The 57152-nt window shown below is 68.9% G+C and carries 46 protein-coding genes and 2 tRNA genes (2 of these 48 running past the window's edge); 21 read left to right on the forward strand and 27 right to left on the reverse strand.

Annotation, left to right across the window (positions count from 1 at the left end):
- Both ACSQ2G_RS02160 and fdhD read right to left on the reverse strand, forming a co-directional pair.
- Positions 1-1056 carry the beginning of an FdhF/YdeP family oxidoreductase gene (locus ACSQ2G_RS02160; protein ID WP_436027884.1) on the reverse strand. It extends 1239 nt beyond the left edge of the window, so the window shows 1056 of its 2295 coding nt (coding positions 1-1056); the start codon lies at positions 1054-1056; its stop codon lies off the left edge, out of view.
- A complete protein-coding gene (gene fdhD / locus ACSQ2G_RS02165) occupies positions 1056-1871 on the reverse strand; it encodes a formate dehydrogenase accessory sulfurtransferase FdhD (protein WP_436027886.1) in 816 nt (271 codons plus the stop codon). Before fdhD ends, ACSQ2G_RS02160 begins: the two co-directional genes overlap by 1 nt.
- A 146-nt stretch (positions 1872-2017) precedes the next feature.
- On the opposite strand from fdhD, the gene ACSQ2G_RS02170 reads away from it, so the two are divergent.
- On the forward strand, positions 2018-3685 hold the full coding sequence (locus ACSQ2G_RS02170; RefSeq protein WP_436027888.1) for an FAD-dependent oxidoreductase: 1668 nt from the start codon (positions 2018-2020) through the stop codon (positions 3683-3685).
- A gap of 3 nt (positions 3686-3688) precedes the next feature.
- On the opposite strand, the gene ACSQ2G_RS02175 is transcribed toward ACSQ2G_RS02170, so the two are convergent.
- On the reverse strand, positions 3689-4078 hold the full coding sequence (locus ACSQ2G_RS02175; protein WP_436027890.1) for a hypothetical protein: 390 nt from the start codon (positions 4076-4078) through the stop codon (positions 3689-3691).
- 132 nt (positions 4079-4210) lie between these two features.
- On the opposite strand from ACSQ2G_RS02175, the gene ACSQ2G_RS02180 reads away from it, so the two are divergent.
- The gene (locus ACSQ2G_RS02180) at positions 4211-5575 is read left to right on the forward strand and encodes a serine hydrolase (protein WP_436027892.1); all 1365 of its coding nucleotides are present in this window, start codon (positions 4211-4213) and stop codon (positions 5573-5575) included.
- A 76-nt stretch (positions 5576-5651) separates the two neighbouring features.
- On the opposite strand, the gene tuf is transcribed toward ACSQ2G_RS02180, so the two are convergent.
- The 3 genes from tuf to ACSQ2G_RS02195 all read right to left on the reverse strand — a co-directional run bounded on the left by tuf (position 5652) and on the right by ACSQ2G_RS02195 (position 7131).
- Positions 5652-6842, reverse strand: coding sequence for an elongation factor Tu (tuf, locus tag ACSQ2G_RS02185; protein WP_436027894.1), 1191 nt, complete (start codon positions 6840-6842; stop codon positions 5652-5654).
- Between the two features lie 55 nt (positions 6843-6897).
- Positions 6898-6971 (reverse strand) — tRNA-Gly (locus ACSQ2G_RS02190).
- A gap of 74 nt (positions 6972-7045) precedes the next feature.
- Positions 7046-7131, reverse strand: a tRNA-Tyr gene (locus ACSQ2G_RS02195).
- A 171-nt stretch (positions 7132-7302) separates the two neighbouring features.
- On the opposite strand from ACSQ2G_RS02195, the gene rlmB reads away from it, so the two are divergent.
- The 4 genes from rlmB to ACSQ2G_RS02215 all read left to right on the forward strand — a co-directional run bounded on the left by rlmB (position 7303) and on the right by ACSQ2G_RS02215 (position 10860).
- Entirely contained in the window at positions 7303-8139 is an 837-nt protein-coding gene (gene rlmB / locus ACSQ2G_RS02200) for a 23S rRNA (guanosine(2251)-2'-O)-methyltransferase RlmB (RefSeq protein ID WP_436027895.1), read from the forward strand.
- A gap of 103 nt (positions 8140-8242) precedes the next feature.
- Positions 8243-9697, forward strand: a complete 1455-nt coding sequence (locus ACSQ2G_RS02205) for a hypothetical protein (protein ID WP_436027896.1) — start codon at positions 8243-8245, stop codon at positions 9695-9697.
- Positions 9698-9739: 42 nt separating this feature from the next.
- Positions 9740-10483: a TerC family protein gene (locus ACSQ2G_RS02210; protein WP_310086642.1), complete on the forward strand. Its 744-nt coding sequence runs from the start codon at positions 9740-9742 to the stop codon at positions 10481-10483.
- On the forward strand, positions 10483-10860 hold the full coding sequence (locus ACSQ2G_RS02215; protein WP_436027897.1) for a DUF423 domain-containing protein: 378 nt from the start codon (positions 10483-10485) through the stop codon (positions 10858-10860). Before ACSQ2G_RS02210 ends, ACSQ2G_RS02215 begins: the two co-directional genes overlap by 1 nt.
- Positions 10861-11055: 195 nt before the next feature.
- Here ACSQ2G_RS02215 and ACSQ2G_RS02220 read toward each other — a convergent pair whose 3' ends face one another.
- Positions 11056-12282, reverse strand: a complete 1227-nt coding sequence (locus ACSQ2G_RS02220) for a multidrug effflux MFS transporter (RefSeq protein WP_436027899.1) — start codon at positions 12280-12282, stop codon at positions 11056-11058.
- Between the two features lie 118 nt (positions 12283-12400).
- Between ACSQ2G_RS02220 and ACSQ2G_RS02225 the strand changes: the two genes are divergently transcribed.
- Positions 12401-13384, forward strand: coding sequence for an alpha/beta fold hydrolase (locus ACSQ2G_RS02225; protein WP_436027901.1), 984 nt, complete (start codon positions 12401-12403; stop codon positions 13382-13384).
- Between the two features lie 10 nt (positions 13385-13394).
- Here ACSQ2G_RS02225 and ACSQ2G_RS02230 read toward each other — a convergent pair whose 3' ends face one another.
- Positions 13395-13649 carry a low temperature requirement protein A gene (locus ACSQ2G_RS02230; protein WP_310086654.1) on the reverse strand — a complete coding sequence of 85 codons (255 nt, stop codon included), beginning with the start codon at positions 13647-13649 and terminating at the stop codon, positions 13395-13397.
- A 147-nt stretch (positions 13650-13796) separates the two neighbouring features.
- Between ACSQ2G_RS02230 and pip the strand changes: the two genes are divergently transcribed.
- Entirely contained in the window at positions 13797-14786 is a 990-nt protein-coding gene (pip, locus tag ACSQ2G_RS02235; RefSeq protein ID WP_436027903.1) for a prolyl aminopeptidase, read from the forward strand.
- On the opposite strand, the gene ACSQ2G_RS02240 is transcribed toward pip, so the two are convergent.
- On the reverse strand, positions 14783-15949 hold the full coding sequence (locus tag ACSQ2G_RS02240) for a low temperature requirement protein A (RefSeq protein WP_436027905.1): 1167 nt from the start codon (positions 15947-15949) through the stop codon (positions 14783-14785). The two genes, pip and ACSQ2G_RS02240, sit on opposite strands and share 4 nt — an antisense overlap.
- A gap of 136 nt (positions 15950-16085) precedes the next feature.
- Between ACSQ2G_RS02240 and ACSQ2G_RS02245 the strand changes: the two genes are divergently transcribed.
- The 6 genes from ACSQ2G_RS02245 (at position 16086) to ACSQ2G_RS02270 (ending at position 21912) form a co-directional block, all read left to right on the forward strand.
- On the forward strand, positions 16086-16589 hold the full coding sequence (locus tag ACSQ2G_RS02245) for a hypothetical protein (protein WP_436027907.1): 504 nt from the start codon (positions 16086-16088) through the stop codon (positions 16587-16589).
- A gap of 111 nt (positions 16590-16700) precedes the next feature.
- A complete protein-coding gene (locus ACSQ2G_RS02250) occupies positions 16701-18110 on the forward strand; it encodes an O-antigen ligase family protein (protein ID WP_436027909.1) in 1410 nt (469 codons plus the stop codon).
- Positions 18111-18127: 17 nt separating this feature from the next.
- A complete protein-coding gene (locus ACSQ2G_RS02255) occupies positions 18128-18994 on the forward strand; it encodes a 50S ribosomal protein L11 methyltransferase (RefSeq protein WP_436027911.1) in 867 nt (288 codons plus the stop codon).
- Between the two features lie 127 nt (positions 18995-19121).
- Positions 19122-19463: an endonuclease domain-containing protein gene (locus tag ACSQ2G_RS02260; protein ID WP_436027913.1), complete on the forward strand. Its 342-nt coding sequence runs from the start codon at positions 19122-19124 to the stop codon at positions 19461-19463.
- A gap of 130 nt (positions 19464-19593) precedes the next feature.
- Positions 19594-20049: a hypothetical protein gene (locus tag ACSQ2G_RS02265; RefSeq protein ID WP_436027915.1), complete on the forward strand. Its 456-nt coding sequence runs from the start codon at positions 19594-19596 to the stop codon at positions 20047-20049.
- 51 nt (positions 20050-20100) lie between these two features.
- The gene (locus tag ACSQ2G_RS02270) at positions 20101-21912 is read left to right on the forward strand and encodes a M24 family metallopeptidase (protein ID WP_436027917.1); all 1812 of its coding nucleotides are present in this window, start codon (positions 20101-20103) and stop codon (positions 21910-21912) included.
- Positions 21913-22610: 698 nt separating this feature from the next.
- On the opposite strand, the gene hrpB is transcribed toward ACSQ2G_RS02270, so the two are convergent.
- Positions 22611-25079 carry an ATP-dependent helicase HrpB gene (gene hrpB / locus ACSQ2G_RS02275; protein ID WP_436027918.1) on the reverse strand — a complete coding sequence of 823 codons (2469 nt, stop codon included), beginning with the start codon at positions 25077-25079 and terminating at the stop codon, positions 22611-22613.
- A 273-nt stretch (positions 25080-25352) separates the two neighbouring features.
- Between hrpB and ACSQ2G_RS02280 the strand changes: the two genes are divergently transcribed.
- Positions 25353-26936 (forward strand): amino acid permease, encoded by a 1584-nt coding sequence (locus tag ACSQ2G_RS02280; RefSeq protein ID WP_436027919.1) that lies wholly within the window; start codon positions 25353-25355, stop codon positions 26934-26936.
- A 102-nt stretch (positions 26937-27038) separates the two neighbouring features.
- A complete protein-coding gene (locus ACSQ2G_RS02285; protein WP_436027921.1) occupies positions 27039-27752 on the forward strand; it encodes an MBL fold metallo-hydrolase in 714 nt (237 codons plus the stop codon).
- Positions 27753-27756: 4 nt separating this feature from the next.
- Here the strand turns inward: ACSQ2G_RS02285 and ACSQ2G_RS02290 are convergent, their stop codons facing one another.
- Positions 27757-28182: an EF-hand domain-containing protein gene (locus ACSQ2G_RS02290; RefSeq protein ID WP_436027922.1), complete on the reverse strand. Its 426-nt coding sequence runs from the start codon at positions 28180-28182 to the stop codon at positions 27757-27759.
- 105 nt (positions 28183-28287) lie between these two features.
- Between ACSQ2G_RS02290 and ACSQ2G_RS02295 the strand changes: the two genes are divergently transcribed.
- From ACSQ2G_RS02295 to ACSQ2G_RS02305, 3 genes are all read left to right on the forward strand, one after another.
- Positions 28288-29085, forward strand: coding sequence for a response regulator (locus ACSQ2G_RS02295; RefSeq protein WP_436027924.1), 798 nt, complete (start codon positions 28288-28290; stop codon positions 29083-29085).
- Positions 29082-30554, forward strand: a complete 1473-nt coding sequence (locus tag ACSQ2G_RS02300; protein ID WP_436027926.1) for an ATP-binding protein — start codon at positions 29082-29084, stop codon at positions 30552-30554. Before ACSQ2G_RS02295 ends, ACSQ2G_RS02300 begins: the two co-directional genes overlap by 4 nt.
- A gap of 107 nt (positions 30555-30661) precedes the next feature.
- A complete protein-coding gene (locus ACSQ2G_RS02305; RefSeq protein ID WP_436027927.1) occupies positions 30662-31417 on the forward strand; it encodes a hypothetical protein in 756 nt (251 codons plus the stop codon).
- On the opposite strand, the gene ACSQ2G_RS02310 is transcribed toward ACSQ2G_RS02305, so the two are convergent.
- Positions 31414-32085 (reverse strand): DUF1345 domain-containing protein, encoded by a 672-nt coding sequence (locus ACSQ2G_RS02310; RefSeq protein WP_436027929.1) that lies wholly within the window; start codon positions 32083-32085, stop codon positions 31414-31416. The two genes, ACSQ2G_RS02305 and ACSQ2G_RS02310, sit on opposite strands and share 4 nt — an antisense overlap.
- Before the next feature lie 114 nt (positions 32086-32199).
- On the opposite strand from ACSQ2G_RS02310, the gene ACSQ2G_RS02315 reads away from it, so the two are divergent.
- Positions 32200-32367, forward strand: a complete 168-nt coding sequence (locus tag ACSQ2G_RS02315; RefSeq protein WP_018062558.1) for a hypothetical protein — start codon at positions 32200-32202, stop codon at positions 32365-32367.
- 9 nt (positions 32368-32376) lie between these two features.
- A complete protein-coding gene (locus ACSQ2G_RS02320) occupies positions 32377-32586 on the forward strand; it encodes a KGG domain-containing protein (RefSeq protein ID WP_018062559.1) in 210 nt (69 codons plus the stop codon).
- Between the two features lie 65 nt (positions 32587-32651).
- Here ACSQ2G_RS02320 and egtB read toward each other — a convergent pair whose 3' ends face one another.
- The 15 genes from egtB to ACSQ2G_RS02395 form a co-directional block, all read right to left on the reverse strand.
- Positions 32652-34823: an ergothioneine biosynthesis protein EgtB gene (gene egtB / locus ACSQ2G_RS02325; protein WP_436027932.1), complete on the reverse strand. Its 2172-nt coding sequence runs from the start codon at positions 34821-34823 to the stop codon at positions 32652-32654.
- Positions 34824-34970: 147 nt separating this feature from the next.
- Positions 34971-35429 (reverse strand): response regulator transcription factor, encoded by a 459-nt coding sequence (locus tag ACSQ2G_RS02330; protein WP_436027934.1) that lies wholly within the window; start codon positions 35427-35429, stop codon positions 34971-34973.
- Position 35430: 1 nt separating this feature from the next.
- Positions 35431-39780: a PAS domain S-box protein gene (locus ACSQ2G_RS02335; protein ID WP_436027936.1), complete on the reverse strand. Its 4350-nt coding sequence runs from the start codon at positions 39778-39780 to the stop codon at positions 35431-35433.
- A gap of 144 nt (positions 39781-39924) precedes the next feature.
- Entirely contained in the window at positions 39925-40629 is a 705-nt protein-coding gene (locus ACSQ2G_RS02340; protein ID WP_436027938.1) for a glutathione S-transferase N-terminal domain-containing protein, read from the reverse strand.
- A gap of 107 nt (positions 40630-40736) precedes the next feature.
- Positions 40737-42776 carry a response regulator gene (locus tag ACSQ2G_RS02345; protein WP_436027940.1) on the reverse strand — a complete coding sequence of 680 codons (2040 nt, stop codon included), beginning with the start codon at positions 42774-42776 and terminating at the stop codon, positions 40737-40739.
- The gene (locus ACSQ2G_RS02350) at positions 42773-48607 is read right to left on the reverse strand and encodes a HAMP domain-containing protein (protein ID WP_436027942.1); all 5835 of its coding nucleotides are present in this window, start codon (positions 48605-48607) and stop codon (positions 42773-42775) included. The genes ACSQ2G_RS02345 and ACSQ2G_RS02350 overlap by 4 nt, the downstream gene beginning before the upstream one ends.
- Positions 48608-48806: 199 nt before the next feature.
- Positions 48807-49235: a hypothetical protein gene (locus tag ACSQ2G_RS02355; RefSeq protein WP_436027944.1), complete on the reverse strand. Its 429-nt coding sequence runs from the start codon at positions 49233-49235 to the stop codon at positions 48807-48809.
- 33 nt (positions 49236-49268) lie between these two features.
- Entirely contained in the window at positions 49269-50045 is a 777-nt protein-coding gene (locus ACSQ2G_RS02360; protein ID WP_310086737.1) for an ABC transporter ATP-binding protein, read from the reverse strand.
- A complete protein-coding gene (locus ACSQ2G_RS02365) occupies positions 50042-50848 on the reverse strand; it encodes an MlaE family ABC transporter permease (RefSeq protein WP_310086740.1) in 807 nt (268 codons plus the stop codon). The genes ACSQ2G_RS02360 and ACSQ2G_RS02365 overlap by 4 nt, the downstream gene beginning before the upstream one ends.
- A gap of 1 nt (position 50849) precedes the next feature.
- Positions 50850-51374 (reverse strand): outer membrane lipid asymmetry maintenance protein MlaD, encoded by a 525-nt coding sequence (gene mlaD / locus ACSQ2G_RS02370; protein ID WP_310086743.1) that lies wholly within the window; start codon positions 51372-51374, stop codon positions 50850-50852.
- A gap of 63 nt (positions 51375-51437) precedes the next feature.
- A complete protein-coding gene (locus ACSQ2G_RS02375) occupies positions 51438-52115 on the reverse strand; it encodes an MlaC/ttg2D family ABC transporter substrate-binding protein (RefSeq protein WP_436027947.1) in 678 nt (225 codons plus the stop codon).
- The gene (locus ACSQ2G_RS02380) at positions 52112-52969 is read right to left on the reverse strand and encodes an MlaA family lipoprotein (RefSeq protein WP_436027949.1); all 858 of its coding nucleotides are present in this window, start codon (positions 52967-52969) and stop codon (positions 52112-52114) included. Before ACSQ2G_RS02380 ends, ACSQ2G_RS02375 begins: the two co-directional genes overlap by 4 nt.
- A 419-nt stretch (positions 52970-53388) precedes the next feature.
- On the reverse strand, positions 53389-54096 hold the full coding sequence (locus tag ACSQ2G_RS02385) for a LamG domain-containing protein (RefSeq protein ID WP_436027951.1): 708 nt from the start codon (positions 54094-54096) through the stop codon (positions 53389-53391).
- 2 nt (positions 54097-54098) lie between these two features.
- Entirely contained in the window at positions 54099-55211 is a 1113-nt protein-coding gene (locus ACSQ2G_RS02390; RefSeq protein WP_436027953.1) for a pectinesterase family protein, read from the reverse strand.
- Positions 55212-55265: 54 nt separating this feature from the next.
- On the reverse strand, positions 55266-57152 hold the 3' portion of the coding sequence (locus ACSQ2G_RS02395) for a TonB-dependent receptor (protein WP_436027955.1). It continues 1071 nt past the right edge of the window; 1887 of the gene's 2958 nt are visible here — the last part of the coding sequence; its start codon lies beyond the right edge, outside the window — the gene reads right to left on this strand; its stop codon occupies positions 55266-55268.

Consider the following 57152-nt stretch of genomic DNA (forward strand, 5'->3'; position numbering starts at 1 on the left):
GATCTGGGCGCGCGACAGGCCGGAACCCGCCTCGATCCCGTCCCAGTCCAGCGCCTCGACCACGGCCCTGACCGTCTCGAAGCCTTCGGTGTGCTCGGCGATGAAGGCGCGGTCCAGGACCGTACCCTGGCTCGCCGCGTCCAGGGCCAGCACGGCCTTCATCATCCCCTGCACCGCCAGGGCGTCGCCGCCGATGGCCACCTGGTAATAGGCCGAGGCGATCGGGGTCGAGGACAGGGTGGCCATCTCGACGGGGTCCTGCGGCGCGGCGAACTTCTCCAGCGCCCGCTCCTTCAGCGGATTGAACGCCAGGATCGTCGCCCCGCGCCGCGAGGCGTCGCGCAGGGTGGTCATCATCCGCGGATGGTTGGTGCCGGGGTTGTGGCCGAAGCACAGGATCAGGTCGGCGTGGTCGAAATCCTCCAGCGTCACCGAACCCTTGCCCATGCCGATCGAGTCCGGCAGGCCGACGCTGGTCGGCTCGTGACACATGTTGGAGCAGTCGGGGAAATTGTTGGTCCCCACCCGCCGTCCCAGCAGCTGGAACAGGAACGCCGCCTCGTTCGAGGCCCGGCCCGAGGCGTAGAACTCCGCCTGGTCGGGATGGTCGAGGGCCCGTAGCGCGTCGGCCGTGCGCTGGAAGGCTTCGTCCCAGGCGATGGGGAGGTAGCGGTCCGTCGCCTGGTCATAGGCCATGGGGTGGGTCAGCCGGCCCAGGTCCTCCAGGGCGTGGTCGCTCCAGGTCAGGAGCTCGGTGACCGTGTGGGCCGCGAACACCTCGGGCGTGGCGCGCTTGGACGTCGCCTCCCAGGCCACGGCCTTGGCCCCGTTCTCGCAGAATTCGAACGAGGAGGTGTGCTTGGGATCGGGCCAGGCGCAGCCGGGACAGTCGAAGCCTTCCGGCTGGTTGGCGCGCAGCAGGGCCTTGCCGCCCTCGATCACCGTGGCCTGGTCGCTCAGCGCCCCGGCCACCGCCTTCAGCGCCCCCCAGCCGCCGGCGGCGTTGTCGTAGCGATGGATGCCGGGCACGCCCGCATTGGGGTTGCGGTCGGTCATCACGCGAGCTCCGGAACGATGTCGAGCAGGCGCTCGGCATGGGTGAAGACGGCGTGGCCGTCGGCGCGGGCCAGGGCTGCCAGGGTCAGGCCGGACTCCTCGGCCCGGCGGATCGCCAGGTCGGTGGGCGCGGAAACCGCCACCAGGATCGAACAGCCCATCCGCACGGTCTTCTCGACCATCTCGAACGAGCAGCGGCTGGTAACCAGCACGAAGCCACCCGACGCCTCGCGCCCCTCGCGCGCCATCGCCCCGGCCAGCTTGTCCAGGGCGTTGTGGCGGCCGACGTCCTCGCGGACCAGGACCAGCGCCCCCTCCCCATCGGCGAACGCCGCCGCGTGGGTGGCGCGGGTCAAGCGGCCCAGGGCCTGGACGTCGTCCAGGGCGTCGACGGCCCGCTGCACGGCCTGGTGCGACACTCTTGCGCCGCCGTCCAGGCGCGGCAGCGGCCGCACCGCGTCGGCCAGCCGCTGCACGCCGCACAATCCGCAGCTGGACCGTCCTTCCAGCGTGCGCGGCCGTGCCTTGCGCTGGAGCGTCCCGGGCTTGAGCCTGACATCGGCCAGGACGCCCAGATCCGTCTCGGTGACCTCGATCTCGAGGATGTCCTCGGCGCGGGCCACGGCCTCGGTCAGGGTGAAGCCTCGCGCCAGGTCCGCGACGTCGTCGGGCGTGGCCATCAGCACGGTGTGCGGCCGGCCGTCGAACGACAGGCCCACGGCGACTTCCTGGGGCGTGGCGCGGGCGATGATCCCGGACCCGGCCCCGACCCGCCATTGGACGGCGGAACGGCGTTGAGCGGCGGCTTTCGACATGGCCGAAGTCTACCGCCTGGCCATGCGCATCTCCAACCCTGATGCTCAGGCCCCGATGCTCGGGATGGACTCATGACGACATGAACGTTCAAATTCCGTCACGCAGGGCGGATGACCGCGCGGCGATCCTGACGCACTCTAGGGCCATGGCCATCATCGACACCCGCCGCGACCAGATGTTTCCCATCCTCAAGCCGGAGGAGATCGACCGCATCCGCCGCTTCGGCGACATCGCCCACGCCAGGGCCGGCGCCGTGCTGGCCAAGGCCGGCGAGGTCTCGCCCGGAGTCATGGTGGTGCTGGAAGGCGGCGCCCGGGTCACCCGTCGCGACGCGATGGAGGAGACCCACCTGGTCGCCGAGCATGGTCCGGGCGCCTTCATCGGCGAACTGGCCCAGCTGTCCAACCGCCCGTCGCTGGTCGACGTCCACGCCCTGACCGACCTGGAGGTGCTGCGGATCAAGCCCGAGCGGCTGCGCGCGGTGCTGGTCGCCGAGGCCGAGCTGGGCGAGCGGATCATGCGGGCCCTGATCCTGCGCCGGGTCGGGTTGCTGGAAACCGGAGCCGGAGGCCCGGTGATCATCGGCCGCGCCGCCGACGGCGAGGTCATCCGCCTGTCCGGCTTCCTGGGCCGCAACGGCCATCCCTACAAGCACCTGGACCCCGACACCGTCGACTGCGCCAAGGTGTTGATCGAGCGGTTCTCGGTCGACGAGGCCGAGCTCCCGATCGTGCTCTGCCCCGGCGGCCAGCTGCTGCGCCATCCGTCCAACGCCGAGCTGGCCCGTTGTATCGGCATGGTCGGCGACCTGGATCCGGACCGGGTCTACGACGTGGCCGTGGTCGGCGCGGGCCCCGCGGGGCTGGCGACCGCGGTCTACGCCGCCTCCGAGGGCCTGTCGGTGCTGGTGCTCGACACCCGGGCGTTCGGCGGCCAGGCCGGAGCCTCGGCCCGGATCGAGAACTATCTGGGCTTCCCCACCGGCGTCTCGGGCATGGCCCTGATGGCCCGGGCCTACAACCAGGCCCAGAAGTTCGGCGCCAACCTGGCCATCCCCGACGAGGTGGCCAGCCTGGACTGCGATGGTGATGCCAAAGAAAACGGGAGCCTCAGCGGCTATCACCTGAAACTGGTCAGCGGCGAGACCACCCAGGCCAAGACCGTGGTGATCGCCAGCGGCGCCCGCTATCGGCGGCTGGAGGTGTCCAACCTGGACCAGTTCGAGGGCAGCAGCGTCCATTACTGGGCCTCGCCGCTCGAGGCCAAGCTGTGCGCCGGCCAGGAGGTGGCCCTGGTCGGAGCCGGCAACTCCGCGGGCCAGGCGGCGGTCTACCTGGCCAGCCAGGTGGCCAAGGTCTGGCTGCTGATCCGCGGCAAGAGCCTGGACGCCAGCATGTCGCGCTACCTGATCGACCGCATCAAGAGCCTGCCCAACATCGAGATCGTCACCCGCAACGAGATCGTCGAGCTGGAAGGCGAGGACGGCCAGCTGCGCGCGATCCGCCACCGCGACCTCGACACCGGCGAGGAGGCCCGCCGCGAGATCAGCCACCTGTTCCTGTTCATCGGCGCCGCGCCCAACACCACCTGGCTGAACGAATGCCGGGTCGAGCTGGACAACCACGGCTTCGTGCGGACCGGCCAGGACCTGGCCCCAGGCCATCCGCCCTTGCAGACCAGCCGCCACGGCGTGTTCGCGATCGGCGACGTGCGGGCCGGCTCGGTCAAGCGCGTGGCGGCGGCGGTCGGCGAAGGCGCCCAGGTGGTGGCGGCGATCCACGCCTATCTGGCCGAACCGGTGACGACGGCGTGAAAGTCAGGAAATGATGACGCCCTGGGCGGCGTTGAGGATCGCCGCATACTGACGCGGAAATCGTGCAAGATCCCGCTCGATCTCCGTCCGGCGGCGGTGGAGAAACCCAGGAACCTCGCGCAGGGTCTCCGGATAAGGGTCATTGTGCGAATAGAAGAGACAGCCGCCCAGAACCAAGGCGTGCACCTTTTTCCATTGGGCGATGTCGTCCCGCCGAGGCGCCTTGAACTTGCGTGACAGGCCTATCGCCGCGCCGCCGCAATGCGGACAGGCCAGAACGGCCGCGCGCTCAAGAAAGTTGGAAGAAACGGTTCGCTTGAATGACCGCCGGCAACCAAAGCAGGCATAGGGAAAGCTCGCACTTCCCCAACCTTGATACTTCATCCAGGACATCGGCGGCGCCTCGTCGTTCCACTTTTGATTATTGTCGACCCGATGAGCGCCGACAAGCGGGCGCCCGAAGCGCTGCCTTGCGGTCGTCTCAAAAGCTATGCCTAGTAGGTCTCAAATCAACCTGAGGCGCCCATGAAGACCTTGATCCCCACGGGCCTAGCGGCCGCCCTTCTGCTGTCGACGTCATCGGCCTGGGCCGCCCAGCCGACCTGCGCTGTCGCCGACTACGCCCAGCAGGCGCGCGACCTGATCGCGCCTTACCTGGAAGCCCAGAGCTTCAGCGGCTCGATCCTGGTGGCCAAGGACGGCGCACCGGTCTGGCGCGAGAGCTTCGGCGCGGCCGACCGCGAATGGGATGTCCCCAACACCGCCGACACCAAGTTCCGCCTCGGCTCGATCACCAAGCAGTTCACCGCCACGGCGATCCTGCAACTGGTCGACCAGGGCAAGCTGTCGGTCGACGATCCGATCTCGAAATACTATGTCGACGCCCCGGCCGCCTGGTCGAAGGTGACGATCAAGCACCTACTGACCCACACCTCGGGGATCCCCAGCTACACCGCCCTGCCCGGCTTCTTCGAAAAGAATTCGATGTCGCCGCTGAGCCCGGACGGGATCATCAAGCTGACACGCGACATGCCGCTCGAGTTCGAGCCAGGCACGAAATACAACTACGACAACACCGGCTACATCCTGCTCGGCTATGTGATCGAGAAGGTGTCCGGTGAGACCTATGCCGATTACGTGGCCAAGCACATCTTCACGCCCCTGGGCATGAAGGACACCGGCTACGACGTCTCCGGCGTGATCCTGCGCCACCGCGCCTCTGGCTATAAGCCCACGAAGGACGGCTGGAAGAACGCCGACTATCTGGACATGACCCTGCCCTACGCGGCCGGTTCGCTCTATTCGACGACGGGCGATCTGCTGATCTGGGACCGGGCCCTGACCGAGCGCGAGATCCTGACGCCGGCGTCGCGGCAGGCGATGTTCACCGACTATGGCAACCACTACGGCTTCGGCTGGGGGATCAAACCGGTCGCCGGGCATGACCAGGTCTCTCATGGCGGCGGCATCAACGGTTTCAGCACCGGCATCAGCCGCTATCCCAAGGACGGCGTCGTCGCCATCGTCCTGGCCAACTACGGCGGCTCGCCGTCGAACAGCATAGCCGAGAACCTGGCCGGGCTATGCGTGGGAACCTGGCGACCGCCGAAGGCGATCACCCTGCCGACAGCGACGCTCGATCGCTATGTCGGCGCCTATGTCCTGTCGCCGACCTTCACCCTGACGATCACGCGCCAGGGCGACCAACTGATCAGCCAGGGGACGAACCAGGGTCCCGCCCCGATCTATCCCAGCGCGCCGGGCGAGTTCTTCCTCAAGATCGTCGATGCCCAGATCAGCTTCACCCAGACCGGCGACGCCGTGGCTACCGCGCTGGTGCTGCACCAGGGCGGCCGCGACACGACCGCGCCGAGAGCGGCGAAGCCTTGAAGGCACCCAATAGCAAAAGGCCCCGGAGTTTCCTCCGGGGCCTTCGCTTAGTCAGCTAGTCGCTGAGACCGATCGATTACTCGACGATCTTGGCCACGACGCCGGCGCCGACGGTGCGGCCGCCTTCACGGATGGCGAAGCGCAGCTTCTCTTCCATGGCGATCGGGGTGATCAGCTCGACGTCCAGCTCGGCGTTGTCGCCCGGCATGATCATTTCCACGCCTTCGCGCAGCTTGATGATCCCGGTGACGTCCGTCGTGCGGAAGTAGAACTGCGGGCGGTAGTTGGTGAAGAACGGGGTGTGACGGCCGCCTTCTTCCTTGGTCAGGATGTAGGCCTCGGCCACGAACTTGGTGTGCGGGGTGATCGAACCCGGCTTGCACAGCACCTGGCCACGCTCGACGTCTTCGCGCTTGGTGCCGCGCAGCAGCACGCCGACGTTGTCGCCCGCTTGACCCTGGTCCAGCAGCTTGCGGAACATTTCCACGCCCGTGCAGGTGGTCTTCTGGACCGGACGGATGCCGACGATCTCGACTTCCTCGCCGACCTTGACGATGCCGCGCTCGACCCGGCCCGTGACCACGGTGCCGCGGCCCGAGATCGAGAACACGTCTTCGACCGGCATCAGGAAGGGCAGGTCGACCGGACGGTCGGGCTGCGGGATGTAGGTGTCGACCGTCTGCATCAGCTCCAGGATCGACTGCTCGCCGATGATCGGGTCGCCGCCGTCGATGGCCACCTTGGCCGAACCCTTGGTGATCGGGATGTCGTCGCCCGGGAAGTCGTACGAGCTGAGCAGCTCGCGCACTTCCATCTCGACCAGCTCCAGCAGCTCGGCGTCGTCGACCAGGTCGACCTTGTTCATGTAGACCACCAGGGCCGGCACGCCGACCTGACGGGCCAGCAGGATGTGCTCGCGGGTCTGGGGCATCGGGCCGTCGGCGGCCGACACCACCAGGATCGCGCCGTCCATCTGGGCCGCGCCGGTGATCATGTTCTTCACATAGTCGGCGTGGCCGGGGCAGTCGACGTGGGCGTAGTGACGGTTGGCCGTCTCATATTCCACGTGCGCGGTGTTGATGGTGATGCCGCGGGCCTTCTCTTCCGGCGCGGCGTCGATGTCGGCGTAGTTCTTCGCCGTGGCGCCACCGCTCTTGGCCAGAATGATGGTGATCGCCGCCGTCAGCGTCGTCTTGCCATGGTCAACGTGACCAATGGTGCCGATGTTGCAGTGCGGCTTGTTACGTTCGAACTTTTCCTTGGCCATCGTCTCTACCTTCGCGCCGGCGGGCTTGTTTCAGGGTCATTAGTCTAGGGGGAGCTGGAGCGGGTAGCGGGAATCGAACCCGCATCCTCAGCTTGGAAGGCTGCTGCACTACCACTGTGCTATACCCGCCTAGCTAGCGGGGTCGCGTCGGCTCCCGGTCTCTGGCTTTGGGGACCAAGCCTCGTCGGAGCTCTCGTCGCGCGTGGTGGGGGAAGTAGGACTCGAACCTACGAAGGCGTACGCCAGGGGATTTACAGTCCCCCCCCTTTGCCACTCGGGACATTCCCCCAGCGCGCGACAGAGTTCCTTCAAAGCGGCCTTCCCCTCCTCGAAACCGGCGGCGGACCGCCCGTCACGAAAAAGGAACAAAAGCTTCCTCGAGACCGGTGAGACGGTGCTAAAGCAGCGCCGCCCTGGCTCTTGGAAACCCTCAGGGCCCCAAATCGGAGCGCGTCTTATAGTGTCCTCTCATTCCGAACGCAACGACCGGAAAAAGCCTTCTTCGCCCGGCCGTGATTTTCGTTCCAAGCCTCGGGAAAACAACAAGTTTTCCAAAGGCCAGGGCGACGCCAAGGACTGGATCTGGGGGACTCACGCCGTCGAGGCCGCGCTTTCCAACCCCGCCAGGCCCGTTCCGAAACGTCTTCTGGCCACCCCGGATCGCGCCAAGCGACTCGCGCCGAATCTGAGCCGCGCCCCCTTCCTGCAGATCATGGAGGGGGCCGACATCGCCCGCCAGCTGCCGGCCGGCGCCGTGCACCAGGGGATCGCCCTGAAGATCGACGAGCCCGAGATGCTCGGCGTCCACGACCTGGGCACGCCGGCCCAGGGCCTGCTGGTGATGCTGGACCAGATCACCGACCCGCAGAACATCGGCGCGATCTTCCGCTCGGCCGCCGCGTTCGGCGCCAGGGGGGTGATCCTGCAGGACCGCCACGCCCCGGCCCTGACCGGCGTGCTGGCCAAGACCGCCGTCGGGGCGGTGGACAAGATCCCGCATGCGCGCGTGGTCAACCTCTCCCGCGCCCTGGAGGAGCTGGCCGAGCTGGGCTGGCGGGCGGTGGGGCTGGCCGGCGAGGCCGAGGGCACGCTGGACCAGGTGCTGGACGATCGTCCCACGGTGCTGGTGCTTGGTTCGGAGGGCGAAGGCGTGCGCCGGCTGGTGGCCGAGCACTGCGACGCGATGGGCAGGATCGCCATGCCCGGCGGCTTCGAAAGCCTGAACGTGTCCGCCGCGGCGGCGGTGGCGCTCTATGAGGCGTCGAAAGTTCGCCCCAAGGAAGAAACCGGTTCGTGAATCCGCGTTAACGGTTTTGATTTCGCCGCGACGACGTGATTTTCTCGGGTTTGAAACGCGAGGCCCTGCTTGGCGGAGAGTTCGTATGGGATCGGGGGACCCGGTGTTGCATAGCAAAGTCCGCGCGGCGGCCCTGGCCGGCTGCGCGGTCGGCGTCCTGTTGATCACCGGCTGCGGCGCGCGCGAGCCGGTCGAGACGCCGCCCGCCGGCGCGGAGCCGGGCTACGGTGAAACCCGGACGCCAGACCTGATGGGCGCGCCGCCCTCCGCCCAGGCCGCGCCGGACGACGGCCTGCTGGGCGGGCCGCCCGGCGCCGCGGAGCCGCCGATCCCGGTCGCCACGACCGAGTCGTCCCTGAAGACCTGGCGCCGTCCCGACGGAACCCTGGTGACCGCCATGGCGCCGATCGCCAACCCGGACCTCGAGCCTCGTCCGGAGATCGAGCCTCGTCCGGTCCGCCACCCGTCCGCACGGGTCGCTCCGGCCCGCCGGGTGCATGTCGCGGCGGCCCCGGTCGCTGCCCCGATCATCCACTCCGCCGCTCGCCCCGCAGTCCAACCCGCGGCGAAGCCCACGCTGGTCGCCAAGCCGCCGTCCCGGCCGGCTACGGTAACGCCCGCCCCGGCTCCGCTGAAGCCGATCACCGCCGCCGCGCCGGCCGTGGCCCCGACCCGGGCGCCGGTCGTCGCGCCGATCGCTCCGGCCACCGCGCCCACGACATCCTCCGCTGCTCCGGCCAAGCCGCGGACCAAGCTGCAGGCCCTGCAGGCGGCGGTCGCGCCGGAAGCGACCAGGGGCGCGACCCTGGCCACCGCGCCGAGCCTGGCCCAGGGCCAGGCGGGCCAGGTCACCCTGTCCCTGCCCGCCACGCTGGGCGAGGCGATCAAGACGCAAGCCGCGAAGCTGGGCCTGGCCAAGGCGGCCAGCAAGACCAGCGCCTACGCCGACCTGCGGGGCCAGGGCTACGAGATCACGCCGAGCGGCCGCCAGACCGCCGTGGTCAAGGCTGGCCAGCCGGCGACCTTCGCCTGGCAGGTCAAGCCGACCGACGCCGCCAAGGGACCGTTGAAGACCGAGTTCGGCGTCGCCCTGAACGGGACCCACCCGGCCCAGGCCTTCACCCTGGGCTCGATCGCCCGGCAGGCCGCCCCGCTCCAGGACGCTGTGACGGAAAAGGCCCGGGGCCTCAAGGCCGCCCTGCCCGACCTGGGCCGCTACGAGACGATCGACGTGCCGGGGGTGGGCCGGATGCCGACCAAGTCGCTGCTGGGCGCCGCCCTGGTGCTGCTGGCCCTGCTGATCCTGGTGGCGATCTCGCGCAACGCCTCGGTCGCCAAGGCCAGGGCCGAGCGACGCCGCAAGGTCCGCACCCAGGCCGATTACGGCCGCAACGCGCTGCTGTACGATACGCCGGAGACCACCGACGCCACCCCGGCGGCCGCGGCCACCGGCGGCGCGACGGCGATCCATGGCCGGCCGGAACACAATCCATTCGAAACTCCGACGCACGAAGGCGCCGCTCAGGCCCCGCGCAAGGAACTCGATCGGGTCGATTAAGGGAGACTTGCCAGACCCGCCCGCCTGACGCATTGAGGCCGCATGTTTGACGCGCTCCTCGCCCAGGTGGGCGGACTGAACGGTCCGTTCGCGGCCTTCCTGTCCGTCCTGATGATCGACCTCGTCCTGGCGGGCGACAACGCCGTGGCCGTAGGCCTGGCGGCCGGCGGCCTGCCGGCCAAGGACCGCAAGAAGGTCATCCTCTACGGTTTGGGCGCGGCCGTGGTGCTGCGCATCAGCTTCGCCCTGATCACCACCTGGCTGCTGGGCGTGATCGGCCTGCTGCTGGCCGGCGGCGTGCTGCTGCTGTGGGTGTGCTGGAAGATGTGGCGCGAGCTGCGCGAGCAGATGACCCACGACCAGGAGGACGCGATCGCCTCCATCGACGGCAATCCAGCCACCGAGCCGCGCGTCAAGCCGGCCAAGACCTTCAAGCAGGCTTTCCTGCAGGTGCTGATCGCCGACGTCTCGATGTCGCTGGACAATGTGCTGGCCGTGGCCGGCGCGGCCCGCGAGCACCCGGCCATCCTGGTTTTCGGCCTGCTGCTGTCGATCATCCTGATGGGCGTGGCCGCCACCGCCATCGCCAACCTGCTGCACAAGCACCGCTGGATCGGCTTCATCGGCCTGGCCATCGTGCTGTACGTCGCCGTGCACATGATCTGGGAAGGCCACCGCAGCGTGGTCATCGACCTGCACAAGACCGACGCCTACAACGCCGCCGCCCCCTCGTTCCTCGACATCAAGCCGGACGAACTGGCCGCGCATAACAAGCACAAGAAGTGATGCGCGGCCCGGCGCTCGTCGTCCGCCTGGCCGCCCTCAGCGGCTTCCTGGCCGTGGCGTTCGGCGCCTTCGCCGCCCACGGCGCGAAGGACGCCCGGGCCGCCGAGTTGCTGCACACCGGATCGCTGTACCAGATGACCCACGCCCTGGCGGTGTTCGGCTGGCTGGCGGTCCGCAAGGTCGGCGGCAAGGTCGATGTGACAACGCCGACCCTGTTCCTGGCCGGAACCGTACTGTTCTCCGGTTCGCTCTACGCCCTGGCGTTCGGCGCGCCGCGCGTGCTGGGCATGGTCACGCCGTTCGGCGGCCTGTGCTTCCTGGCCGGTTGGCTAGTGCTGGCCTGGCGAGCGGGAACGATCGCGGATCGGGAGGCTTAGAGTCTTCGCTCAATGGAGCGACGGCTTTCCGAAAGTATAGGAGACCCAAGATTGGTTGTCCTCCCGGAAGCCTCGCAGAGGCTGTCCGGGATCCAGGTGACTGGGCAGGGGCGTTGCGGTTCACCTGGATCCCGGCCCTCCGCTTCGCTACGGCCGGGATGACAACGTCAGGCGTTCTTCGATCGAGTCCGGATCTTAAGCCGCCATCTTGCCGCGCCGGTCCTTCGGGACCGCCAGGCCGAAGATCGCCAGGCTGGAGCCCACCAGGCAGGCGAACATCACCGCCGCCACGGGCTTGGGCGTGCCGTCGTGCAGCAGGCCGCCCACCCACGAGGCCAGGGCCCCCGCTCCGAACGAGATGCCGCCCATCAGGGCCGAGGTCGAGCCCGCCCGGCTGGGATCGACGCTCAACGCCCCGGCCATGGTGTTGCCGCTCATCAGGCCGTAGGTCGACAGGGCCGCGAACAGCAGCGGCAGGACCGTGAACTGCCCGCCTGCCCCGCTCCAGGCGGCGGCGGCCAGCAGCAGGGCGGCGACGATCGAGGCGACGCTGGCCCGCACCAGCACCCGGTCGGGCGTCGAGCGGCGCAGCAGCAGGCGGTTGACCTGACTGGCCCCGATGATGCCCACGGCGTTGAAGGCGAAGACGATGTTGAACACCAGCGGCGAGTGACCGTAGGTCCCCATCACAAGGTCCGGCGCGGTCGAGATGTAGGTGAACAGGGTCGCGCCGTTCAGGGCCCCGGCCACGCCGTAGCCGACCAGGCGCTTCTGGCGCAGCAGGGCCAGGTAGGCGCGGAACGGGTTCTCCGAGCGCGCCTGGACCGCCGTGGCTTCCGACCGCGACTCCGCCAGGCTCAGCGCGGCCCACAGGCCGATCAGCAGGCCGAAGACCACCAGGGTCCAGAACACGCCGCGCCAGCCGGCGAAGAACTGCACGACGCCACCGAACTGCGGAGCCAGCACCGGCGCCAGGCCCATGATCAGGGTCATCAGCGACAGCACCCGCGCCGTGTCGGCGTGATTGAACTTGTCGCGCACCACCGCCCGGGCGATCACCGCCCCCGCGCAGCCGCCCAGGGCCTGGACGAAGCGGGCGGCGATCAGCAGGTGGATCGACGCCGCCGTGGCGCAGACCACCGAGGCGACGACATAGATGCCGATGCCCAGCAGCAGCGGAAGACGACGCCCGAACCGGTCCGAGGCCGGGCCGTACAGGAACTGGCCGATCGCCATGCCGGCGAAGAACGCCGCCAGGGTGGCCTGAACGTCGTCGGCGCCCGCGTGCAGGCTCCGGCCGATGTCCGGCATGCTGGACAGATACATGTCGATGGACATCGGCGCGAAGGCCGTCAGCGCGCCCAGCATCAGGACGAGCCGCCAGGGCGTGGCGGCGGGCTTGGGCTGTACGGCGTCGGTCATGGACGCGCTTTTACGCTTGTTTTCCGCAGGGGTAAGTCCTTGACCGTACGAATCGCGGCCTTGCCCGGCGCGGCGTGGGCCGGCAAGGTGATCACCAATAACATAAGCAGGAAGCGCCATGACCCAGCTTGCGCCGCCGATGCCCGAGCCTTCGTTCGCGCGGATCAACGGGATCCGTATGGCCTATTACGAGGCCGGGCCCCGCGTCGGCGTCCCCATCGTGCTGTGTCACGGCTTCCCCGAATTCTCCTATTCCTGGCGCTGGCAGATCGCGGCCGTGGCGGCGGCGGGGCGCTGGGTGATCGTCCCCGACCAGCGCGGCTATGGCCTGACCGATCGTCCCGAGGCGGTCGAGGACTACGACATGGCCCACCTGACCGGCGACCTGGTCGGGCTGCTGGACCACCTGGGCGTCGAGAAGGCGGTGTTCTGCGGCCATGACTGGGGCGGCCTGGTCGTCTGGCAGCTGCCGCTGATGCATCCGGGCCGGGTAGCGGGGGTCGTGGGCCTCAACACCCCGTTCCTGCCGCGCCTGCCCGTCGACCCGATCACCATGTTCCGCCACGCGTTCGGCGAGGACATGTACATCGTCCACTTCCAGAAGCCCGGGGTGGCCGACGCCCAGCTGGCCGCCGACGTCGACAGGACCATGCGCTATTTCATGCGCAAGCCGACCGGCGTGCAGGCCGCCTTCACCAGCGGCGAGACCGGCGGCCGCTCGCTGGCCCTGCAGGACGGCCTGGCCCGTTACGACGTCGCCGACGACTCCAGCCAGTTGCTGGCCCCCGAGGAACTGAAGGTCTTCGTCGAGACGTTCCAGCGCACCGGCTTCACCGGCGGCATCAACTGGTACCGCAACTTCGTGCGCAACTGGGAACGGGCCGAACACCTGCCGACCCGGATCGACGGGATCCCATGCCTGATGATCATGGCCGAGCACGACGTGGTGCTGCCGCCCTCCCTGGCCGACCGCATGGGCGACCAGATCTCGGACCTGGAGAAGGTTCTGGTCGAGGGCAGCGGCCACTGGACCCAGCAGGAAAAGCCCGACCAGGTGAACGCGATCCTGGTCGACTGGCTGGGCCGACGGTTTCCGAACTGAACTCTCGGCCCTAACCTTTTTCCGCCGCCAGGATCTCGGCGCGCCGCCGCATCGCCGCCGCCATCTGCAGCATGGCCAGGGCCGAGGTCTCGTCGCGCTCGGCGGCGCGGACCGTGTAGAGCTGGGCCATCACCTGCAGCGAGATGACCTTGTCCAGGCCCTCGGGGCCCATCATCTCGGCGATCGCGCGGTCCAGCTCGGCCAGCTGGCGCGGCGTCAGCATCTCCAGCAGTTCGTCGTCGCTGAGGTCTTCGGGGTTGTTCATGACTCGGGAGAATACGGAAAAGCGGGGCGGGTTGCGACGGTCCTGGCCAGGGTTCGCCGGGCGGCGACGCCAGACGCGCGACCGGCGCGGGCAAATGAACCCCTCGCGGCGTTCCCTCCCGGCCCGAAACCGGTTTAGGGTTGCGCCATGGATCGTAACGCTTCCACCCAGCCCATGTCCGCCAACGGCCGCCGCGGCCTGTTTCGCGACATCGAGCCCTTTTCCTTCGGCTGGCTGAGCACCGACGGTCCGCACGAGATCTATTACGAGGAATGCGGCGCGCCGCGCGGCAAGCCGGCGGTGATCCTGCACGGCGGCCCCGGCGGGGCGGTCAACCCCACCATGCGGCGGTTCTTCGATCCCAGCCGATGGCGCATGGCCCTGTTCGACCAGCGCGGCTGCGGCCGCTCGCGTCCCAACGCCAGCCTCGAGGACAACACCACCTGGAGCCTGATCGCCGACATCGAGCGACTGCGCGTGCATCTGGGCATCGAGAAGTGGACCGTGTTCGGCGGGTCGTGGGGATCGACCCTGGCCCTGGCCTACGCCATCGCCCATCCCGACCGGGTCGAGGGTCTGGTGCTGCGCGGCATCTTCCTGCTCACCCAGAGGGAGCTGCGCTGGTTCTACCAGGACGGCGCCTCGATGCTCTTCCCCGACGCCTGGGAGCGGTTCCTGGCCCCGATCCCGCCCGAGGAGCGCGGCGACCTGATGGCCGCCTACCACAAGCGCCTGACCCACCCCGACCGCCGCGTCCAGGCCGAGGCGGCCGGGGCCTGGAGCCAGTGGGAAGGCGACACCATCTCGCTCAGAGGTCCCGAGGCCCGCCCGCCGAAATTCAACGAAGAAGACTTCGCCGTCGCCTTCGCCCGGATCGAATGCCACTTCTTCGCCAATGGCGGCTTCTTCGACGAGGACGGCTGGATCCTGAAGAACATCGATCGGATCCGGCACATCCCGGCCTGGATCGTCCAGGGCCGCTTCGACGTGGTCACGCCGCTGGACAGCGCCTGGTCGCTGCACCGGGCCTGGCCCGAGGCCCGGTTCGAGATCGTCTGGGACGCCGGCCACGCCTCGACCGAGCCCGGCGTCATCGACGGCCTGGTGCGCGCGACGGATGCGGCGCTGGGTGTCTAGGTTGGGGTCTTCGCCCGGCGCGCCAGGCCCTCGCGAACCGACACGCCCAGCAGGACCGCTGTCGTGGCGATCGACAGCGCCAGCGGACTGACCGCCAGGCTGACCGGGGCCAGGGCGACCAGCGCCAGCAGGCCGACGACCTGGGCCCGCGCCCAGGCCCGGAACACCGCCCGCTTGAACAGCACCCCGCCCAGCAGGAACAGGAACGGCCCGCCGATCAGGGCCAGCGCCGTCTTCAGGTCGGTGTGGCCCAGCGGATGGTGGATCGTCCACTCGTCGGCCACGGCGGTGACGATGACGCCGGCGATCGGCAAAAGGTGGATGTAGGTATAGGCCTCGCGCGCCACTCGGCCGGGCTCCTTGGCGTGGCTGATCGCTTCGCTGGCGGCCTCGGCGGTGAACGCGAAATAGATCCACCACATGGCCAGGCTGCCGGCGAACGAGGCCAGGAAGGCGGCGATGACCATCGGCGTCCAGGCCAGGGTCGCGGTGGTCGCGCCCATGACCAGGATCGACTCGCCCAGGGCGATGATCGTGAAAAGCGCGCAGCGCTCGGCCAGGTGACCGCCCTCGACGTCCCACTCCTCGGCGCGGGCCCGGCCCAGGCCGGGAACCCAGAAGCCCAAGGCCGGCGAGACATATTCCAGGGCCAGCGCCCCGCCCCAGAGCGCCAGTCGCGCGCTGCCCTCGGCCAGGCCGCCGGCGATCCACAGCACGCCCGAGGTCGCGAACCAGATGGAAATCCGGATGAAGTTGCGGCTCTGGAACGGATGGTCCCGCATCGCCCAGGCGGTGAACAGGCTGCGGCCCAGCTGAATCGCCACGAAGGCCAGGCCGAAGACCAGGCCGCGGTCGCCGAACGCCTCGGGGATCGACATGGTCATGACCATGCCCACCACCATGGCCGCGAACAGCATGATCCGTACGGGCGCCCGTTCGGGATCCAGCCAGTTGGTGACCCAGGCCATGAAGATCCAGGCCCACCAGACCGCCATCAGCAGCAAACCGGTCTCGACCAGGCCCAGAAGACTTGGATGGGCCAGCAGGCCGTGCGACAGCTGGGTGACCGCGAACACGAACACCAGGTCGAAGAACAGCTCGACATAGGTGACCCGCGCATGGCCGCCCGAGGCGCGGTCGCGGAGCATGTGGCGGCGTGACATGACGGATTTTCCCCTGGCTGAGTCGGGAGCGTAAAGCGTGACAGCCGAAAATCGAGGCCGGCGCCGGTCGCGCCGCCGAAGAAGGGGTCGCACGACCTGGATCGAACGTTTTGCCATTGGGCGCGCTCTTGTCAGCATGGACGCTTCGGATTTCCTTGCCCATCGCGCCGCGCTGATCGGCGCCGGCGTCGCCCTGGCGATCGGGACGACGGGCGGGCTGATCCTCAGGATCGGCTCCCAGACCGAAGCGCCCATCATGACCGCCTTCGCGTTCGCGTCCGAGCCCGCCTACACCGAGGACCAGCCTGTCGCGCGACCCAGCGGCAAGGTTCCCGACTACGTGGTCGGCACCGACTATGTCGTCCCCAAAACGCCTCCGCAGCCGCCAGTCGCCGCGTCATACGAGGTTCCGGAATACGTCCCGACCGTCTGGAACAGGCCGAAGCCCAAGGCCGAACCCATCCGGGTGGTCGAGCCGACGGAGCGAACCTGGCCGTCGACCGGCGGCGACATCCTGAACACCCGCCTGCCCGGCGATCCGCCCGAAACGCCCGTAGCCCCCGCCGCGCCGCAAGCGCCGCAGGCGATCGACGCGCCGGCGGCGCCCAGCGCCTCCACGACCGTCGCCACGGCGCACTAGTCACGACGCATCGCGGCCGAGCAGGCCCTAGGCCAAGCTTGGCCTCGCCCTTGCTGCCAACAGCTCCAACCCAAGGCGCGTGTTCCATTTCGCGCCAGGACGTGGATCGGAATGGTGGACGCGGAACAGCGGCGCGACGATGGGCCCGACCTCTGGCGCAAGCTGGAGGTGCTGGCCTGCGGCTTCCTGCTGTTCATGCTGTCCAACGCCCTGATCGGTCCGCTGCTGGATCCCCTGCAGGCGGGCGGCGAGAACATCCCGATCCTGCGGCTGATGTGGCTGCCGGTCTATGCCCTGACCCTGGGCCTGGCCATCTGGCGGGCCCCGCGCCTGATGCGGTTCTGGCTGCCCGCCGTGCTGCTGAGCCTGCTGGTCTTGTGGGTGTACGCCTCGGCCTCCTGGTCGCTGAATCCCGGCACGACCAACCGCCGGGCCATGGCGGCGGCCTTCACCACCCTGTTCGGGCTCTATTTCGCCGCCAGCTTCGACGGCAAGCGGATGGCCGAGATCATCGCCGTCACCTTCCTGTTCCTGGCTGCCGGCGGCCTGCTGGCCGTGGTCGCCTATCCCAAGATGGGCGTGCAGCACGACATCAACGCCGGCGACTGGCGGGGCCTCTGGTACGAGAAGAACCAGATGGGGGCGATGATGGTCTACGGCGCCCTGGCGGCCATGGCCGCGCTACTGGCCGGCTCGGCCAAACGCAAGCAGATGGTCCTCACCATCGTCCTGTGCGCGGCGATGCTGGTAATGAGCAAGTCCAAGACCTCGCTGCTGGCCCTGCTGATCGGCCTGTGCGGCTCGATGCTGCTGGCGGCCATGCGCCGCGGCCCCGCCACGGCGGTGATCGTCGTCTGGCTGGGGGTCACGGTCGCGGTGACCGCCGCCATGGTCATGTGGCTGGCCCCGGACCTGCTGTTCAAGGCCCTGGGCAAGGATCCGTCCCTGACCGGCCGCACCGACATCTGGGCCGGGCTGCTGCGCCAGTCGGCCAAGCATCCGCTGACGGGATACGGTTACGGCGTGTTCTGGACCCTGGACTCCGTTCCCGCCAACTGGATCCGCAAGGAGACCGGTTGGCTGGTGCCCAGCGCCCACAACGGCTGGTTGGACATCCTGGCCCAGTTGGGCTGGATCGGGGTGGGCCTGTGCGCCCTGGTCTTGGGCGGCGCGCTGCTGGTCTCCCTCTTCCGGTTCCGCCAGGTGCGGGACGGCTATTGGGCCACCCTGTTCCTGGCCATCTTCCTGATGACCACCTTCTCCGAAAGCTTCATCCTGGAGCGCAACGGCATCGTCTGGGCCCTGGCCTGCGCGGCGGTGACGCGCCTGCTGGGACCGGTCTGGACGCCGGCGGGCGAACGCGAGGCCGCCGCCCGCCGCCCGCTGTTCGCCACCCCGACCCTGGCCTGGAGCCTAGCCCCGCCGGAGCCCGCGCCCGAGATCTGGACGCCCGCGCCGGCCGGCCCCGCGGCCTTCAAGCCGATATTTGGCAAGCGCGCGGTCTCGCCTTTCGGCGCTTAGCCCGCTACTGGAGCGCCATGACCGACTACACGCCCCAGCAGATCGTCGCCCGCGGCGCGCGCGCCGACGCCGAAGCCGCCGCCGACGCCATCGACAACCACCCCGGCCTCGAAGGCGCGACCTACTCGATCCTGGAAGAGGACGAGGACAAGGGGATCTGGCGCATCGACGCCTTCCCGACCACCGACGAGGAAGACGCGGGCCTGCTGGAGGTCTTGGCCGGCCATCCGCTGAAGGTGGTGCGCGAGCAGCTGGCCGACGCCGACTGGCTGGCCATGGCGCTGTCGGGCCTGCCCCCGGTGCGCGCCGGCCGGTTCTTCGTCTACGGCATGCACGACCGCGGCCGCCTGCCGGCCAGCACCGTCAACCTGCGCATCGAAGCCGGCGCGGCCTTCGGCACCGGCCACCACGGCACCACCGTCGGCTGCCTGCTGGCCTATGACCGGCTGATCAAGGCGCGGAAGTTCAACAAGGTGCTCGATGTCGGGGCCGGCACCGGGCTCCTCGCCATCGCCGCCGCGCGGACTGGATCACGGATCGCCGTCGGCACCGACATCGACAAGCCCAGCGTGCGGATCTCCAAGGAGAACGCCAAGGTCAACCGCGCCAACGCCCGCTTCGTCCACGCCTCGGGCCTGTCCAACCGCCTGGTCACCGACAACGCCCCCTACGACCTGGTGTTCGCCAACATCCTGGCCCGGCCGCTGGTCAGCCTGGCCCAGGACATCAAGAACGCCCTGGTCCCCGGCGGCACGGTGATCCTCTCGGGCCTGCTGCGCACCCAGGAGCGCATGGTCAAGGCCGCCTACGTCTCGCGCGGCTTCAAGGTGGTCAACCGCATCCACCGCGACGCCTGGGCGGCGCTGGTGCTGCAGCGGCCGTAGGGTAAAACACCCTCTCCCTTGGGAGAGGGAGGGGCCCGCCGCGTAGCGGTGGGAGGGAGAGGGAGTACGCCGCCAGAAATTGCGGTTACTTCACTTGCCTCCTTTCACAACACGGCCACGCTTCGGAATGGATCGAACCGCCAACGCCCGCCGCCTGCGCAGCGCCCAAACCCTCGCCGAATCCAAGCTCTGGGCCATCGTCCGAGCCGGCCGACTCCAAGGCTTCAAGTTCAAGCGCCAGGTTCCGATCGACCGCTACTTCGTCGATTTCCTGTGTAGCGAAAGGCGTCTGGTCGTCGAACTCGATGGCAAGGCCCATGACGGACAGGACCTCTACGACCTTGAGCGGACCGAAGTGCTGGAAGGCTGCGGGTTTCTCGTCATGCGTTTTCCGAACGAGCACGTTCTGACCGATCCGGGCGGCGTCGCGGAGGCTATTCTGGCGGTGCTCAAAACGGCGAGGCCCTAAACCCTCTCCCTCCCACGCCTGGCGGCGCGGGCCCCTCCCTCTCCCAAGGGAGAGGGTTCTGGAATGCGGAACACCTCCGCCTCCACTCACGTTTCTCCAGGCGGGACATTCTCGCTCGAGGAGCAACGTCATGACCTATGTCGATCCCCAAGGCCCGCCGCCTGAACGCGTCGTGCATGTCCGTCGCGAAGGCGGCGCCACCGGCTGGTTCGTGGCCGGGGCCGTGGCCATCGTCGCGGTGGTCGCCATCGCCTTCATGCTGACGGTCGGGGCGCGCACGCCCAGCGACGACCAGATCGCCCAGGCCCAGGAACAGGGCCGCGCCGCCAGCGCGATCGAAAGCGCCCAGACCGGGGCCGCCCAGGCCACGATCGTCGCCCAGCAGGCCGCCCGCGACGCCAGCGCCGCCGCCGACAGCGCCCGCCGCTCGACCGAGAGCACGGCCGCCAACGCCGCCCAGGCCGCCCACGACGCCGCGACCAACGCCGCCCTGTCGCGCGACGACACCATCGCCCCGTCGGCCGATCCCAACCTGACCCCGCCGCCGGTCCCGCAGCAGCGGCAGCAGCCCCAGCCGGCGAACTAGGCCCGCCTTCCGCCCCTTCCCTGCGCGGCGGGGGCGGATTACATCGTTGGGATGCGCCAGACCTTCGATGAATCCACCGATCCGGGCTTCGGCCCCCGCCACGTTCCCCTGATCCGCGCCGCCATGGCGCGCCAGGGCCTGGACGGCTTCCTCGTGCCGCACGAGGACGAGCACCAGAACGAATATCTGCCCGCCGCCAACGATCGCCTGGCCTGGGCCAGCGGCTTCACCGGCTCGGCCGGGGCCGGGGTGATCCTCCAGGACCGGGCCGCCGTATTCGTTGATGGCCGCTACACCTTGCAGGTGCGCGACCAGGTCGATCAGGGCGTGTTCGAAATCCGCGATCTGGTCGAGGGCGGCGTGCCGGCCTATCTGGAGACCGCCTCCAGGGGCGCGGTGATCGGCTACGACGCCCGGCTGCACAGCCCCCAAGCGCTGGACGGCCTGAAGGCCGCCGCCGCCCGGGCCGGCGCGGCGCTCAAGCCCGTGGCCGTCAACCCGATCGACGAGGCCTGGGGCGCGGCGCGTCCCGCCCAGCCGGCCGCGCCCGTCGTGCCGCATCCGGTCCAATACGCCGGCGAGGAGTCGGCCTCCAAGCGCGCCCGGGTCGGGTCGGCCGTCGCGGCCCTGGGCGCCGACGCCGCGGTGATCACCGCCCCTGCCTCGATCGCCTGGCTGTTCAACATCCGCGGCGGCGACGTCATCCGCTCGCCCCTGCCGCTGTCCCAGGCCGTGCTGCGCGCCGACGGCACGGCGCGGCTGTTCCTGGATCCCGCCAAGGTCACCGACGACCTGCCGGCCTGGCTGGGCAACCAGGTGTCGCTGGAAGCGCCGGAAACGCTCGACGCCGCCCTGGCCGAACTGGCAGGCCAAAAGGTGCTCGTCGACCCGGCCCAGTCCTCGGCCTGGTACTTCGACACCCTGGCCGCCGCCGGCGCCGCGGTGGTCCGCGCCATGGACCCCTGCACCCTGCCCCGCGCCTGCAAGAACGCCGTCGAGATCGCCGGCACGATCGAGGCCCACAAGCGCGACGGCGCGGCCCTGACCCGGTTCCTGCACTGGCTGGCCACCGAGGGCCAGGTCAATCCGCCGGACGAGAAGGAGGCCGTGGCCAAGCTGGAGGCCTTCCGCGAGGCGACGGGCCTGCTCAAGGATCTCAGCTTCGACACCATCGGCGCGGCCAACGGCCACGGCGCCCTGCCCCACTACCGCCCGACCGAGCGCAGCAACGAGCGCGCCGCCCCGGGCTCGCTGCTGCTGGTCGACAGTGGCGGCCAGTACCTGGACGGCACCACCGACGTCACCCGCACGGTCGCCATCGGCCAGCCGACCGCCGAGATGGTCACCCGCAACACCCTGGTCCTCAAGGGTCACCTGGCCATCGCCCGCCTGCGCTTTCCGGCCGGCACCACGGGCTCGGCCATCGACGCCTTCGCCCGCGCCGCGCTCTGGAGCCACGGCCTGGACTACGACCACGGCACCGGCCACGGGGTCGGCGTCTATCTGGGCGTCCACGAAGGCCCGCAGCGGATCAGCAAGGCCCCCAACACCATCGCCCTGCAGCCGGGGATGATCGTCTCCAACGAGCCCGGCTACTACAAGGACGGCGAATACGGCATCCGCATCGAGAACCTTGAGGTGGTCATGCCCGCCGAAACCGTGGGCGACGGCGACCGGCCGATGCACCGCTTCCACGCCCTGACCCTGGCCCCGATCGACCGGCGGCTGGTGGACAAGAGCCTGCTGTCGCCCGAGGAGATCGCCCAGTTCGACGCTTATCATGCGCGGGTGGTGGCGGAGATCGGGCCACGCGTTGAGCCGGAGATCCGGGCCTGGCTGGAAGCGGTCTGCGCGCCGCTTTAAGCGGCCACGGACGCGGACGCACGCATGCGTGCGTCCGCGTCGGGCGTCCATGCCCGGCGGATAGCGAACAGAGTCTAGAGATTTCAACGCTCTAATTTACTTCGACCGAACTTATCCCCCTCCTCCCGGCGTGCCGTATCCTGCTTGCACCTGAAAGCACGGGAAGGGCGTCCGGCCGGCGACCGAGCGGCTTTCAGGGGTGGTCGAGCGGGAAGCGCTCGCCGGTGGTCTTGAATGACAGCCTTCGCGACGGTCCTGGGCAGGTTCCCCTTAGTCGGGACGAAACCCAGGCGGCGAGGGATCGGCGGACGCGGCGGGCATGGGCTGAAACCGCCCATGCGGTCCGGAGAGCGCCAACTCTCCGCCCGTCGGGGGCCTCCATCGGAGCGGGTTAAAAATCCGCGATCCGAAGGCTTCTGGAAAACGGTCCACGCGAAGCGCTCGTCTTCGTCGAAACGGTACTCATAACTGCAAATCATCCGGGCGAGGCCCGGGCGCTTCGCACCCTTCCCATCAAGCTCAGCGGCGATCCGCGTGAGGGCGAGAGATCGTGCCTACCAGATCCTCCCCCCGTGGGGGAGGTGTCGGCGAAGCCGACGGAGGGGGGAGTCATCGGCCGATGGCCACAACCCGGATCGACGATCCCAAACCTCCCCCCACCGATCGCTTCGCGATCGCCTCCCCCACGGGGGGAGGACCTAGGTCCCCCGAGGCTTGGCCCGCGTCGTCGGCGCCGCGCCAGCCGGATCCTCCGGCCAGACATGTCGGGGATAGCGCCCCTTCATCTCCGTGCGCACCTCGCGCCAGGAGCCCTTCCAGAACCCCGGCAGGTCCCGGGTGATCTGGATCGGCTTGTGCCCCGGCGACAGCAAGGCCAGCACCAGGGGCGCGCCGCCGACCGTCGGGTGGACCGTCAGCCCGAACAGCTCCTGCACCCGCACGTCGACGCGCGGCCCGCCGTCGGCGGCGTAGTCGATGGCGAAGCTGGAGCCGGTCGGGGCGGTGAACCGGGCCGGGGCCTCGGCGTCGAGGCGGCGGTGCAGGTCCCAGGGGACCAGGGTCCGGATGGCGTCGGCCAGCGCCCCGTCGCCCAGCTGGCTCAGGGCCGAGCGGCCGGCCAGCAACGGCTCCAGCCATTCCGGCAGCCGTTCCAGCAGGGCCGCGTCCGACAGGTCGGGCCAGGTCTCGGTGTCGCGGTTCCGCAGGAAGGCCACCCGGCGACGCAGGGCCTGAGCGCCCTCCCCTAACGGCACGGCCGACAGGCCCTCGCGCGCCACTTGGTCCAGCAGCGCCTTGGTCACCAGGCCCGGATCGATCTTGTCGAGCAGCCGCTCCTCCACCACCAGCTTGCCCAGGCGCAGCAGGCGGCGGGCGCGGACCTTGCCCCTGGCGTCGGGCTCCAGCCGGTCCTCGGCGACCAGTCGGTCGGCGAAGGCCGAGCGCAGGCCGGCCTCGTCCAGCGGCGCGGCCAGCAGGATGCGGTCGCGGGCCTCGCCGCCGCCCAGTTCGCCGACCGACAGCCAGGTCTCGCGGGCCAGGGCGTCGGTCGGTTCCAGATAGACGCCGCGCCCGCCGGCCAGCTGGTATTCGCCCGGCTTGCCCCGGGCCCGGGCCACCCGTTCCGGATAGGCCTCGGCCAGCATCAGGGCGTCGTCCAGCGGCGCGGCGCCCGTGGCCCGGCCGGCGGCCCCCTGCGCTTGGCGAGCCCAGCGCTCCGACAGGGTCCGGGCGTCGCGGGCTCTTGGCGAGCGGTCGCGGTCGAAGCTTTCCAGCCGGTGGCGCAGGTCGACGTCGCGGCCGCCCAGGCCCTGCTCGCTGAGCACGGCGGCGATCTTGGCGCCACGCTCGGCCTGGCCGGACGCGGCGGCGCGCACCACCATGTGAGCCAGGCGCGGGGCCAGCGGCATGTCGGCCAGGGCGCGGCCGTGGGCGGTCAGGCCGCCCTGGCCGTCCAGGGCTTGCAGGCGGTTGAGCAGAACCCGCGCCTCGTTGAACGCGGCGGTCGGCGGCTTGTCGAGGAAGGCCAGGTCGCCCACGTCCCGCGCCCCCCAGCGGGCCAGGTTCAGGGCCAGGTTCGACAGGTCGGCCTCGAGGATTTCCGGTCGGGCGAAGGCCGGCAGGGCCCGGGTCTCGGGCTCGTCCCACAGGCGGTAGCAGACGCCCGGCTCGGTGCGCCCGGCCCGGCCCCGGCGCTGGTCGGCGGCGGCGCGGCTGACGCGCACGGTCTCCAGCCGGGTCAGGCCGCTGGACGGGTCGAAGCGCGGCACGCGGGCCAGGCCGCAGTCGATCACCACCCGTACGCCCTCGAGGGTCAGGCTGGTCTCGGCGATCGAGGTCGCCAGCACCACCTTGCGGCGGCCTGGCGCGGCGGGGGCGACGGCGCGGTCCTGTTCGGCCGGATCCAGCGCGCCGTACAGAGGCGCGACATCGACCTCCGGCCGCCGCAGCCGCTCGCGCAGCAGGGTCTCGGTCCGGCGGATTTCGCCCTGGCCCGGCAGGAAGACCAGCAGGCCGCCTCTCTCCTCGGCCAAGGCGCGTTCGACGGCGCGGGCTGCCCGCTCCTCAAGCCGCATTCCTGTTGCTTGGGGGCGCTCGTCGCGGCCCAGATAGCGGGTGTCGATCGGGAACATCCGACCCTGGCTCTCGACCACCGGCGCGTCGCCCAGCAGGGTCGAGATCCGCGCTCCGTCGAGGGTTGCCGACATCACCAGGATCTTGAGGTCCTCGCGGACCAGGCCTTGCGCGTCGCGGGCCAGGGCCAGGCCCAGGTCGGCGTCGAGGCTGCGCTCGTGGAACTCGTCGAAGATCACCGCCGCCACGCCGTCCAGGCCCGGATCGTCGAGAATCATCCGGGTGAAGACGCCCTCGGTGACCACCTCGACCCTCGTGCGGGCCGAGACCTTGGACTGCAGCCTCACCCGGAAGCCCACCGTCTCGCCGACGCCCTCGCCCAGGCTCTGGGCCATGCGCGACGCGGCGGCCCGGGCGGCCAGGCGGCGCGGCTCCAGCATGACGATCTTGCCGCCGGCGACCCAAACCTCGTCCAGCAGGGCCAGCGGCACGATCGTGGTCTTGCCCGCCCCGGGCGGCGCGACCAGCACGGCGGCTTCGCGCCTAGTGAGCGCGGATTTCAAGGCCGGCAAGGCTTCGTGGATGGGAAGGGTCACGCGGCGTGGTTTAAGGGCGCGGGCCGAAATCACCAAGCGCCGGCCGCCGCTCCCTGGTCTTTCCCCAAACGCCCAACGCGAAGGCAATCAAGGCCAAGAAGCGTGCTGCAACGCAACATCGTCCCGGCAGAGCATGGCTCATATTGCGCACAGCGGGGCGAACAATTACGCACGCCCTCCGCTTTACCTTGACCGCGTCCCGCTAACCGGGCCACGGTCCGCAAAATTTGTCTACGCGGCCCCCGGGGGGAGCCGCGGGTCTCTGGAGGAAATATGTGGCGCGTTAAGTCACTGGATGCGATTCTAGCAACGGCCAAGAAGAAGTCGTTGCATCGCTCTCTCGGCCCCATTCAGCTGACCCTGCTGGGCGTGGGCGCGATCATCGGCACGGGGATCTTCGTGCTGACCGCCGCCGCCGCCCAGAAGGCCGGCCCGGGCATGATGTGGAGCTTCGTGATCGCCGGCGCCGTCTGCGCCATCGCCGCGCTCTGCTACTCGGAATTGGCGTCGATGCTGCCCGTCTCGGGCTCGGCCTACACCTACACCTACGCCGTGATGGGCGAACTGCTGGCCTGGATGGTCGGCTGGGCCCTGATCCTGGAATACGCCGTCGCCGCCAGCGCCGTCTCGGTCGGATGGTCGGGCTACTTCCTGGGATTGATCGAGAACGCCCTCCACTTCCATTGGCCCGACGCCTTGCGATCCGGCCCAGCCTGGTCGATGAACGGCTTCATGCCGGTCGCCGACTTCAGCGCCGGCGTCGTCAACATCCCGGCCATCCTGGTGGCCCTGACCGTGACCGCCTTGCTGGTTCGCGGCACGACCGAAAGCGCCCGCGTCAACGCCATCCTGGTGGTGATCAAGGTTACGGCCCTGACCGCGTTCGTCATTCTGACCCTTCCGGTGATCAAGACCGGCAACTTCTCGCCCTTCACCCCCAACGGCTGGTTCGGCCCGCACGGGACAACGGGCATGGGCGTAGTCGGCGCGGCCGCCTCGATCTTCTTCGCCTATGTCGGCTTCGACGCGGTTTCCACCGCCGCCGAAGAAACCAAGAACCCGCAGCGCAACGTGCCGATCGGCCTGATCGGCAGCCTGGGGATCTGCACCATCTTCTACCTGCTGGTCGCCGCCGGCGCGGTCGGCGCGATCGGCGCCCAGCCCGTGCTGGCCCTCGACGGCTCGGTCGTCCAGCCCGGCTCGGCCGCCTTCCAGGCCGCCTGCGCCACCGCCGCCAACGCCGACCGCCTGGTCTGCTCCAACGAGGCCCTCGCCCACGTGCTGCGCGAGATCAACTGGCCCGTCGTCGGCAACCTGCTGGGCCTGGCGGCCAACCTGGCCCTGCCCTCGGTCATCCTGATGATGATCTACGGCCAGACCCGGATCTTCTTCGTCATGGCCCGCGACGGCCTGCTGCCGCAAAGCCTGGCCAACATCCACCCGAAGTGGAAGACGCCCTACATCGTGACGATCTTCACGGGGGTCTGCGTCGCGATCGCCGCGGCCTTCTTCCCGGTGGGCCAACTGGCCGACATCTCCAACTCCGGCACCCTGTTCGCCTTCTTCATGGTGGCGATCGCGGTGATGGTGCTGCGGGTGAAGGATCCGAACCGTCCGCGTCCGTTCAAGACGCCAGCCGTCTGGATCGTGGCCCCGGTGGCCATGGTCGGTTGCGCGGGCCTCTACTTCAACCTGCCGCTGGAATCGATGCTGGTGCTGCCGATCTGGGGCGCCCTGGGCCTGGTGGTCTATTTCGCCTACGGCTTCCGCAAGAGCCACGTCGGCCGCGGCCTCACCGACGAGGTCCACGAACTGGACCCCGACGCGCCGCCCACCGGCGTGCCCGGCCTGGACTGAGATTAGGACTTGAACGGGCGTTCGTAACGCTTAGTTCGGGCGGGCGGGGATCTTCGGGTCCCCGCCCGTTTTCGTTGGGACCCGACTGAAAGGGACTTGAGCATGGCCGAGATGCCGATCCGCGCCGTCATCGCGCCGGTCACGCCGCTGCAGCAGAACTGCACGATCGTCTGGTGCGCCAAGACCCTGAAGGCCGCGGTGATCGATCCCGGCGGCGAGGTCCCGCGCCTGATGAAGGCGATCGAGGATCAGGGCCTGACGCTGGAGAAGATCTGGATCACCCACGGCCACATGGACCACGCCGGCGGCGCGGCCGAGCTCAAGCGCCTGACCGGCGTCCCGATCGAGGGGCCGCACAAGGACGACCAGTTCTGGATCGACCGCATCCAGGAGAGCGGCGAGATGTACGGGATCCCCGAGGCGCGGATCTTCGTCACCGACCGCTGGCTGGATGACGGCGACGTGGTCACTCTGGGGGACACGGCGTTCGAGGTGCTGCACTGCCCCGGCCACACCCCCGGCCATGTGATCTTCTTCCACCGCCAGGCGCGCTTCGCCCAGGTGGGGGACGTGCTGTTCAAGGGCTCGATCGGCCGCACCGACTTCCCGCGCGGCAACCACCAGGACCTGCTGGACGCCATCACCGGCAAACTGTGGCCGCTGGGCGACGACGTGCAGTTCGTGCCGGGCCATGGCCCGATGTCGACCTTCGGGGCCGAGCGGCGGTCCAACCCGTTCGTCGGTGACCGGGCGATCGAGGCGATGAACGCCCAGGGCAAGGCCTACGAGACGCCGGTCAACCGCTCGCCGGGCTAGTCGCCTAGTTCGGCGGCCCGCGCCGGGCGGGCGGCTCGGCAGGGCTCAGCACGCCGTCCTTGTCGGCGTCCAAGGCGGCGAAGCGCGTTTTGGCGGCGGCCAGGGCCTCGGCCTCGGTGATCCTGCCGTCATGGTCGGCGTCCATCGCCGCCCAGCCGCCGCCGCCCGCTCCCTTGCCCGCATCGGGACGTTCGGCGCGGCGCGCTTCCATTCGCTGCTGGATCGCGGCCAGTTCGGCGGCGTCGATCACGCCGTCATGATTGGCGTCCATGCGCTGAAAACGCGCCTTCGCGGCGTCCTCGAATTCCTGGGCGCTGACCGCGCCGTCGCCGTTGGCGTCCTGATTTCCGCGCGGCCCCTGGGCATGGGCCAGACCCGAAACGGCGGCGAGGGATAGGGCGGCGAGGGCCGCCGGCAAGAGGCGCGACATGGACTGTCTCCAGGCAACAATTGCGGGGATTGGTCGCATGCGCGGGTTGCGTCCCTGTTGCAGGCGTGAAATCTGCTGGAGACGGGGGCGTGGAAAGAGCAAGTCATGGAAAGTTCGCAAGATCCCGCGACGGCTTCCGCCGCCGCCTCCACGCCCGGCCAGAACGCCCTTGGCCAGAACACCGACCCGGCGCGCGGCGCCCGCATCCTGATCGTCGATGACGACCCTGGCATCCGCGACGTCGTGGCCGACTTCCTCGGCCGCCACGGCTACACCATCGACACCGCCTCCGACTCCCGGACCATGGAGCAGGCCCTGGCCCGCGGCCCGGTCGACCTGGTGGTGCTGGACATCATGCTGCCGGGCGAGGACGGCCTGGCCATCTGCCGCCGCCTGTCGGCCACCGACGGTCCGGCGATCATCATGCTGTCGGCCATGGGTGAGGAAACCGACCGCATCGTCGGCCTGGAGCTCGGCGCCGACGACTACCTGCCCAAGCCGTGCAATCCGCGCGAGCTGCTGGCCCGCATTCGCGCCGTGCTGCGCCGCCGCCAGGAGCCACGCGCGGTCGACGACGGCATGGGCGCGGCCTGCGAGTTCGCCGGCTGGCGCCTGGACCTGGTGCGCCGCGAGCTGCGCTCGCCGCAGTCGGTGGTCGTCAACCTGTCCAGCGGCGAGTTCTCGCTGCTGCGCGCCTTCGTCGAGCGTCCGCAACGGGTGCTGACCCGCGATCAGCTGCTGGACCTGGCCCGGGGCCGCGAAAGCGACGCCTATGATCGCGCCATCGACGTCCAGATCAGCCGCCTGCGCCGCAAGCTCGACGACGGCGGCGGCGGCGAGTTGATCCGCACCATCCGCAGCGAAGGCTACATGTTCACCTCGAAGGTGACCCGCACCCCATGATCGAACGCGTGCCGGTGAAGGGGCCCGGCAGCGCGCCGCTGTTCGTCCAGGCCCTGGGCCTGGTCATCGTGACCCTGGTGGCGGCTCAGTTGATCGCCATCGCCGTGGTCTTCAACCTGCCGCCGCCGCCGCCCGAGATCTATCGACTGAGCGAGATCGCCCGCGCCGTGAAGAGCGGCGCCACGGTCCAGCCCCGCGACGGACGCGCCCTGCTGATCCGGCGCCATGCCGGCGCGATCCGGGGGCTGGTCGACAACCGTCGCCGCGCCGAGTTCAAGACCGCCCTGGCCCGCGACATCGGGGTCGATCCGGCGCGGATCGAGATGGACGTCGACACTGGCCCGCGCTTCTTCGTCCGGGCGCAGAAGCGCACTTTCGTCCAGGATCTGCCGCGCGAGCGCCGACCGCAGGACGGATTTGGCGGCCCCGGCGGGCCGCGCGGCGACCACGACCCTGCACACCCAGGCGGTCCGCCCGAAGGCTTTGGCGGCCCGCCTCGTGGGCCACGCCTCGACGGCCTACGCGACGAGCCGTTCATCGTCGGCGATTTCAAGCTGGCCATTCATCAAGACAATGGCCGCTGGACAATCATCGAGCCGAAGCCGGCCATTCGTTTCGACAGCTGGCAGCAGCGGATCCTGCTGATTCTGGGCCTGTCGGTGCTGTGCGTCTCGCCCCTGGCCTGGCTGTTCGCCCGCCGGCTGTCGGGTCCGATCAGCGCCTTCGCCGGCGCCGCCGAGCGACTGGGCCGCGATCCGCGGGCCGCGCCGCTGGACCTGAAGGGCTCGGCCGAAGTGATCGCCGCCGCCAACGCTTTCAACATGATGCAGGAGCGCCTGCGTCGCTATGTCGAGGACCGCACCGCGATGATCGGCGCGGTGGCCCACGACCTTCGCACCCCCCTGACCCGCCTGCGCTTCCGCATCGAGGCGGTGCCGGACGACGTCCGCGCCAAGCTGGCGTCCGACATCGACCAGATGGAGGCGATGATCGCCGCCACCATGGCCTTCGTGCGCGACACCACGCGCCCGGCCGAACGCACCCGGCTGGAACTGGCCTCGCTGCTGGAGAGCATCATCGACGAGGCGGCCGAGACCGGCGGCCAGGCGTCGGTGGAACTGGGCGAGAAGATCATCATCGACGGCGATCCGGTCGCGCTTCGCCGCCTGCTGACCAACCTGGTCGAGAACGGCCTCAAGTACGGCGGCGCCGTGCAGGGCCGGGTCCGCGCGGAGGGCCGGCTGGCGGTGATCGAGATCGACGACAACGGCCCCGGCATCGTCCCGGCCGAGCTGGACCGGGTGTTCGAGCCGTTCTTCCGCGGCGAGCCGTCGCGCAACCGCGAGACAGGGGGGATCGGGCTGGGCCTGGCCGTCGTCCGTTCGGTGGCCCGCGCCCACGGCGGCGACGCCACCCTGTACAATCGCCCCGAGGGCGGCTTGCGCGCCCGGGTCGAGCTGCCGTTCTAGAGCGAGCCGCGTGAGCGGATACGCCACCGACAAGCAGGCCGCCGGTTTGTTGCGGGCCGGCAAAAGCTGCGCCATACGCGCGACATGTGGGCGGGGTTGATCAGGGGATGCACACGTTCAGCCGCCTCCGCGCCACCTGCATCCTGATGTTCGCCGCCCTGTGCCTGGGCGCCTGCGCCTCCGGTCCGCCGCAGGACGGCCCGCGCGGCGACTGGGGCCGAGCGCCGCGTCTCCGCCCGCCCGGCGAGGGCGAGGCAGGCGGGCCGCCGCGCCAGCCGCGCCGCAGCCTGTTCATCAGTCCGGCGGGCGAGCCGTTCCGCGCCGAGCCCGGCGCGCCCTACCCCGTCGCCGTCTGGTTCGCCGGCGCCGACGCCGACCACGACGGGGTCCTGACGCGCGAGGAGTTCGTCGCAGACTCCTTGCGGTTCTTCGAGAAGATCGACGGCGACCACAACGGCGTCGTCGACGGCTTCGAGGTCTCGGCCTACGAGACCCAGATCGCGCCGGAGATCCTGCAGGGCTTCCAGGGCGGCGGCGACGGGCCAGGCGCTCGCGGCCAAGGCGGCCCGCGCGGCCAGGGCGGCGGCCACCGTGGCGGCGGCCCTCCTCGCGGTGGCGGCGGCCTGATGGGCGGCATGCTGCAAGGCGCCACGCCCTACAGCCTGCTGGCCGAGCCCGAACCGGTCATGGCGTCCGACGGTGACTTCGACCGTCGCATCACCCGGGCCGAGGCGGCCAAGGCGGCCAAGGCCCGCTTCGCCCTGCTCGACAAGGACGGCGACGGCAAGCTGCGCCTGGCCGAGCTGCCCCAGACCCCGCTCCAGGCCCGGCTGGAAGGCCCGCGCGGCGCCGGATCGAGTTAGCCCACCAGGCTGGCGATGATGTTGATACCCAGGGCCAGCACCGCGGTGTTGTAGAAATAGGCGCAGACAGCCTGGGCCGTGACGAGGTTGCGCAGCTTGGCCGTCAGCACGTTGTTGTCCGACACCTGGAACGTCGCCCCGATGCTGAAGGCCAGATAGACGAAGTCGAGATAGGTTCGGGCCGGCTCGCCCGGGAACAGAAAGCCGGGCTTGTCCGTTCCGTCGCCGAAGTGGCGATGGGCGTAGTGCAACGTGAACACTGAATGCAGAACCACCCAGGACAGCACCAGGGTGACTCCCGCGCAGGCGGCCGTGATCGTCTTGATGTCCGGCCCGGCCGACCGCGCGTTCAACATGGCGACGACAACCGCGACCAGGCTGGACAGGATCGCGGCCAGGACCACCAGCAGGATGCCGGACGGCTTTTCGTCCTCGGCGGCGGCCCGGCGGCGCACCTCCGCCTCGTCCGCCGTCAGGAACAGACGCCAGGTGGTGACGACATAGACCAAGGCGCAGGCGTCCCAGCCGATCAGGATATGGCTGCTGACCGGCGCATTTAGATGACGGGCCGCCAGCCATCCCAAAACTCCGCCCCCGCCAGCGGCCATCAGTCGCCAATGGCGTGATATTGCTGAGCTTTCACGTTTTTTCACGCGGGTCTTGGTCATGCCGTCCACCTTGCCCGCAGAGGCTTAGCACCAAACTCTGCAATTTTGTGTCGCCTGTTGGGTGAACCGATCGCGACTTCACCGGTTACTTCACTGGAACACGTGAAAGACGCCATGACCGACCCCGACGCCCCGCCTCCGATCGAGCCGACGCAACCCGACTACGACCCGGGCTCCACGCCCGACGAAGAGCCGATGCGCCAGCCGCCGGTGCAACCGGGCGACGACCGGCCCTATGACCGCTCGGCCACGCCGTTCCCCCCCGTGACCAGTCCCGATTAGGAGCAACCTATGGACCTCGACACCGAACGGCCCCGCGGCCGCCGAGGCTTCGCCGCCATGGACCCCGAACGCCGCCGCGAGATCGCGCGCAAAGGGGGGGCCAGTGTTCCCAGCGAAAAGCGCAGCTTCGCCAAGGACCGCGACCTCGCGGCCAATGCGGGCCGCAAGGGCGGCTCCTCGTCGCGCGGCGGTGGGCGGATGCCCGGCCGCGACGCCTGATACCAAGCGCGCCGCGGCCTACGGGCGGCGGCGCGCTTTCTTCTTCGTAGTGAGAACCGCCCGCCTCAGCCGGCCAGGGCGAAGACGCCGAAGCTCGGGCGGTCGCTGATCCAGCGCGCCGCGACCTTCCAGCCCGCCCGGCGGGCCAGTTCAACGAACATTTCCGGCGCGTACTTGTAAGAATTCTCGGTGTGGATCGTCTCGCCGGCTTTGAAGCGAATTTCCCGGCCCGCCAGATGCGCCGTCTGGTCGATGCGGCTGACCAGGTGCATTTCCATACGGCTTTCCTCGGCGTTCCAGACCGCGCGGTGATCGAAGGCGTCCAGCTCGAAGTCGCCGCCCAGTTCGCCATTGATCCGCGCCAGGACGTTCTTGTTGAACGCCGCCGTCACCCCCTGGGCGTCGTCATAGGCCGGCACCAGCACGTCCGGGCTCTTGGCGATGTCGACCCCGACCACGAACATCGCGCCGTCGCCCAGCAGACCATGGGCGCCGCGCAGGAACGCCTCGGCGTCGGCCGGCGCGAAATTGCCGATCGTCGAGCCCGGGAAGAAGCCGGTCACCGGCCGTCCCCGCGCCGCGGCCGGCAGCCGCACCGCGCGCGTGAAATCATCGACCAGCGGGGCGACGATCAGGCCGGGATAGTCCCGGCGCAGCGCCTGGCTGGCCTCGTCCAGGGCCGACCGGCTGATGTCGATCGGGACATAGACCGCCAGCTGCGGCATGGCGTCGAGCAGGATCCGGGTCTTGGTGCTGGCCCCGCTGCCGAACTCCACAAGAGCAGCGCCCTCCATCACCCGGGCGGCGATCTCCGGCGCGATCCGGCGCAGCAGCGCCGTCTCGGTGCGGGTGGGATAGTATTCCGGCAGCTCGCAGATCGCCTCGAACAGTCGCGAGCCCTCTGCGTCGTAGAAGTACTTGGCGGGCAGCGTCTTGCGCTCGGCCGTCAGGCCGGCGAGGGCGTCGTCCAGGAAGGTCGAGGCCGGCGTCGCCGCCTCGCGATCCAGCGCGCTCATGTCGTCGGCCAAGCGGACCCCCGTGAAAGCCCAGCGCTGGGCCGGGTGGAAGAAGTTGCGATAGGACGGTCGCGTGTGGCCAGGCGGCGTCTCGGCCGCCCCGCCCCGCAGGACCATCTGATTGATCATGAACTTGCCGTTGTACTCGCCCAGGGCGCCGGCCCCCGGCTTGAACCCCGGATAGGCGACATAGGGACTGGCGGTCCATTGCCAGGCCTCGTCGGACGTCTGGCGCAGCCCCTGCCCTTCCGGAGCCCTGGCGGCGGCTTCCCATTCGGCCTCGGTCGGCAGGCGGCGTCCGGACCAGGCGGCGAAGGCGGCGGCCTCGTAATAGCTGACATGACCCACCGGCGCGTGAGGATCGATGGGACGCCGGCCCGACAGGGTCATGATCGTCCAGGCGCCGTTCTCTTCCCGCCGCCAGTAGAGCGGCGCGTCCCAACCGTGCTCGTTAACGGCCGCCCAGCCGTCTGAAAGCCAGAGGTCCGGCCGGCGGTAGCCGCCGTCCTCGATGAAGGCCAGCCACTCGGCGTTGGTGACTAGGCGATCGGCCAGGCGATAGGGCTCGAGATAGACCTTGTGGCGCGGCCGCTCGTTGTCGAAGGCGAATCCCGGGCCGTCGTCTCCGATCTCGACCAGACCGCCCGCGAAGGCGAGGTAGCGGGCGTCGGCGGCGGCCGGGCGCTCCAACGGCGCGGCGGCGCGATAGGCCGGCTGCAGCGGCGATTGGGCGAACAGGTGGAGCAGGTCCATCAGGATCAGTTCCTGGTGCTGCTCCTCGTGGGCCAGGCCGAGGTCCAGGCGCTCGATCACCTCGGCGGTGGGCGAGGTGGTCAGCAGACGGACTAGGGCCGCGTCGATATGGGCCCGATAGGCGCCGACCTCATCGGCCGACGGACGGGTGATCAGCCCGCGCAGGGGGCGCGGCTGGCGAGGCCCGACGGCCTCATAATAGGAATTGAACAGATAGGCGAAGGCCGGGTCGAACACCCGGTAGCCCGGCAGGAACGGCGTCAGCAGGAAGGTTTCGAAGAACCAGGCGGTGTGGGCCCGATGCCACTTGACCGGACTGGCGTCCGGCATCGACTGGGCGCCCTGGTCCTCGGGCGAAAGCGGCTTGGCCAGCGCCTCGGTGCGACGCCGGACCGCCAGATAGCGATCGACGAGGGCGATGGCGCGGGCCTCTGAGGCCTCCCGTGCGGGGGTGTCGTCGGGACTCATGCGCTCTCCTGGCGGCCCTGCGTCGGGGAGCCTGCCGCCCCGATGAGCTCAACGAATAAGCAACTTGAGTGTTCCCCCCGCCGGGTTCAAGCGGCGCCGAGAATAAAAAGTGAACGCCGCACGAACAACCTCGAGGCCCTCTTTCGTTCAGAGCAGGAAGGGCTGAGGGCCGTCGTCGATTGGCGGTCGGACGGCAGGCGGGCTTTCCACCGGAAGCGAGGCCTTGGTCGGTCGGACGGGCGCCCGACGCAGCAGCCTTCCGACCCTCTGCAACAGCTGTTCGTCCTTGAACGGCTTGGCCAGGAAGTCGCGGGCGCCCAGGGTTATGGCCTGCTGGACGTCATCGGGCTGGTTGCGGGCGGTCAGCACCATGGTCGGGACGTTCAGTCCCTCCTGGCGCATCTTGCGCAGCAGGCCGAAGCCGTCGAGGCGTGGCATGTTGAGGTCCAGCACCAGGGCCGACGGTCGCAACTCGTGCAGGCGCTTGAGGCCTTCGAAGCCGTCGCGGGCGAAATAGGTGTCATAGCCCGCGATGTCGAGGCGGGTAGTGATCAGGTCCAGGATGATCTGGTCGTCCTCGACGACCAGGACGCGCGTACGCCCCACCTCAAGCCTCCGCGCGGTCGAGGGGGTCGCCGTCGCCGACTGCGCCGTCCCAGCGCGTGCAGCGGTCCACGGCGTCGATGAGATCCACGGCCATGATCGGTTTGGACACCATTCCATCGAACCGGTGATCGCCGTCCAGAAGCCCGAGGTCCGAATCCGCCGTGAAGGCCAGGATAGGCACATCCTGGTTGGGGCCCGGCGTGTCCCGGATCTCGCCCAGCGCGTCCAGTCCCGAAACCCCAGGCATACGCAGGTCCATCAGGATGCAGTCGAAAGGCTCGACGGCGGCGGCTTCGACCGCCGCCCGACCGCCGCTGGCCTCGGCCACCTCCGCGCCCACGTGCTCCAGCACGGTGCGCGCCAGTTCGCGGTTGACGGCATTATCGTCGACCACCAGCACCCGAAGTCCGTCCAGGCTTCGGCCACGTGGTTCGGGCGCGAGCGGGGACAGTTCGCCCGACGGACCGACGGCGATCGGGGCCGCGATATCGAAACTGAACACCGTCCCCACGCCCGGGAGACTGCTGACCGCGATTCCGCCGCCCATCGCCTCGGTCAGGCCCTTGCTGATCGCCAGGCCCAGGCCCGTGCCGCCGTGCTTGCGCGTCGATGAAGCGTCGACCTGGGAGAAGCGCTGGAAAAGCTTGGCCTGCTGCTCGACGCTGATGCCCGCGCCGGTATCCTCCACCCGCATGCGCAACCTGGCCGCCGCGGGATCGTAGCTGACGAACAACCGCACCGCGCCCTGCTCGGTGAATTTGATGGCGTTGCCCACCAGGTTGAGCAGGATCTGCCGGACGCGGTCCGGATCGATCATGACCCGCTCGGGCAGGTCGCCTTCGGCCTGGCATTCCAGCCACAGCCCCTTGGCGTCGGCCTGAGGAGCGAACAGGGCCAGCGCGTCCTCGGCGACGGCCAGGGGCGAGACGGCGCGCGGCGTGATCTCGACCTGGCCCGCCTCGAGCTTGGAAAAGTCGAGTACGTCATTGACGATCGCCAGCAACGCCTGGCCGGCGCTCGACACCCGCTGGACGTACCGGTGCGAGATCTCGTCGAGTTCCGGGCGCTGGGCCAGCAGCCCGGAGAAGCCGATCACCGCCGTCAGGGGCGTGCGGATCTCGTGGCTCATATTGGCCATGAACTCGCCCTTCACCGCCGCGGCCGCCTCGGCCTCGGCGCGAGCGGCGGCCAGGGCCTCCTCCTGGCCGACCTGGGCGGTCACATCGCGGATCACGTCCAGGAAGCCCGTGGGGGCCTCGGTCGCCGGGTCGCGCAGCAGGGAGGGGTTGGATTCCAGCCAGACATCGCGCTTGCCCGACCTGTGCGGCACCCGCCAGCGCACCCGCTCGGGCCGCTTGCCCTTGGTCAGGTTGCGATAGACCCGCCTGACCCTCAGGCGATCCTCGGGATAGGCCAGCTCCAGCGCGCTGCGGCCCATGATCTCGTCCGGCGTATAGCCCAGCAAGACGCCGGACGACGCGGCGCAGAACGTGACCTTTCCGCTCAGATCGGCGGTCAGGATCATGTCGGTGGTGTTTTCGGCCATCAGCCGATAGCGGGCCTCGCTGTCCTTCAGCGCGGTCTCGGCCGCCCGGCGGGCGGTCAGGTCCTCGATCTGCGAGATGAAATAGCGCGGCGAGCCGTCGGGATTGTCGACCCGCGAGACCGCCAGTTGGCTCCAGACGATCGAGCCGTCCTTGCGGATATATCGCTTGTCCATCCGGTAGGTGGAGATGCGGCCATTGTAGAGATCGGCCAGTAGGCCAAGATCGGCGTCCAGGTCGTCAGGATGGGTGATCGCCTGGAAGTTCAGGGCCAGCAGTTCCTCGTGGCTATAGCCGACCATCCGGCAGAGCGTGGGATTGACCTTCAGGAACGCCCCGTCGAGGCCGACCAGACACTTGCCGATCGGCGCATGCTCGAAGGCGGTTTCGAACAACTCCTGCTGCTCCTTGCGCGCGCTGATGTCCTGCATCAGCGCGGTCAGCTCCCAGCCGGCCGCGTCGCGCACCGCGCTGACCGCCAGTTCGATCGGTATCTCGACGCCATCCTTGCGCCGCGCGGTCGTCTCGATGCCCTGGTCGATGTCGTCGCCAAAGCCGCCGCCCAGGAACGCCGTCATGCCCGCCTGGCCCGCGGGCAGGATCATCGCCAGGTCGGCGCCGATCGCCTCCGCCGTCGTCCAGCCGAAAGTCAGTTCGGCATGGCGGTTCCAGCCGGTGATCCGGCCGGCCTCGTCGGCCGTGACGATGGCCTGGTGGGCGTTGGCGATCATATTGCGCGCCCGGTCCTCGCTGGCGCGCAGGGAGCGTTCGAGATTACGCACGTCGGTGACGTCCCAGTTGACGCCCACCAGCCGCATCGGCGCGCCGTCGGCGTCTCGCACGACCGTGGCCTGGGCGCGAACATGCCGCACCGCCCCATCAGGTCGCACGATCCTGAATTCGGTGTCGTACGGCTTGTCGCCGGACAACGTGGTCCGCGCCTGAGCCTGTTCCTCCGCGCGATCGTCGGGGTGCACGCAGGCATAGAACCGGTCGGCGGTCAGGGGCTCGCCGTGGACCAGGCCATAGAGAGCGTACATCCGGTCGTCCCAGGCCAGCGCGCCGGTCTGGACATTCCATTCCCAGATCCCGATCTGACCAGCTTGGGTGGCCAGCAGCACGCGCTCGGACATCGCCCGATAGCGCGCCGCGTCCTCGGCGCGCGAAGCCTCGGCCGTGACCCGGGCGGTGACGTCCATCACTGTGCCGAAGAGCGCGACCACCTGACCGGCTTCGTCGCGCTCGCAATTGCCGTGGCCTTCCAGATAGCGCAGCCCGCCGTCGGACAAGATGATGCGGGTGATGGCCAGCTTCCAGCCGATCCCGTCCTCGCGAGCCGCCGCGAGCCGCGCCTGCAAGTTTGGTCGGTCGTCGGGGTGAACGGCCTGAACGAACTGCTCCAGCCTCAGGTCGAGACTGGGATTCAGGCCATACAGTCTGGCGACGTGCGGCGACCAGGTCGTCTCGCCGGTCTTCAGGTCGACGCGCCAATAGCCGATGCCGGCGACCTGCTCGGCCAGGGCGGTCATGCGCGCCATGCGCTCGGCGCGTTCCTGCAGCTCCCGCCGTTCGGTGACGTCCCGGAAGACGTTGACGATCTCGGTCGCCTTGCCCTCTGCGTCCCGGACAAGCTGGGGATTGCCCTCGAACCAGACCCAGCGTCCGTCGCCAGTGAGATAGCGGTGCTGTCGATTGGCGGAAAGGTCGGGCGGCTCGCCGGCATAGAGCTTGGCGCAGTTGACCAGGAAACGTTCGCGGTCTTCCGGGTGGACCAGGCGGTCGGCCGGCGTGCCGATCAGGTCCTCGGGCTCATAGCCCATCGCCCGACAGGCGGGCGACACGTAGAGCAGCGTGCCGTCCAGCGAACAGCGGACGATGACGTCGGAGGTGTTCTCGGCCAGCAGCCGGTAGCGGGCCTCGCTGGCGGTCTGGTTCTCGAGATTGCGGACCTGGTCGGTCACGTCCTGAAACAGGCCGATCAGCGCGATGACCTGGCCTTGCTCGTCCACCTCGCAACCCGCCTTGGACTGGACCAGCCGAACCTCGCCGTCAGGGCGGATCATCCGCGCCTGGAAGCTGATCGACGTCTTGGTCGTGATCGCCGTGTTCAGCAGGCCCGAGATCCTGTCGCGATCGTCGGGATGAAAGGACTCCAGGCCGGTTCGATAGCTCGGGACGTGGGTTCCACGATCCGCGCCCCGGATCTCGTACAGCAGGTCCGACCAGTAGACCTCGCCGGTGACGACATCGTAGCGCCAGTGCGCGACCCCCGACATGGCCTCGGCCAATTTCAGCAGGCGGGCCTGTTCCCAGCGCACCCGGTCCAGGCGGGTCCGCTCCAGTTCGTCGCGGACGATGCGCGCCAGGGCGCGCAGACGGTTAAGCTCGCGATCGGTCGGACCTGGACGCGGCTTGGTGTCGATGACGCAGAGCGTGCCCAGGTTGTAGCCGTCCGAGGAGGTCAGCACGGCGCCGGCATAGAAGCGGATCCCCGGCTCGCCGACCACAAGCGGATTGGCGACGAACCGAGGGTCGAGGGTCGCATCCTCGACGACCATCACGGCATCGGACTCCAGCTCGATCGCATGGCTGCAGAACGCGTATTCCCGCGCCGTCGAACAGAGCTCCAGACCCTGCCGAGACTTGAACCACTGCCGCGTCTCGTCGACCAGCGAAACCAGGGCGATCGGCGTATCGAACAGATCACAGGCCAGCTGGGTCACGCGATCGAACGCGGCGTCAGGCGAGGTGTCGAGGACGCCGTAGCCTTGCAGCGCACGGATCCGCCTCGCTTCGTCGTGGTTCATCAGGACCTCCCGTCTGGAGGATGGCCCATAAGGTCCGCAAAACGGGTTAAGGCTGGCTGCGACAAATCGCGCGCGAGAGACGCGCCCCCACCGCCAGGGCCGGGTTCGAGCGAGTCGAAACCCGGCCCTGGCGGTGGGCGGCCCTTAGGGACGCCTGGGAATCTCCAGTCCACGCTGGACGGCCGGACGGGCCAGGCCTCGCTCCAGCCAGGCCGGCACGTGCTTGAGGCTGGCGTAGTCGACCAGATCGCCCGCGTCGTAGAAGCCGACCAGGTTGCGCACCCAGCCCAGGGTGGCGATGTCGGCGATGGTGTAGGCCTCGCCCATGATCCAGTCGCGATCCGCCAGCCGGCTTTCCAGCACGCCCAGCAGGCGCTTGGATTCGGCGACATAGCGATCACGGGGGCGCTTGTCCTCGTACTCCCGGCCCGCGAACTTGTGGAAGAAGCCGACCTGGCCGAACATCGGGCCGATCGCGGCCATCTGGAAGAACACCCAGGCCAGGGTCTCATAGCGTTGGGCCGGATCCTTGGGCAGGAACTTGCCGGTCTTCTCCGCCAGGTAGACCAGGATCGCGCCGGACTCGAACAAGCCGATCGGCTTTCCGTCCGGACCGTTCGGATCGATGATGGCCGGGATCTTGCCGTTGGGATTCAGCGACAGGAACTCGGGCGTCCAGGTCTCGTTCTGGCCGATGTCGATCATATGCGGCTCGTAGGCCAGGCCGATCTCCTCCAGCATGATCGACACCTTCACCCCGTTGGGCGTGGGCAGGCTGTAAAGCTGCAGCCGGTCGGGATGCTGGGCCGGCCAGCGCCGGGTGATCGGGAAGGCTGAAAGATCGGTCATGGTCGGCTCCGAAAGCAAAAGGCCGCTCCTGCCGGCGCGGCCGAGCTTGTCAGATGGTCTTGGCGGGCGCGGCGACAAGACGGGCCGAGGCGGAAACTCGCCCCGCTCTAGCCTTGCCGGGCCCTGGGCTGCTGCGCCGCCGGAGCTTCGGCCTCCAGCACCACGCGGACCTTGGCCGCCAGGGCCGGGCCCAGATAGGGCTTGTCGATCATCGGGAACTCGTTGGCCCAGGACGCCGCCTCGTCGCCCACATAGCCGGAGGTCAGCAACACCTTGAGCCCTGGCCGCTCCTGCAGCGCCAGGTGCGCCAGCTGGACGCCGTTGACGCCGCCCGGCATGACCACGTCGGAGAACAGCAGGTCGAACCCCTTGCGGCCCTTGAGGCGTTTCAGCGCGGCCGCGGCCGAGTCGGCGGTGGTGACTTGGTACCCCAGTCCCTCCAGCGTCTCGACGGCCATGGCCAGCACCGCCGGATCGTCCTCCACCACCAGCACCCGCTCGGAGCCGCGCACGACCTCGCCCGTCCCGCCACCCGCGCCGCGAGCGCTCAGCGCCGCCTGACTCCGGGGCAGATAGATCTCGAAGGCCGCGCCCTGCCCCGGGACGCTGCTCACCGAAATCTCCCCGCCCGACTGCCGCACGAAGCCGTAGACCTGCGACAGGCCCAGGCCCGACCCCTTGCCGATCTCCTTGGTCGTGAAGAACGGTTCGAAGATGCGCGAGGCGACGTCGGTGTCCATGCCCTGGCCGGTGTCGCGCACGGTCACCAGGATCCTGGGATCATCCTCGCCGACCGTCCTGGCGGCGATCGACAGGACGCCGCCGCCCTCCATCGCGTCGCGGGCGTTGACCGCCAGGTTCAGCAGGGCGCTCTCGAACTGAGCCGGGTCGAGGTGGGCCGGCAGCGCCTCGGCCGCCAGCTCCAGCTCGATGCTCACCGCCTCGCCGACGGCCTGGCGCAGCAGCGGCGCGAAGTCGGCGATCAGCCCGGTGAGATCGACGGTCAGTGGGTTCAGGCGCTGGCGACGCGAGAAGGCCAGCAACTGGCGGGTCAGGGCCCCGCCCTTCTCGGCCGCCAAGCGCACCGCCTCGATCTGGCGGGCCAGTTCGTGCTGGTCGCCGGTCCGCCGCTTGATCAGCTCGATATTGCCCAGCACCACGGTCAGCAGGTTGTTGAAGTCGTGGGCGACGCCGCCGGTCAGCTGGCCCACGGCTTCCATCTTGCGAGCGTGGCTAAGCTGCTCTTCCAGGCCCCGGCGCTCGGTGTTGTCCAGCAAGGTGCCGAACACCACCGGGCGACCGCTCTCCTCATCCTGGGCCAGCACGCCCTGGTCGATCAGCGAGCGATAAGAGCCGTCGGCGCGCCGCCATCGGTATTCGCAGGCATAGGCTCCAGACTTGCGGGCCTCGGCCTGGGCGCGCGCGACGATGTCGACGTCGTCGGGATGGACCCGGCTGATGCCAAAGTCGGCCGTGGCCAGGAAGTCGTCGGCGGAGAACCCGGTCAGCTCCATGACGTTGCCGCCCACGAACAGCGGCTCGTAGGGCGGGTCGGCTGTGCGCGAGTGGAACACCACCGGCAGGGCCCGCAGGATCGCCTCCTGGCGCTCCTGGGTTCGGCGAAGCGCCCGTTCGGCGGCCAGCTTCTCGGCGTGGATCCGGGCGTTCTCCTCGATCAGCAGGCGCCGGCTCTCCGACTGTTGCTCGAATTCAAGCGTCTTGATGTGCAGGTCGACCAGCACCTGCACCTTGGAGCGCAGGATGAACGGGTCCACGGGCTTGAACACCACATCGACCGCTCCGGCGGAATAGGCCTTGAAGATATGGGCCTCGTCCCGGAACACGGCCGTCAGGAAGACGATGGGCACGTCGCGGTTGCGGCGGCGCTGACGGATCAGCTCGGCGGTCTCGTAGCCGTCCATGCCCGGCATGTGCAGATCCAGCAGGATCACCGCGAAGTCGTCGGTGAGCAGATGGCGCAAGGCCTCCTCACCCGAACGGGCCACCACCAGTTCCTGGCCCAGGGTTTCCAGGGCCTGGATCGCGGCGAAGGCGTTGCGCTCGTCGTCGTCGACGATGAGGATCCTCGTCCTGGGCCGGTCCTCGGGCGGCGGGACCGCCTGATGCTTGACGGCGGGTACGCTCATTGGGCTGCGGCGCTATGGATGGTGACGACGTTGTCGCCGGCCAGGCGCTGGGCGTCTGTACGCTGGACCGAAACCCGCAGAACCGAGATCAACTGATCGATATCCACCGGCTTGGACACATAGTCCGAAGCGCCGGCCTGGATGCACTTCTGCCGGTCGCCCTTCATCGCCTTGGCGGTGACGGCGATCACCGGCAGGTCGGAAAACTGCGGTCTGGCCCGGATCTCGCGCATGGTTTCATAGCCGTCCATGTCGGGCATCATGATGTCGACCAGCACCATATCCACCGAGGGCAGGCTGTCGAGCAGCTCCAGGCCCGCCCGGCCGCTTTCTGCATAGCGCAGCTCTATTCCGTACTCCTCAAGAGCACTGGCCAGCGAGAAGATGTTGCGGATGTCGTCGTCAATCACCACCGCGGTCAGGCCGGTCAGCACGGCGTCGGCGTGGCGGCTGTGGGCGATCATCGCCTTGGCCGGCGTGGACAGGCGGTCCAGCGGCGCGTGCAGCGACATAGTGACGTGGTCGATCAACTGCTCGGGCGTACGGGCCAGGCGGGCCAGGCCGGAGAACACCGCCAAACGCAGCCGCCGGTCCTCTTCGGCGTCCAGGTCGTCGGGCGCATAGAGCACCGCCACGCCCGACGCTGTGCCGCGTTGCTTGAGCGTGTCGATGATCGATCCGACCGGTTCCCCCCCGACGTCGATCACCAAGCAGCCGCCCTCGCCGGTGAAGGCATCGTCCGGCAGGTCGGCCAATGCGGCCACCACCTTCACCGCGCCGATCGTGTCGCGCAGCGTGTCGGCGGCGGAGCCCTCGCCGCCGACGAGGATCGGCGCGCGGCCGGTCTCGGCCACCAGCTTCTTGACCTTTTCCAGGGTGGAGGCGACCGCCTCGCGTTCCACTGGCTTGCTGGTGAAGCCGAAGGCGCCCATCGACAGGCCCAGCCCGCCATGGTCGTCGGCCGAGATCACCTGGACCGGGATATGGCGGGTGTCCGGCGTGCGCTTGAGCAGGTCCAGCAGGGCCAGGCCGTCCATGTCGGGCAGGCCGATGTCGAGCATGATGGCGTCGGGCGTGAAGCGCCGGGCCAGGGACGGCACGGCCGAGCCCTCGCCGGTGACCACGCCCTTGAAGCCGCTGTCGCGCACCAGCGACAACAGGATCGAGGCGAAACGGGTGTCGTCCTCGACGATCAGCACCACCGCGTCGCCGGGCTCGATCTGCTCGCGGTCGTCGACCACGGTCTCGGCCGGCTCGACCGTTCCGGCTTCCGTTGTCGACAGGCGGAAGGTCTGGACCGGTGAGGTGGCCGGGCGAAACGGCTGGGCCGGCTGAGGCTGGGCCGCCGGGCTGAAGTTCAGCGGCAGATAGAGGGTGAAGGTGCTGCCCTGCCCCGGCGTCGAGACGACCCGCAGTTCGCCGCCCAGCAGGCGGGTGATCTCGCGGCTGATCGACAGGCCCAGGCCCGTGCCGCCGTACTTGCGGCTGGTGGTGCCGTCGGCCTGCTGGAAGGCCTCGAAGATGATCCGCTGCTTGTCCTCGGGAATGCCGATGCCGGTGTCCTCGACCGAGAAGGCCAACACCTGGCCGGCCTTGTTCAGGTGATCGTTGCCCAGCGCCCAGCCGTCCTCGGCCCGGGCGATCGACAGGCGCACCGAACCGGTCTGGGTGAACTTGAAGGCGTTGGACAGCAAGTTCTTGATCACCTGCTGCAGGCGCTTGTCGTCGGTGTACATCGAGCGCGGCAGGGCCGGGTCGATGTTGACGAAGAAGTCCAGCTTCTTGTCCTGGGCTAGCTGCGAGAAGGTGCGGTCGGTCTGGTCGCGCAGGGACGCGAACGACATCTCGCCGATGTCGAGGGTGACCGTGCCGCTCTCGATCTTCGACAGGTCCAGGATGTCGTTGATCAGGCCCAGCAGGTCGGCGCCGGCGCTGTGGATGTTGCGGGCGAACTCCACCTGCTTGGCGCTCAGATTGCCCTGCGCGTTCTCGCTGAGCATCTTGGACAGGATCAGCAGGCTGTTGAGCGGCGTGCGTAGCTCGTGGCTCATATTGGCCAGGAACTCGGACTTGTACTTCGAGGTCAGGGCCAGCTGCTCGGCCTTTTCCTCCAGCGCCGCCTTGGCCTGCTCGACCTCGGTGTTCTTGGCTTCCACCTGCTTGTTCTGGGCCGACAGCAGGACCGCCTTGTCCTCCAGTTCGGCGTTGGTCTGCTGCAGCTCGTCCTGCTTGGAGCGCAGCAGTTCCTCCGACTGCCGCAGGGACGCGGCCTGCTGCTCCAGGCGGTCGTTGGTCTTCTTCAGCTCTTCCTGCTGGGCCTGGAGTTCGGCGGTCAGCAGTTGGGACTGTTCGAGCAGACCTTCGGTGCGCATGTTGGCGGCGATGGTCGACAGCACGATGCCGATGGATTCCATCAGCTGGTCGAGGAAGGCCTGCTGGGTCTCGTTGAACGTCCCGAAGGTGGCCAGCTCGATCACCGCCTTCAGCTCGCCCTCGAACAGGGCGGGCAGGACGATGATGTTCTGCGGCGCGGCCTCGCCCAGGCCCGAGCTGATCTTGATATATTCCGACGGGACATTGGTCAGCAGGATGCGCTGGCGCTCGGCCGCGCACTGGCCGATCAGGCCTTCGCGCTGGCGCAGGCGGGCCGGCGGCCGGTCGCCGGGATTGGCGGCGTAGCTGGCGGCCAGGTTCAGCACCGGCTCGCCGTTCACGTCGTGGTCGGAGACGTAGAACACCCCGTGCTGGGCGTTGATCAGCGGGGCCAGTTCCGACAGCACCAGGTTCGACACGGTCGACAGGTCGCGCTCGCCCTGCAGCATACGGCTGAACCGGGCCAGGTTGGTCTTCAGCCAGTCCTGCTCGGTGTTCTTCAACGTCTGATCCTTCAGGTTGCGGATCATCTCGTTGATGTTGTCCTTCAGGGCCGCGACCTCCCCCGACGCCTCGACGGTGATCGAGCGGGTGAGGTCGCCCTTGGTCACGGCGGTGGACACCTCGGCGATGGCGCGGACCTGGGTGGTCAGGTTGGCGGCCAGTTCGTTGACGTTGTCGGTCAGGTCGCGCCATAGGCCGGCGGCCCCGGGCACCCGGGCCTGGCCGCCCAGCTTGCCTTCCGAACCCACCTCGCGCGCCACGTTGGTCACCTGGTCGGCGAAGGTGGCAAGGGTCTCGATCATGCCGTTGATTGTGTCGGCCAGCGAGGCGATCTCGCCCTTGGCGTCCAGGGTCAGCTTGCGCTTCAGGTTGCCCTGGGCCACCGCGGTCACGACGTCGGCGATGTTCCGCACCTGGCCGGTCAGGTTGGCGGCCATCATGTTGACGTTGTCGGTCAGGTCCTTCCAGGTCCCGGCCACGCCGGGCACCTGGGCCTGGCCGCCCAGCTTGCCCTCGGTGCCGACTTCCCGCGCCACCCGGGTTACTTCCGAGGCGAAGCCGTTCAACTGGTCGACCATGACGTTGATGGTCGACTTCAGCTCCAGGATCTCGCCCTTCACGTCGACGGTGATCTTCTTGCTGAGGTCGCCCTTGGCGACGGCGGTCGTCACGTCGGCGATGTTGCGGACCTGGCCCGTCAGGTTGGCGGCCATGAAGTTGACGTTGTCGGTCAGGTCCTTCCAGGTCCCGGCCACGCCCTTCACCTGGGCCTGACCACCCAGCTTGCCCTCGGTGCCCACTTCGCGCGCCACGCGGGTGACTTCCGAGCTGAACGAGTTCAGCTGGTCGACCATGACGTTGATGGTGTTCTTCAGCTCCAGGATCTCGCCGCGCACGTCGACGGTGATCTTCTTGGACAAATCGCCCATGGCGACGGCGGTCGTCACCTCGGCGATGTTCCGCACCTGGCCGGTCAGGTTGGCGGCCATCAGATTGACGTTGTCGGTCAGGTCCTTCCAGGTGCCGGCCACGCCCTTCACCTGGGCCTGACCGCCCAGCTTGCCTTCGGTGCCCACTTCCCGCGCCACCCGGGTCACTTCCGAGGCGAAGCCGTTCAACTGGTCCACCATGACGTTGATGGTGTTCTTCAGCTCCAGGATCTCGCCGCGCACGTCGACTGTGATCTTCTTGCTGAGGTCGCCGTTGGCGACGGCGGTGGTCACCTCGGCGATGTTGCGGACCTGGCCGGTCAGGTTACCAGCCATGAAGTTGACGTTGTCGGTCAGGTCCTTCCAGGTGCCGGCCACGCCCTTGACCTGGGCCTGACCGCCCAGCTTGCCTTCGGTGCCCACTTCGCGGGCCACCCGGGTGACTTCGGACGAGAACGAGTTCAGCTGGTCCACCATGGTGTTGATGGTGTTCTTCAGCTCCAGGATCTCGCCGCGCACGTCGACGGTGATCTTCTTGGAAAGGTCGCCCATGGCGACGGCGGTGGTCACCTCGGCGATGTTGCGGACCTGGCCGGTCAGGTTGCCCGCCATCAGGTTGACGTTGTCGGTCAGCTCCTTCCAGGTGCCGCCGACCCCGGTGACGTTGGCCTGGCCGCCCAACTTGCCCTCGGTGCCCACTTCCCGCGCCACCCGGGTGACTTCCGAGGCGAAGGCGTTCAACTGGTCCACCATGACGTTGATGGTGTTCTTCAGCTCCAGCACCTCGCCCTTCACGTCGACGGTGATCTTCTTGGAAAGGTCGCCCATGGCGACGGCGGTGGTCACCTCGGCGATGTTGCGGACCTGGCCGGTCAGGTTGCCCGCCATCAGGTTGACGTTGTCGGTCAGCTCCTTCCAGGTGCCGGCCACGCCTTCCACCCGGGCCTGGCCGCCCAGCTTGCCTTCCGTACCCACTTCCCGCGCCACCCGGGTCACTTCCGAGGCGAAGCTGTTGAGCTGGTCCACCATGGTGTTGATGGTGTTCTTCAGCTCCAGCACCTCGCCCTTCACGTCGACGGTGATCTTGCGCGAGAGGTCGCCGCGGGCCACGGCGGTGGTCACCTCGGCGATGTTCCGCACCTGGCCGGTCAGGTTGCCGGCCATCAGGTTGACGTTGTCGGTCAGGTCCTTCCAGGTCCCCGCCACGCCGCGGACATTGGCCTGGCCGCCGAGCTTGCCTTCCGTACCCACTTCCCGCGCCACCCGGGTCACTTCGGAGGCGAAGCTGTTGAGCTGGTCGACCATGGTGTTGATGGTGTTCTTCAGCTCCAGAACCTCGCCCTTCACGTCGACGGTGATCTTGCGCGAGAGGTCGCCGTTGGCGACGGCCGTGGTCACCTCGGCGATGTTACGGACCTGGCCGGTCAGGTTGGCCGCCATCAGGTTGACGTTGTCGGTCAGGTCCTTCCAGGTGCCGGCCACGCCCTTGACCTGGGCCTGACCGCCCAGCTTGCCCTCGGTGCCCACTTCCCGCGCCACGCGGGTCACTTCCGAGGCGAACGAGCCCAACTGGCCCACCATGGTGTTGACCACCTTGCCGATGCGCAGGAACTCGCCGCGCAGCGGGCGCTCCTCGTTCTCCAGGTCCATGGTCTGGCTAAGGTCGCCCTTGGCGGTGGCGCCGATCACCCGGGCCATTTCGGCGGTCGGGTGGACCATGTCGGTGATCAGGTTGTTGACCGCGTCGACGCTGGCGGCCCACGAGCCGGTGGCGCCCGGCAGGCGGGCGCGATGGTTGATCTTGCCCTGCTTGCCGACGACATCGCCGAGGCGCTCGAACTCTTTCGACATTTGATCGTTCAGATTGACGGCGTCGTTGAACGCCTCGGCCAATTCACCGTCCAGGCCGGACAGGTCGGTCGGCAACCGCACCGAGAAGTCGCCGCGTCGAAAGGCGCGCAAGGCGGCCAAAAGCTGGTGGTTGTCGAGCCCGCGCTGCTGCGCCTTGGACTGTGCCGCCGGCATAGGAATACTCCACGTCGAAACCGTTCGATCTACGTGGGCGGCGCTTGTGGGAAAGCCGATACCGGCGTTCAAAGCGCTCTATCGCGCTCGACGTCCTGACCCGAATTCCCTTGCCCCTCCCCGAATGGGTCCAACGCAGTTCAAATTCTTTGGTTCCGCTTTTACGGTGAAGCTCATTCACCGGCGGCGGCTGTGGTCGTTATCGCGCCATTTTCGCGCGGGCCGAGGCCTCGACGCGTTCGACTCCGCGCAGGGCGTCGCCGGACGCCTCCAGCTGGCCCTTGAAGGCGCGCAGGTCGCCCGTGTCGATCCGGCGGATCTTCTTGTCGCGCGCCCATTCCAGCCCGATCATCTGGCCCAGCCGGCAGGCCTTGGGCAGCAGGGCCGTCCGCTCGGCCGCGCCGCCGCGGACCAGAAGCTTGCCGACGATGTCGTTCCAGTTGGGCGAGCCGGCGAAACAGAGCGGCAGGTGATCGCAATCACCGGTCCAGAACCGCCTGTACCAGCGCTGGTGCAGCGCCGTGTCGAACCGCAGCGCGGCGGGATCGAACTGGGTCCGGCAGTCGGCGCGGACATAGTCCTGCGCCTGAGCCGCGCTCGCCAGACCACAGGCCAAAACGAGCGCCATCAGCGCCGTTCTCGTTCCTCTCGCCGTCATGGCTCAGACCGCGCTGGCCATCGGCCCGTCCGCTCGCCCATCGACGAACTGACGCACATAGGGATTGTCCGTGCGGTCCAGTTCGGCCGGGGCGCCGCGCCAGACGATCTTGCCGCCGTGCAGCATGGCGATTTCATCGCCGATCGTCCGCGCCGAGGCGAGATCATGAGTGATCGACACGGCGGTGCAGCCCAGCCCCTTCACCTGGTCGACGATCAGCTCGTTGATCGCCGCCGAGGTGATCGGGTCCAGTCCGGTGGTCGGCTCGTCGAAGAAGATGATCTCCGGATTGGCCACCACCGCGCGGGCCAGGCCGACGCGCTTCTGCATGCCGCCCGACAGCTCGGACGGATAGGAGTCGGCGACATGGGCGCCCAGATGGACGCGACCGAGGGCCTCGACCGCCCGCGCCTTGGCCTCCTTGCGGGGCACGCCGTCGGCGTTGATCAGGCGGAAGGCGACGTTCTCCCAGACGCTGAGGCTGTCGAACAGCGCCGCGCCCTGGAACAGGACGCCGATGCGCTCGAACAGCTTGCGACGCGCCGCGCCGCCGCCCTTCTGGTTTGAGCCGATCAGGTCCTCGCCGTCGACCAGCACCTGGCCGGCGTCCGGACGCACCAAGCCCATGGCCACCTTGATGGTCACCGACTTGCCCTGGCCCGAGCCGCCGATGATCACCAGCGACCGTCCGGCCGCGACGCTGAGGTCCAGCCCGTCCAGGACCGGCCCGTCGAAGCGCTTGCTGACGCGCCTCCATTCAAGCTTAGGGATGTCGGTCATGCGTGGGTGAACAGCGTTGTGAGGAAGTAGTCGGACGCGAAGATCAGGATCGCCGAGGACACCACGGCATGGGTGGTCGCCCGGCCCACGCCGCGCGCGCCGCCCTTGGCGTTGTAGCCGTGGTAGCAGCCCATCAGGGCGACGATGAAGCCGAAGACGGCCGCCTTGATCAGACCCGATCCGACGTCCCAGCCCTGGATGAAGTTCATGGTGTTGCGGACGTAGATCGTCGAATTGAAGTCCAGGATCCGCACCGCCACCAGCCAGCCGCCGGCCACGCCGATGATGTCGGCCACCAAGGTCAGCAGCGGCAGCACCAGGGTCGCGGCCAGCAGGCGGGGCGCGACCAGATAGCGGAACGGGTCGGTCGACAGCGTGCGCATGGCGTCGATCTGCTCGGTGGCGCGCATGGCCCCGATCTCGGCGGCGATGGCGGCTGACACCCGGCCCGCCAGCATCAGGGCCGCCAGCACCGGTCCCAGTTCGCGGGTGATGCCCAGGGCGACGATCTGCGGCATCACCTGCTCGGCGTTGAACCGCCCGCCGCCGGTATAGATGTTCAGCCCCAGGGCCGCGCCGGTGAAGATCGCCGTCAGGCCCACCACCGGCAGCGAGAAGAAGCCGATGGCGACCAGCTGGCGCAGCAGCTGACCGGGGAACCACGGCGGCGTGAACACCGAGGTCACGCCGCGCAGGGCGAACACCCCGACCCCGCCCACCATGCGCAGGGCGCCCAGCGTCGAGCGGCCGATGGTGCGCAACGGCTTGAAGACCGCGGGGATCGCCGCGTCGACCGCGGCCATCTCAGTAGCTGTCCGGAGCCGTGGCGGCGGGGTTCGCCGCGGGCGCGGCGCCGGCCGTCGGCGCGGCGTCTCCGGCCCCGCTTCCGCCCTGCGGTCGCATCACCGAGCCGATCAGGCCGAACAGGTCGACCGCGCCCTGGGTGTTGTCTATCTCGCCGCCTGGCTTGATGTCGTCGGCCGCGCCGCCGGGCGCGATGGCCACGTGGACGCCGCCCAGCAGGCTGTCGCTGGTGATCTTGGCGGTGGAGTCGGAAGGCAGCTTGACGTCCGGATCCAGACTGAGCTTGGTCACCGCCAGGAAGGTCTTCGGGTCCAGGCTGATCTGCGAGACCGTGCCGACCTTGACCCCCGCGACGCTGACCGCCGCGCCCGGCGCCAGAGAGCCGACCTGACCGAACTTGGCCGTGACGTCGTAGCCGCCCGGCTTGCTGCCGACGCCGCCGACGGTCAGCGAATAGACCAGGAAACCCGCCGCCAGGACGAGAACGAGGAAACCCATCAGGGTCTCGGCCCATTGTTCGCGCAACCCGTTATCCTTTCGAAGCCCTGCGAGGCTGGCCGCCCGAACGGTCGCCTCGCCCCTTGTTTGTTATCGCGAGGCGGTACGCTGGGCGTCCCGCTGCAATTGGCTGATCAACACGTCGATATTGCCGCCGGCGTTATCGATGGTCGAAACGAAGTCCTGCTGCTGGGTGATCGCCAGCCACACGCCCTTGAACTGGACGTCGACTACCTTCCACGAGGTCCCGCCGCCCATCACCCGCCACGCCACCGGCAGCGGCTGGCCGACCTGGCCGCCCGAGATGGTGGTGTTGACGATCACGTCGCCCGGCTTGCGAACGGTCGAGCCCGTCACCTTCAGCACTTCGCCGTGATAGTCGCTGATCCGATTCTGGTACACGCTTTCGGCATAGACGCGGAACGCCGCCGCGAACCGCTGGCGCTGGTCCGGCGTGACGGTGCGGGCGTACTTGCCGAGCACGAAATTGGTGATCTTCGGCACGTCGGCCAATTGATCGATCGCCTGATGGAAAGTCGCCTTCTTCTGGGTGAGGCTTTCGTTCTTGTCGGCCAGCACCGTGATCACCCGTTGGGCGCGGCTCTGCACGAACTGCTCGGCCTGGGGATCGCGCGCCGCCTGGGCGAAGGCGGGCGCGGCCTGGCTCACGGCGCCGAGGCCGACCAGGGCGACCAGGGCGACCAGGGCCAGTTGCGCGAAGCGACGGGTGGGACGGGGGTCAATCATGGTCGTTTCCGGTGAAGTCATTGCGTTGTGCTCGGGGCGGGCGCCGTCGCGGGCGGCGCGGACGCGGGCTCGGCGGCCGAGTCGGCCGGGTAGTCGTTGTCGAAGTCCGGCAAGGCCTGCACTTCGCCAGTGGCTTCCCGAATGAAGGCCTCGCGGTACTGACCATAGGCCGAACGCGCCGTCACGTAGGGATCGGTGGCGTCGTCCAGCGCGCGGAAGGCGGTGTCCGCTCGCGCCCGGGTGTCGACCGTCTGCACGCCCAGGCGCGTGGCGCCGAACGTGGTCGTATAGCCGCCGCCGACGATACCGACCGGATCGGTGAAGAAGTCCAGCACCCGGCCAACGCCGTCGCGGAAGTTCGACGGGCCGATCACCGGCACATAGAGATAGGGACCGGGCCGGGCGCCGTAGCGGCCGAAGGTCTGGCCGAAATCGGCGTCGTGGGCCTTCAGCCCCATGCCGGTGGCCACGTCCCAGATGCCCAGGACGCCGATCGTGGAATTGATCAGGAAGCGCGCCGAAGAGCGCCCCGCCCGCTTGGGTTTGCCCTGCAGGATGTCGTTCACCGTCGTGCTGGGCTCGCCCAGATTGTAGACCACCGCGCTGACGCGACGGCGCAGCGGGCTGGGCGTCACCGCCATGTAGCCGTGGGCGACGGGACGGAGCACGGCGCGGTCCAGCCCCATGCTGAAACCGAAGCTGCCCCGGTTGAAGCCTTGCAGCGGGTCGTATCCCGTATCGACGGACTCAGCGCTGGCGGCCGGCGCGGCCACCAAAGGCGGCGACGGCTCCACGCCGGCGCTCTGGGCGTGAGCGCTCGCCGCGCTCACCGCCAGACCGCCGGCGGCGATCAGGGCCAGGGTTCTCGCGCGCAAGCGCGGCGTGTTCGTCGAAGTTCTGCTTGGCGCGCCGTTCATTCCAGCCTCCTGCCGGGTCCCGGCGTCAGGCATGTAGGCGCCTGCGAAAGCTAAGCAAGGTCTGCAACGCCTATTGGATGTCATCCGGGTACGGAAGCGTCGCATCGGTTCAAACAGGATGCTCTCGGTCAAACCCCGGAGCATGGGCCTTCGGAGGCCAAACAGCCATGGGACGAACGCCTCGCCACGGCTTGGAAAATAACAACCCAGGGGCCGCAAAATCCCTTCTCCAGCACAAACGCTCGGCACTTCTGTCATCCACCGAGAGGACCGCGCATCAACGCAAGGCGCATCCCATGACCCCTTCAGCGCAAACGCTTTCCCGACAAAGCCGGCGATTGCGACCCGCCGTGACACGGCGCTCGATCTCCCGCCTCCTAAACCTGGACAGGAAGCTTCAGGAACGCCTCCGGACTCAGCGCGTGCGGCGTGAAGCGGGCCTGGCGGATCGCGCCCTTGAAGTAGTTCATCCGGTTCATCCGCGCGCCCACCGAAGCCCGGCCGGGCCCTTGCGGCGTGAAGGCGATCTTCGCCTCGCCCTGCAGCTGGCCATTGACGTATGCGCGATAGGTCTGGCCGTCATAGGTCTGGGCCACGTGATGCCAGCGGCCGATCGGGTACAGCTTGTCGGGAAAGACCAGGGTCTGCTTGTAGCCCGGTCCGTTGACGAAGGCGTCGAGATACCACTGGCCCCCAACCACCCGCAGCTCGAACAGGAACCGGGTGTTGGCCGGCGTGGCGGGCGCGGGGACCGGCTCGTCGGAGGCCAGGTGGAACCATCGCTGGGCGAAGTCGCCGCCGTCAGGCCGGATCAGGGCCTCGAAGGTGAAGGTCGCGGCGCCGGCCAGAGGGTGGCGGTCGATGAACAGGGCATCGTCGACCCCGTCGAACAACACCGCCTTGCCTAGCGGCGTGTCGATGACGCTCGGCGCGCCCTCGATGTGGGTGACCTCGCCGCCGATGCTGTCGAGCCGGTCGAACGTCCAGACGATGGCCGACGGCTTGGCGGTCGCCACGGCCGGGCCGGCGACCAGGCCGGCGGCGGCGCCCAGCAAGAGGTCGCGGCGGCGGAGCAGGCTGGCCATGCTCACGCCCCCGTCCAGCCGTCGAGCACGGTCGGGATCGTATAGGCTCGCGCCTGCGCGGCTGTCAGCGGCCGGCGGCGCCTGGACGCCCTGCCCGCGCCTGGTCCACGGCTGGCGTATTCGAACAGTCGGGCGTCCTCGGGCTCCAGCATCGTCCGGCGTCCGTCCTTGAGATTGTAGTGCATCGGGTACCAGCCCTCGGGCACGATGTGGCTGTCCATCCAGCAGCGAACGAACGCGACGTGCCCCACCGCGTCGGGATTGCCGTACCGCCCGTCGGGGAAGGTCATGGTGTGTCGCCACGGCCGGCCCAGGGCCATGGTGTGGTTGGGCATGTCGGCGTCGCGGGTCAGGCGGCAGTCCAGGAACACCAGGCCGAACGGCTGGCGGCGGTCGGTGTCGGGCGCGGCGATGAAGCCGTGGAAATCCTTGCCCGGCCGGGTGCGCGCGCGGATCTCGCAACGGTCGAACACCGCCCGGCCCGCGCCATAGATGAAGTCGACGCAGCCGCTGACATAGCAGCGCCGGAACAGGCTGCGACCGGCGTCGGTGAACAGGGTGTCCTGCCAGCCGGTCAGGGCCACGTCCTCGAAATAGGCCTTGTCCGAACCCTTGCCCAGCTTCAGGGCCGTGGCCTGGGCGCCGCTGGCGCCGGTGCGGTCGTAGCCGACTTCTGGCGGCATGTGGCCCGGATAGTCGAAGTCGTTGGCGATCGTCAGCCGCTCGGCGCGAAAGCCCGGCGCGACGACCGTGACCGTGGCGATCTCGGCCGGCCCGCCCGGACGGTTTCGACCGGCGGCGTATTCGTCGAAAACGATGACGCTGGACGCCCGCCCCTCGCCCACCAGGTGGATGTTCGGTTTGGTCACGGCGACCTGTTCGCGCCAGGTTCCGGCCGGGACCAGGATGCGGAACGGGCGCTCGCCGTCGGCCGGCGCGGCGTCGAGCGCGGCCGCCAGAGTGCGGAACCCCCTGGCGCCGTTGCGGCCGCGGCGGTCACGGTCGAGCACCGCGTCGAAGGCTGAGCCCGGCGCGGCGCGGACCGGGCCGGCGGCCAGGACGGCGAAGGCTCCGCCGGCCGACAGCACGGTCCTGCGATCATGAAGCAGCGACATGGGCGATCCCCAGGGAACGCCGGGGCGCGGACCAAGCCGCGCCCCGGATCGTCATCAGAACGTGTAGCGGAAGCCGACGAAGAACTCGCGGCCGGTCTCGTGGTAGAACGACACCAGCTGGCTGGAGTCATAGTACTGATCCTGGATCTCGTTGGTCAGGTTCACCGCCTCGAAGGTGAAGGCCAGGTTCTTGGTCCAGTTGTAGGTGGCCGAAGCGTCGATGTTCATCGTCGCCTTGGTGCCTTCGACGTCGGAGCCGTTCCGCCCCGGGATCTGCGTCAGGTACTTGCTGCGATAGGCCGCCGAGACCCGGCTGCTGAACTTGGAGTCCTCGTAATAGAGCGTGGCGTTGTACGAGGTCTTCGACAGGTTGGTCAGCTGGCCCTTAGCCGCCACCGCGCCGGTCGAGGTCAGGTAGGTGACCTCGGACGTCACCCGCGTGATGTTGCCCAGGAAGCCGAACTTGTCGAACGGGGCCGGCAGGAAGGTGAAGGGCTGCTGGTAGTTCAGCTCGATCCCCTTCAGCGGACCGCCGGGGGTGTTGATCGAGGTGCTGAACTGCCAGACCGGCAGGTCGGGCGAGCAGCCCGGCGTGGTGCCGCAGGCCGCGACCGCGGCGCTGTCGGGCAGGCCGAACGGGTTCTTGTCGAAGGTCGATAGGGCCGAGGTGTAGTTCTGCACGAAGGTCGAGATGTCCTTGTAGAAGAACGCCGCCGACAGCAAGGCCTGGGGCTGGAAGTACCATTCGAACGCCAGGTCGTAGGTCTTGGCGCGATACGGGTCCAGGAAGGGGTTGCCCGAGCTGACGGTCTTGGTGCTGCCCGTGCTGATGTTGACCCCCGGGGTCAGCGAGCCGAGGTTCGGCCGCGACATGACCTTGGCCGCGCCGAAGCGGATCAGGAAGTCTTCGGCGGGCTCGATCACCAGGTTCAGGGCCGGCAGGAAGTCGTTGTAGCTGCGTGTGGCGGTCGAGGCCGATATCGTCTGGTAGTTCACGCCGCTGACCGTGGACGGCACCACGCCGTAGCCCAGCGACTTCTGGCGGGTCTGCACGTAGCGGAAGCCCAGGTCGCCACGCACCGGCACGCCCCAGGCGCTGAAGTTGAAGTCGCCCTGCAGATAGCCCGTCGTGTCCCACTCGTTGACGGTGTAGTTGCTGCCCAGGCTGGGCTCGACGCCCAGATTGTACATGCCGCAGCCGGTGGTGAAGCAGGTGGTGGCGAACGGGCTGCGCCACACCGTGCCCGGAGTCGTGGTGACGGCGCTGTTGTAGCTGGGATCGTTCATGTGCAGCGCGGTGATCGCCGCGTTCAGGTCGGGCGTGATCCATGAGCTGACATTGCCGGCCGGCAGGCTCAGGCTCGAGAAGTCGATGGTCTGGGCGTAGGATGAGCGCGGGATGTTGCGCAGCGCCGCCAGGGTGACCGGATTGACGTTCGCCGTGGTGCCGTTCGAGCGGGCCAGGGCGACGCTGTCGGTCTCGTAGGCCTTGTAGGCCAGACCGCCCTTGATCTTCAGGTTGTCGTTCCAGTCATAGGCGCCGTCCAGCTGAGCGGTCTTGTAGCTGTTGTCGACGAAGCCCTGGACCATGCGGATCTCCGCCAGGGTCCAGGCGTCGGGGTTGGCGGTGTCGCCCGTGCCGTAGGTGATGGTCGGATAGCCGTCGCCGCGGCTGTAGTCGTAGCTGTAGCCCTGGACGTTGTACTGGTCCCACTGGACGGTGTTCTGGACCGGGTTCTTGAACTCCGACTTGGAATAGCCCAGCACGCCGTGGATCTTGAACCGGTCGGTCAGTTGGTGCTCGCCGTCGAGGGTGAACTGCTTGAACTCCGTCTCCAGCTCGTCGTGGCGTTGCTCGGTCTTCAGGTCGATGTTGTTGAACGTGCCCTTGGTCATCACCGGAAAGCCGGTGCGCGGCGTGGCGATGGTGTAGTCCACCAC

It is taken from the genome of Caulobacter sp. LjRoot300, from assembly GCF_964253875.1.
GTDB lineage: Bacteria > Pseudomonadota > Alphaproteobacteria > Caulobacterales > Caulobacteraceae > Caulobacter.

Bases quoted from the DNA above. Each gene is read 5' to 3' on its own strand.
- ACSQ2G_RS02355 (WP_436027944.1), bottom strand. From the start codon at position 49,235: ATGGCGCTCGTTTTGGCCTGTGGTCTGGCGAGCGCGGCTCAGGCGCAG.
- ACSQ2G_RS02285 (WP_436027921.1), top strand. From the start codon at position 27,039: ATGGCCGAGATGCCGATCCGCGCCGTCATCGCGCCGGTCACGCCGCTG.
- ACSQ2G_RS02350 (WP_436027942.1), bottom strand. From the start codon at position 48,607: ATGCCGGCGGCACAGTCCAAGGCGCAGCAGCGCGGGCTCGACAACCAC.
- ACSQ2G_RS02310 (WP_436027929.1), bottom strand. From the start codon at position 32,085: ATGACCAAGACCCGCGTGAAAAAACGTGAAAGCTCAGCAATATCACGC.
- ACSQ2G_RS02215 (WP_436027897.1), top strand. From the start codon at position 10,483: ATGCGCGGCCCGGCGCTCGTCGTCCGCCTGGCCGCCCTCAGCGGCTTC.
- ACSQ2G_RS02365 (WP_310086740.1), bottom strand. From the start codon at position 50,848: ATGGCCGCGGTCGACGCGGCGATCCCCGCGGTCTTCAAGCCGTTGCGC.
- tuf (WP_436027894.1), bottom strand. From the start codon at position 6,842: ATGGCCAAGGAAAAGTTCGAACGTAACAAGCCGCACTGCAACATCGGC.
- ACSQ2G_RS02245 (WP_436027907.1), top strand. From the start codon at position 16,086: ATGGACGCTTCGGATTTCCTTGCCCATCGCGCCGCGCTGATCGGCGCC.
- ACSQ2G_RS02180 (WP_436027892.1), top strand. From the start codon at position 4,211: ATGAAGACCTTGATCCCCACGGGCCTAGCGGCCGCCCTTCTGCTGTCG.
- ACSQ2G_RS02265 (WP_436027915.1), top strand. From the start codon at position 19,594: ATGACCTATGTCGATCCCCAAGGCCCGCCGCCTGAACGCGTCGTGCAT.
- egtB (WP_436027932.1), bottom strand. From the start codon at position 34,823: ATGAGTCCCGACGACACCCCCGCACGGGAGGCCTCAGAGGCCCGCGCC.
- ACSQ2G_RS02220 (WP_436027899.1), bottom strand. From the start codon at position 12,282: ATGACCGACGCCGTACAGCCCAAGCCCGCCGCCACGCCCTGGCGGCTC.
- ACSQ2G_RS02295 (WP_436027924.1), top strand. From the start codon at position 28,288: ATGGAAAGTTCGCAAGATCCCGCGACGGCTTCCGCCGCCGCCTCCACG.
- ACSQ2G_RS02210 (WP_310086642.1), top strand. From the start codon at position 9,740: ATGTTTGACGCGCTCCTCGCCCAGGTGGGCGGACTGAACGGTCCGTTC.
- ACSQ2G_RS02385 (WP_436027951.1), bottom strand. From the start codon at position 54,096: ATGGCCAGCCTGCTCCGCCGCCGCGACCTCTTGCTGGGCGCCGCCGCC.
- ACSQ2G_RS02270 (WP_436027917.1), top strand. From the start codon at position 20,101: ATGCGCCAGACCTTCGATGAATCCACCGATCCGGGCTTCGGCCCCCGC.
- ACSQ2G_RS02250 (WP_436027909.1), top strand. From the start codon at position 16,701: ATGGTGGACGCGGAACAGCGGCGCGACGATGGGCCCGACCTCTGGCGC.
- ACSQ2G_RS02300 (WP_436027926.1), top strand. From the start codon at position 29,082: ATGATCGAACGCGTGCCGGTGAAGGGGCCCGGCAGCGCGCCGCTGTTC.
- ACSQ2G_RS02375 (WP_436027947.1), bottom strand. From the start codon at position 52,115: ATGACTTCACCGGAAACGACCATGATTGACCCCCGTCCCACCCGTCGC.
- ACSQ2G_RS02340 (WP_436027938.1), bottom strand. From the start codon at position 40,629: ATGACCGATCTTTCAGCCTTCCCGATCACCCGGCGCTGGCCGGCCCAG.
- ACSQ2G_RS02175 (WP_436027890.1), bottom strand. From the start codon at position 4,078: ATGTCCTGGATGAAGTATCAAGGTTGGGGAAGTGCGAGCTTTCCCTAT.
- ACSQ2G_RS02290 (WP_436027922.1), bottom strand. From the start codon at position 28,182: ATGTCGCGCCTCTTGCCGGCGGCCCTCGCCGCCCTATCCCTCGCCGCC.
- ACSQ2G_RS02170 (WP_436027888.1), top strand. From the start codon at position 2,018: ATGGCCATCATCGACACCCGCCGCGACCAGATGTTTCCCATCCTCAAG.
- ACSQ2G_RS02225 (WP_436027901.1), top strand. From the start codon at position 12,401: ATGACCCAGCTTGCGCCGCCGATGCCCGAGCCTTCGTTCGCGCGGATC.
- ACSQ2G_RS02305 (WP_436027927.1), top strand. From the start codon at position 30,662: ATGCACACGTTCAGCCGCCTCCGCGCCACCTGCATCCTGATGTTCGCC.
- ACSQ2G_RS02320 (WP_018062559.1), top strand. From the start codon at position 32,377: ATGGACCTCGACACCGAACGGCCCCGCGGCCGCCGAGGCTTCGCCGCC.
- fdhD (WP_436027886.1), bottom strand. From the start codon at position 1,871: ATGTCGAAAGCCGCCGCTCAACGCCGTTCCGCCGTCCAATGGCGGGTC.
- ACSQ2G_RS02390 (WP_436027953.1), bottom strand. From the start codon at position 55,211: ATGTCGCTGCTTCATGATCGCAGGACCGTGCTGTCGGCCGGCGGAGCC.
- ACSQ2G_RS02360 (WP_310086737.1), bottom strand. From the start codon at position 50,045: ATGACCGACATCCCTAAGCTTGAATGGAGGCGCGTCAGCAAGCGCTTC.
- ACSQ2G_RS02345 (WP_436027940.1), bottom strand. From the start codon at position 42,776: ATGAGCGTACCCGCCGTCAAGCATCAGGCGGTCCCGCCGCCCGAGGAC.
- ACSQ2G_RS02240 (WP_436027905.1), bottom strand. From the start codon at position 15,949: ATGTCACGCCGCCACATGCTCCGCGACCGCGCCTCGGGCGGCCATGCG.
- ACSQ2G_RS02315 (WP_018062558.1), top strand. From the start codon at position 32,200: ATGACCGACCCCGACGCCCCGCCTCCGATCGAGCCGACGCAACCCGAC.
- ACSQ2G_RS02230 (WP_310086654.1), bottom strand. From the start codon at position 13,649: ATGAACAACCCCGAAGACCTCAGCGACGACGAACTGCTGGAGATGCTG.
- ACSQ2G_RS02280 (WP_436027919.1), top strand. From the start codon at position 25,353: ATGTGGCGCGTTAAGTCACTGGATGCGATTCTAGCAACGGCCAAGAAG.
- ACSQ2G_RS02335 (WP_436027936.1), bottom strand. From the start codon at position 39,780: ATGAACCACGACGAAGCGAGGCGGATCCGTGCGCTGCAAGGCTACGGC.
- ACSQ2G_RS02255 (WP_436027911.1), top strand. From the start codon at position 18,128: ATGACCGACTACACGCCCCAGCAGATCGTCGCCCGCGGCGCGCGCGCC.
- pip (WP_436027903.1), top strand. From the start codon at position 13,797: ATGGATCGTAACGCTTCCACCCAGCCCATGTCCGCCAACGGCCGCCGC.
- ACSQ2G_RS02260 (WP_436027913.1), top strand. From the start codon at position 19,122: ATGGATCGAACCGCCAACGCCCGCCGCCTGCGCAGCGCCCAAACCCTC.